This window comes from Bacteroides propionicigenes (assembly GCF_018390535.1).
Lineage (GTDB): Bacteria > Bacteroidota > Bacteroidia > Bacteroidales > Bacteroidaceae > Bacteroides > Bacteroides propionicigenes.
Map to the genome: position 1 here is coordinate 1 of NZ_JAHBBW010000018.1, position 57,671 is coordinate 57,671.

The 57,671-nt window shown below is 44.8% G+C and carries 41 protein-coding genes and 2 pseudogenes (1 of these 43 running past the window's edge); 28 read left to right on the forward strand and 15 right to left on the reverse strand.

What is annotated here, in order from left to right; translation table 11 throughout:
* Positions 1–573, reverse strand: a pseudogene (locus KG118_RS16290) (AAA family ATPase); the annotation flags it as partial.
* A 678-nt stretch (positions 574–1,251) separates the two neighbouring features.
* On the opposite strand from KG118_RS16290, the gene KG118_RS16295 reads away from it, so the two are divergent.
* From KG118_RS16295 to KG118_RS16405, 23 genes are all read left to right on the forward strand, one after another.
* Positions 1,252–3,072 (forward strand): LamG domain-containing protein, encoded by a 1,821-nt coding sequence (locus KG118_RS16295; protein ID WP_117713143.1) that lies wholly within the window; start codon positions 1,252–1,254, stop codon positions 3,070–3,072.
* 80 nt (positions 3,073–3,152) lie between these two features.
* Positions 3,153–6,212, forward strand: a complete 3,060-nt coding sequence (locus KG118_RS16300) for a SusC/RagA family TonB-linked outer membrane protein (protein WP_369834723.1) — start codon at positions 3,153–3,155, stop codon at positions 6,210–6,212.
* A 6-nt stretch (positions 6,213–6,218) separates the two neighbouring features.
* Positions 6,219–7,997 carry a RagB/SusD family nutrient uptake outer membrane protein gene (locus KG118_RS16305; RefSeq protein WP_117713144.1) on the forward strand — a complete coding sequence of 593 codons (1,779 nt, stop codon included), beginning with the start codon at positions 6,219–6,221 and terminating at the stop codon, positions 7,995–7,997.
* An 18-nt stretch (positions 7,998–8,015) separates the two neighbouring features.
* Positions 8,016–11,267 (forward strand): SusC/RagA family TonB-linked outer membrane protein, encoded by a 3,252-nt coding sequence (locus tag KG118_RS16310; RefSeq protein WP_117713145.1) that lies wholly within the window; start codon positions 8,016–8,018, stop codon positions 11,265–11,267.
* Between the two features lie 25 nt (positions 11,268–11,292).
* Positions 11,293–13,116: a RagB/SusD family nutrient uptake outer membrane protein gene (locus KG118_RS16315; protein ID WP_117713146.1), complete on the forward strand. Its 1,824-nt coding sequence runs from the start codon at positions 11,293–11,295 to the stop codon at positions 13,114–13,116.
* Positions 13,117–13,152: 36 nt separating this feature from the next.
* Positions 13,153–15,057 carry an arabinan endo-1,5-alpha-L-arabinosidase gene (locus tag KG118_RS16320; RefSeq protein WP_118324354.1) on the forward strand — a complete coding sequence of 635 codons (1,905 nt, stop codon included), beginning with the start codon at positions 13,153–13,155 and terminating at the stop codon, positions 15,055–15,057.
* 164 nt (positions 15,058–15,221) lie between these two features.
* Complete coding sequence (locus KG118_RS16325) at positions 15,222–16,361, forward strand: aldose epimerase family protein (protein ID WP_117713148.1); 1,140 nt, start codon at positions 15,222–15,224, stop codon at positions 16,359–16,361.
* Positions 16,362–16,393: 32 nt separating this feature from the next.
* Positions 16,394–18,136, forward strand: coding sequence for a sodium:solute symporter family transporter (locus tag KG118_RS16330; protein ID WP_117713149.1), 1,743 nt, complete (start codon positions 16,394–16,396; stop codon positions 18,134–18,136).
* Positions 18,137–18,151: 15 nt separating this feature from the next.
* Positions 18,152–18,829 (forward strand): NUDIX hydrolase, encoded by a 678-nt coding sequence (locus KG118_RS16335; RefSeq protein ID WP_117713150.1) that lies wholly within the window; start codon positions 18,152–18,154, stop codon positions 18,827–18,829.
* Positions 18,830–18,834: 5 nt separating this feature from the next.
* A complete protein-coding gene (locus tag KG118_RS16340; RefSeq protein ID WP_117713151.1) occupies positions 18,835–19,521 on the forward strand; it encodes an L-ribulose-5-phosphate 4-epimerase in 687 nt (228 codons plus the stop codon).
* A 51-nt stretch (positions 19,522–19,572) separates the two neighbouring features.
* Entirely contained in the window at positions 19,573–21,081 is a 1,509-nt protein-coding gene (gene araA / locus KG118_RS16345) for an L-arabinose isomerase (RefSeq protein WP_117713152.1), read from the forward strand.
* A gap of 68 nt (positions 21,082–21,149) precedes the next feature.
* A complete protein-coding gene (locus KG118_RS16350; protein ID WP_117713153.1) occupies positions 21,150–22,748 on the forward strand; it encodes a xylulokinase in 1,599 nt (532 codons plus the stop codon).
* Positions 22,749–22,942: 194 nt separating this feature from the next.
* Positions 22,943–25,288: a beta-L-arabinofuranosidase gene (locus tag KG118_RS16355; protein WP_117713154.1), complete on the forward strand. Its 2,346-nt coding sequence runs from the start codon at positions 22,943–22,945 to the stop codon at positions 25,286–25,288.
* Positions 25,289–25,341: 53 nt separating this feature from the next.
* On the forward strand, positions 25,342–26,886 hold the full coding sequence (locus KG118_RS16360) for an alpha-N-arabinofuranosidase (RefSeq protein WP_117713155.1): 1,545 nt from the start codon (positions 25,342–25,344) through the stop codon (positions 26,884–26,886).
* Positions 26,887–27,064: 178 nt separating this feature from the next.
* Positions 27,065–29,074, forward strand: coding sequence for a transketolase family protein (locus tag KG118_RS16365; protein ID WP_117713156.1), 2,010 nt, complete (start codon positions 27,065–27,067; stop codon positions 29,072–29,074).
* Positions 29,075–29,093: 19 nt separating this feature from the next.
* Positions 29,094–29,531, forward strand: coding sequence for a ribose 5-phosphate isomerase B (rpiB, locus tag KG118_RS16370; RefSeq protein WP_117713157.1), 438 nt, complete (start codon positions 29,094–29,096; stop codon positions 29,529–29,531).
* 210 nt (positions 29,532–29,741) lie between these two features.
* A complete protein-coding gene (locus KG118_RS16375; RefSeq protein WP_117713158.1) occupies positions 29,742–31,145 on the forward strand; it encodes a glycoside hydrolase family 28 protein in 1,404 nt (467 codons plus the stop codon).
* Between the two features lie 171 nt (positions 31,146–31,316).
* The gene (locus KG118_RS16380) at positions 31,317–31,592 is read left to right on the forward strand and encodes a tetratricopeptide repeat protein (RefSeq protein ID WP_117713159.1); all 276 of its coding nucleotides are present in this window, start codon (positions 31,317–31,319) and stop codon (positions 31,590–31,592) included.
* A gap of 16 nt (positions 31,593–31,608) precedes the next feature.
* Entirely contained in the window at positions 31,609–31,836 is a 228-nt protein-coding gene (locus KG118_RS16385; RefSeq protein ID WP_004289820.1) for a 4Fe-4S dicluster domain-containing protein, read from the forward strand.
* An 11-nt stretch (positions 31,837–31,847) separates the two neighbouring features.
* Positions 31,848–32,933: a 3-methyl-2-oxobutanoate dehydrogenase subunit VorB gene (locus KG118_RS16390; RefSeq protein ID WP_117713160.1), complete on the forward strand. Its 1,086-nt coding sequence runs from the start codon at positions 31,848–31,850 to the stop codon at positions 32,931–32,933.
* Positions 32,930–33,103: a hypothetical protein gene (locus KG118_RS16395; protein WP_117713161.1), complete on the forward strand. Its 174-nt coding sequence runs from the start codon at positions 32,930–32,932 to the stop codon at positions 33,101–33,103. The genes KG118_RS16390 and KG118_RS16395 overlap by 4 nt, the downstream gene beginning before the upstream one ends.
* Before the next feature lie 12 nt (positions 33,104–33,115).
* Positions 33,116–33,877: a thiamine pyrophosphate-dependent enzyme gene (locus tag KG118_RS16400; RefSeq protein WP_117713162.1), complete on the forward strand. Its 762-nt coding sequence runs from the start codon at positions 33,116–33,118 to the stop codon at positions 33,875–33,877.
* Between the two features lie 22 nt (positions 33,878–33,899).
* Positions 33,900–34,442, forward strand: a complete 543-nt coding sequence (locus KG118_RS16405) for a 2-oxoacid:acceptor oxidoreductase family protein (RefSeq protein WP_117713163.1) — start codon at positions 33,900–33,902, stop codon at positions 34,440–34,442.
* A gap of 157 nt (positions 34,443–34,599) precedes the next feature.
* On the opposite strand, the gene KG118_RS16410 is transcribed toward KG118_RS16405, so the two are convergent.
* The 6 genes from KG118_RS16410 to KG118_RS16435 form a co-directional block, all read right to left on the reverse strand.
* Positions 34,600–36,924, reverse strand: a complete 2,325-nt coding sequence (locus KG118_RS16410) for a BACON domain-containing protein (RefSeq protein WP_117713164.1) — start codon at positions 36,922–36,924, stop codon at positions 34,600–34,602.
* A 21-nt stretch (positions 36,925–36,945) separates the two neighbouring features.
* Entirely contained in the window at positions 36,946–38,340 is a 1,395-nt protein-coding gene (locus KG118_RS16415) for a BACON domain-containing protein (RefSeq protein ID WP_233514929.1), read from the reverse strand.
* A 178-nt stretch (positions 38,341–38,518) separates the two neighbouring features.
* On the reverse strand, positions 38,519–39,487 hold the full coding sequence (locus KG118_RS16420; RefSeq protein ID WP_117713165.1) for a hypothetical protein: 969 nt from the start codon (positions 39,485–39,487) through the stop codon (positions 38,519–38,521).
* A gap of 91 nt (positions 39,488–39,578) precedes the next feature.
* Positions 39,579–40,316 carry a hypothetical protein gene (locus tag KG118_RS16425; protein ID WP_117713166.1) on the reverse strand — a complete coding sequence of 246 codons (738 nt, stop codon included), beginning with the start codon at positions 40,314–40,316 and terminating at the stop codon, positions 39,579–39,581.
* Positions 40,317–40,347: 31 nt separating this feature from the next.
* Positions 40,348–41,001, reverse strand: a complete 654-nt coding sequence (locus KG118_RS16430; protein WP_117713167.1) for a response regulator — start codon at positions 40,999–41,001, stop codon at positions 40,348–40,350.
* 104 nt (positions 41,002–41,105) lie between these two features.
* Positions 41,106–43,007: a tetratricopeptide repeat-containing sensor histidine kinase gene (locus tag KG118_RS16435; RefSeq protein WP_117713168.1), complete on the reverse strand. Its 1,902-nt coding sequence runs from the start codon at positions 43,005–43,007 to the stop codon at positions 41,106–41,108.
* Between the two features lie 254 nt (positions 43,008–43,261).
* On the opposite strand from KG118_RS16435, the gene KG118_RS16440 reads away from it, so the two are divergent.
* The gene (locus KG118_RS16440; RefSeq protein WP_117713169.1) at positions 43,262–45,343 is read left to right on the forward strand and encodes a putative porin; all 2,082 of its coding nucleotides are present in this window, start codon (positions 43,262–43,264) and stop codon (positions 45,341–45,343) included.
* Between the two features lie 13 nt (positions 45,344–45,356).
* Positions 45,357–46,169, forward strand: a pseudogene (locus KG118_RS16445) (transporter substrate-binding domain-containing protein); the annotation flags it as partial.
* Here the strand turns inward: KG118_RS16445 and KG118_RS16450 are convergent.
* Entirely contained in the window at positions 46,166–48,085 is a 1,920-nt protein-coding gene (locus KG118_RS16450) for an NAD(+) synthase (RefSeq protein WP_117713170.1), read from the reverse strand. The pseudogene KG118_RS16445 and the gene KG118_RS16450 sit on opposite strands and share 4 nt — an antisense overlap.
* Before the next feature lie 148 nt (positions 48,086–48,233).
* On the opposite strand from KG118_RS16450, the gene KG118_RS16455 reads away from it, so the two are divergent.
* Complete coding sequence (locus tag KG118_RS16455; RefSeq protein WP_117713171.1) at positions 48,234–48,668, forward strand: Fur family transcriptional regulator; 435 nt, start codon at positions 48,234–48,236, stop codon at positions 48,666–48,668.
* 25 nt (positions 48,669–48,693) lie between these two features.
* Positions 48,694–49,251 (forward strand): NADH peroxidase, encoded by a 558-nt coding sequence (locus tag KG118_RS16460; RefSeq protein WP_004289806.1) that lies wholly within the window; start codon positions 48,694–48,696, stop codon positions 49,249–49,251.
* 75 nt (positions 49,252–49,326) lie between these two features.
* Here KG118_RS16460 and KG118_RS16465 read toward each other — a convergent pair whose 3' ends face one another.
* A complete protein-coding gene (locus KG118_RS16465; protein ID WP_213388574.1) occupies positions 49,327–51,009 on the reverse strand; it encodes an outer membrane protein transport protein in 1,683 nt (560 codons plus the stop codon).
* A gap of 33 nt (positions 51,010–51,042) precedes the next feature.
* Positions 51,043–52,365 (reverse strand): hypothetical protein, encoded by a 1,323-nt coding sequence (locus KG118_RS16470; RefSeq protein WP_117713173.1) that lies wholly within the window; start codon positions 52,363–52,365, stop codon positions 51,043–51,045.
* Positions 52,366–52,512: 147 nt separating this feature from the next.
* Here KG118_RS16470 and prmA point away from each other — a divergent pair, with 147 nt between their 5' ends.
* Positions 52,513–53,355, forward strand: a complete 843-nt coding sequence (prmA, locus tag KG118_RS16475) for a 50S ribosomal protein L11 methyltransferase (protein ID WP_117713174.1) — start codon at positions 52,513–52,515, stop codon at positions 53,353–53,355.
* Positions 53,356–53,477: 122 nt separating this feature from the next.
* Here prmA and KG118_RS16480 read toward each other — a convergent pair whose 3' ends face one another.
* The 5 genes from KG118_RS16480 to KG118_RS16500 form a co-directional block, all read right to left on the reverse strand.
* Positions 53,478–54,722 (reverse strand): DegT/DnrJ/EryC1/StrS family aminotransferase, encoded by a 1,245-nt coding sequence (locus KG118_RS16480; RefSeq protein WP_117713175.1) that lies wholly within the window; start codon positions 54,720–54,722, stop codon positions 53,478–53,480.
* Positions 54,723–54,793: 71 nt separating this feature from the next.
* Complete coding sequence (locus KG118_RS16485; RefSeq protein ID WP_117713176.1) at positions 54,794–55,450, reverse strand: HAD family hydrolase; 657 nt, start codon at positions 55,448–55,450, stop codon at positions 54,794–54,796.
* Positions 55,425–56,402, reverse strand: coding sequence for an ATP-grasp domain-containing protein (locus tag KG118_RS16490; protein WP_117713177.1), 978 nt, complete (start codon positions 56,400–56,402; stop codon positions 55,425–55,427). Before KG118_RS16490 ends, KG118_RS16485 begins: the two co-directional genes overlap by 26 nt.
* A 4-nt stretch (positions 56,403–56,406) precedes the next feature.
* The gene (locus KG118_RS16495; protein ID WP_117713178.1) at positions 56,407–57,015 is read right to left on the reverse strand and encodes a sugar transferase; all 609 of its coding nucleotides are present in this window, start codon (positions 57,013–57,015) and stop codon (positions 56,407–56,409) included.
* A gap of 2 nt (positions 57,016–57,017) precedes the next feature.
* Positions 57,018–57,671, reverse strand: partial view of a glycosyltransferase family 4 protein gene (locus KG118_RS16500; RefSeq protein ID WP_117713179.1) — the 3' portion only. It continues 552 nt past the right edge of the window; only the last 654 of its 1,206 coding nucleotides appear in the window; the start codon falls outside the window, past its right edge; it ends in the stop codon at positions 57,018–57,020.

The following is a 57,671-nucleotide window of genomic DNA, read 5'->3' on the forward strand; positions in this document are numbered from 1 at the left end:
TGCGCTTCGGCAAACTCGTGCATTTCCTCTTCAAGATTCTCTTGCAACTCCTTGTCGCTGATTCCGCAAATATCAATGTACTTGTTCCACATTGAAAGGTCATTCAGATTGTTCAGGTCACTGAACACGCTGACCTTGCCAAACTTGGTGACACCCGTCAGCAAGGCAAACTTGATACAACCGTCCATGGTCTTCAGCACTCCGTAGAAAGGTTTCAGCGCATTGCGGTATTCCTTCTGCAACTCCTAAATGGTCATTCAATATTTTGTCCAAACTGTCAGGAGCATCATACTTGCCAATATTCAAGTCAAGATGAAATATGGGATATTGTATCCAGTCTTTCTCCAGCTTCTCAATAGCCAAACCGGTAAACAGCTCCTTCTTCCCTTGAAAATAAGCCTCGAGGGTAGAGATGAGCAAACTCTTTCCAAAACGGCGCGGACGGCTGAGGAAGTAGTAACTGCCTGTCTTTACCAACTGATAAACCAAAGCCGTTTTATCAATGTAGAAATATCCCTCTTTACGGATTTTCTCGAAGTTCTGTATTCCGATAGGATAGATTTTGTTGCTCATATTCTCACGCTTTATGATGACCTTTACATTATTACAAAGACAAAGGTACAAAAAACTATGTCACACACTCTTAAATGGCTACTAAAAATTAAATCCGGCATACTTAGTCAGCCACTCCATGCAAATTGACTCTGAACAATTTTATTTTAGCATTAAATACTCAACGGCTACATTTGAACGTAAGCGTTCAAATAATCACTACTCGTGCAAGAAGTATTCAGCTAACAAGACTTGTTTTGATATATATCATAATTCATTTTGATATACATCAAAACGGATTATCATGTATATAAAAAATAGGGAATATTCTTGAGTTCCAGTTTGCACCTGTGTCCCCCCTATATACAACCCCGGAAAGCAATATAACTTCCGCCTACAATTGCAACTAATTTATTTCATAAGGCAAAGACTGAGCTCATACTTCGCAACAAGCGAGCACAGCAAGCCGGGAAACGTTCTAAGGCAAAAGAAAAAAGCTGGTTTTAATGGTCGCGTAAAAGCAAATACTAAATTTTATAGACATACCATGAATTGACAGCAATAATGTATTTTCTACACTTATTTTTCATTTATCCACCTCTAAAATTCATTTGTCCACCTTTATGCGTACATTTGAACTTAATTTTGCGGCACTACTATGAGAGTAGGATTATTTGTTAAACTATTAATATCTAAATTATGAAAGCAAGAAAGTGGCCGTCGCTGATTATAGCGGCTTTTACAATCCTTTCGCTCGGTTCATGTGAAGATTGGGGACAAATGGACCCGCCTGCAGGTTCCGATGTTTATCCTAAACTTGAACAGGTACTTAACCTGAAGTTCGACGGAGACAGAGTAAACTCCGAAGAAATCCAAACCTTCGCCTATTCCGGAGGCGATGTTCCTTCACTGGTTACAGATGAAAAGATGGGACAAGTACTGTGCCTTGACAACGGATATGCCCGCATATTCAATCCGTATAACAAGGTTAAGGTACAAAATGCCGTATCACTCGTATTCTACGTCAAGCAAGCCGGAACGGCAGAAATGACGGATGAAGACGAAATCGCCGCCTATACACAAGACCTTACCGGCGCCCTCTTTTCTTTTGAAAACCAAAATGGCACTCAACGTATGTTCATCACAGCCAATGGCTGGCTTAGCTATGAGGGTGAAGACGGCAGGTATGAGGCCAACAACCCGAATTCTGCCAATACAGGATTGCTTACCCCCGATGTATGGCACTACGTTGCATTGTCCGTAACCAACACAGGCTACTTTGTATATGTAGACGGCAAAAAAAGAATCGAGCAAAATGTAACCGATTTTGATTTCTCCAAGATTGTACAGTTCATGGCATCCGTACCTTATATATATATGGGATACGGGTCAGATACACAAACAAAGAAATTCTATCTAGATGATGTGAAGTTCTATCGCAATACAATTACAAGCAAGGAATGGACAGATCCGAGAAAACCGGACGGCGGTGAAGAAAGTTCACCTTACATTACTATTGGTAACACAGATTACACTTCCAATTTCTTTGAACCTAAATCAGAACAGCTTGTACGCTCCGGTGACTGTATTTTCCATTACCAGTTCTACAACTACAATAATTCCGGAGACAACTGGAATAACTGGGTATTGGCTGTTACAAACGGAAAAGAATTCGGAGCTGACGGATATGCGGAATACTTTGTTCTCCGTGCCGATGCTTATGGCTGGGGAGATTCTAATTACAATGCCGCCAATATAATCCACGGATTTAATTGGGACACTTTCGTTGCTGATATGCAAGGAGCTTTAGTAGATATGACAATCACAAGAAACGGTTCTAAAATCAATGTCTCAGTAAAAACAAAAACAGCATCCGGTGGGGCTTTGGCAGATTATTCATTTAGCTATGACGGCGTAAGTACTACTGACATAGGTACATTCATTACCGTAGACCATTCCTATATAGAATTGTCCAAAGCTGAAACCTACTACGGAGCAAGTTACTCAACCGGAGATTACAGAATAGGTGCGCAAGATTGCAGCGCAGGTTGGTGGACTGTATTCTCTCAACACACCAAGATAGAAGGTACAAACTCTGCTCTTCGATATCAATTCAAGAACTACACTAAGGGAGACGAAAACTTCAAAAACTGGCTTGTAATCCTCACTAATGGTAAAGACAGACCGGAAAGCGGCTATGAAGAATATCTGGTACTACGTTCCGATGCCTTTGGCTGGGGAGCCCGCTATAATGCAGACAACATGACAAGCGGTTTTGACTGGTCTACTTTTAAAACAGACATGAATGGTGCAGAAGTCGTATTGGAAATCAAACGTGCAGATGGGCGTGTAGATGTAATCTCTAATGTTACAACCGCAGCAGGAAAAGCACTTCCCACTTACAGCATTTATTTTGAAGACTTAGAAGAAAGTGCGGAACTCGGAGCTTTCCTTACTATCGAAGGTGGTTATATTGATATGGAGTCGGTAGTAACTTATCCATTTATAGATGTGGAATAATCTTTAACTGATATATGTATATGAAAAATAACAAAACAAATCATAAAGCGTGTGGGAGCACATTTTCCCGCTTGCTGTTGATGCTTGCCCTGCTTCTGACCGGACAAACCCTCTTTGCCCAGTCCAAGCAAGTAACAGGTGTCGTAAAAGATGCCACCGGCGAAACCGTTATCGGCGCCAGTGTATTGGAAAAAGGAACCGCCAACGGTGTAATCACAGATTTGGACGGTAACTTCAAGCTGACTGTAAGCAAGAACAATGCCATTCTGCAAATATCATATGTAGGCTACCAAACACAGGAAGTCAACGTGAGCGGAAAGACTTCTATCATCGTTACCCTGAAAGAGGATTCCGAAATGCTGGAAGAAGTTGTCGTAGTAGGTTACGGTGCGCAGAAGAAAGAGAGTGTGGTAGGTGCTATCTCACAAGTGTCTTCCAAAGACCTGCTCTCTACTCCCGCTGCCAATGTATCGCAAGCTATTTCCGGTAAAATCTCCGGTGTGATTACCTCACAAACTTCCGGTGCTCCGGGTGCTGACGATGCGCAGATTTACATCCGTGGCCGCGCAACCTTTGCAGGCGATGCACAGCCGCTTATCTTAGTGGATGGTGTAGAACGTGCTTTCTCCCAAATAGCACCTGATGATATCGAAACAATCTCTGTATTGAAAGATGCCTCGGCAACTGCCGTATACGGTGTGCGTGGTGCAAACGGCGTTATGCTGATTACCACCAAACGCGGTAAGGAACAGAAACCGGAAGTAAGCCTCACTGCCAACTGGCAGATTCAGAGCCCTACCCGCACAGATACTTACCTCGACTCTTACCAGTCGGTAACCTTGCTGGAAGAAGCCTTGAAAAACGACGGACTGAGATCGCAATACAGCACCAATGACATCGAGATGTTCCGTAAATCATCAAACGGTGAACTAAGCGGCATTGACGCCATGCTTTATCCTAATGTGAACTGGTACGATGAAGTACTCCGCAGTACAGCACCCGCCCAACGCTATAACGTAAGCATCCGTGGCGGTACGAAGCGTATGCGTTATTACGCTTCCGGCGAACTCTACGACCAGCGTTCATTGGTAAGAAACCTTAGCAACGACAGATATGGCAACAGTTCAAGCCCCAGCTACCGCCGCTATGCTTTCCGTGCCAATACCGACTTCTTCCTGACCAAAGATCTTACGTTCTCCGTAAACTTCGGTACTCGCTTTGAAGAACGCAGAGGATCCAATACCGATGAAAGCAGTAACTACAGCGAAACATTCTACGAACTGAACCATACACCGGGATGGATATTCCCCGTAACTTATGAAGTGAAAAGCGGTGAAAGCACCCGCAGCCTTTACGGAGGTAGTTCGCAATACCAAAACAATATCGTTGCAGCACTTGCCGAAGGCGGTTACTACCGTTCTGTAAACACCATCAACGAAACCAACTTCATCGTTGACTATGACATGGACTGGCTGACCGAAGGACTGAGTGTGAAAGGTATGCTTTCTTTCGACTACGAAAACCTGCACCGCAACAACTACACAAAGGAATTTGCCACTTACGAACTGAACAACCGAAACAATCCGGATTTGTACACCTCGTACAATCAGTTCAACGCAGATACCGAAATGACCAATAGCAGCGAGTTCACTTCTATCTACAAACTTTATATGGAAGCGCAAGTGAACTATGCCCGCAAATTCGGCAAGCACGACGTAACCGCCATGATGCTGTATATGCAAAATGACTATCGCAACAAAGCAGACTTGGCTGCCCGCTATCAAGGTATGGTAGGTCGTGTGACTTATGGCTACGACGACCGCTACCTGTTTGAATTCAACGCCGGCTACAACGGTTCGGAGAACTTCATGCAGGGCAAGCGCTTCGGCTTCTTCCCCTCTTTCTCCGCAGGCTGGCGCATCAGCAACGAGCAGTTTATGGAAGGAACCAAAGACTGGTTGAACAACCTGAAAATACGTGCTTCCTACGGTCAGGTAGGTAACGATGTATATACCAAAAACGGAGTGAAACAACGCTTCCTCTATGAACAGAAATGGAGCCAGATAAGCAACGACTATTACTTCGGAACAACCGGACAAACCGGCGTCTACGAAGCACAGTACCCCAACTACGGAGTAACTTGGGAACGTGCCCACAAATATAATGTAGGTTTGGAATTCGGACTGTGGAACGGAATGCTGAATGGTAACATAGACCTCTTCTACGAAAAGCGTAACAACATCCTGACCGACTACCTGACCCGTCCTGAATGGGTGGGAGTGATAATGGCAGCCGGCAACTTGGGTGAAACCAAGAACAGCGGTTACGAAATTGAGTTGAAACACTCCAATCATATCGGCAATGACTTTACATATACCATAGGGTTGACTTACTCACATGCACGCAACGAAATTATCAACATGGACGAACCCGACTCCAAAACGAGCTATCGTAAACGGGAAGGACATCCTATCAACCAATATTTCGGATTGCAATGCGACGGCTTCATCACCCAAGCCGATATAGACGGCGGCGAACTGCCCATATCCCGTCTGGGAAATGTACAGGCAGGTGACCTGAAATACCGCGACATGAACGGTGACGGCTACATCGACGAACAGGACGAAACATTCATCGGATTCAGCGATATTCCCGAAAATACTTATGCACTGACTTTGGGAGCCAACTACAAGAACTGGGGATTCAGCGTCATGTTCCAAGGTGTAAACCACGTAAGCCGCTACTACGATGCTGAAGCCATGTTTGCCTTCATCAACGGCGGTAAGGTGAAAGAACATCATCTGGATCGTTGGAATCCGGCACAATCGGAAGAATATAATTTGGCTCACGCCAAATATCCGCTGTTGCACTACGACAGTTATGGTGACCACAACCAACGCCAGAACTCTTTCTTCTTGAAAAACGGTGCATTCATGCGCCTTAAAAATATTGAACTGAGTTATACCCTACCCACCATGTGGGCCAAGAAAGTGGGTATGAGTGATTGCCGCCTGTACGTCAACGCCAACAATCTCATTACTTGGGATCATCTTGACGGTCTGACAGACCCTGAAAGCAACGGCTCCAACCGCTACCCGATTATGAAAACCATCAACTTTGGTGTAAACATTAAATTCTGATAGAATATGAAGAAGACATTATTATATAGCATATTTGCCCTGAGCATGGCATCTGCGACACTGACCTCGTGTGAAGATATGTTCGGCGGCTTTCTGGACAAACAGCCCAGTAACGACCTGACAGGCGAAGAAGTGTTCAGTGACTGGAATATGTTGGTACAGTTCCATGCCGATACTTACAATTTCTTCCGCCATGGCGCCAACCGCATTGACGACACTTGGCTGGATGCCGCCACCGACTTGGCGGAAACATCTTACGGAAAAGGAGTAAAGACCTCTTTCAATCTGGGCAACTTCTACAGTGCAGCCGGTGCAAGCGAACTGACTGCCACTTGGGAACATTACTACCGCGGCATCCGCAAATGCAACATGGTTATCACCCGCATTGATGAAGTGCCTAAGAATGCAAGCGACAGTGAATCTAAATACCAATCCGATAAAAAGACTTATGTAGCCGAAGCCCGCTTCCTGCGCGCATTCTTCTACTGGGAAATGTTCCTTCGCTACGGTCCTGTACCTATCGTTACGGAAGTTCTGGATCCGGAAGGCGACCTGCTGAGCAACTACACTACCCGCCCTACCGTAAAGGAATTTGTAGTAGACTTCATTATGAAGGAGCTGAAAGAATGTGAAAGCAGTTTACTGGATTACTCTACCGCATGGGGCACAAGCTACGCCGGACGCGTTTCACAACCGATGGCTAAAGCCTTGTACTCACGTATCGCACTCTATATGGCAAGTCCGCGCTACGCATCCGAATCAGGTATCACGTGGCAGAATGCCGCTGATGCCGCCCAAAGTTTCAAAGATGTTTACGGCGAAAACTTCACTTTATTCCAGACAAGCGGAGCCACTGAAGGAGAAAATTACACCAACGCTATCCTGAGAACCACCTATACAGGTAATAACAAGGAAACAATCTTCTTCCGCAACGATGTGATGATTGGCTGGGCCGGTATCAAAAACGATACTCCTGTAGGTGAAGGCGGAAACGGCGGCCTGTGTCCGTCACAGAATCTGGTGGATATGTACGACATGGCAGACGGTTCTTCTCCTTTTGCCAACTACGATTTGACCGGTGCTCCGGTATATGACAGCAATACAACGTACGGTATCCCTGTTCCTACCATCAATACAGCCAGCGGATATGACGATGCCAATCCTTGGGCTAACCGCGATCCTCGTCTGGCAGCCAGTGTGCTTTATCAAGGCAGAGAATGGGGTAACGGTACTATCAATGTGATATTCGGACAGCGCGACAATCCGATAGGCAACGCCAACTCCACCCCTACCGGTTACTATGTATGCAAATACATACCCGAAAGTATTTTGGGCGCGGAACATTCACAGACATCCTATCGCCTCTGGAGTTTCATCCGCTACGCTGAAATCTTGTTGAACTATGCGGAAGCCATGAATGAAGTGCACGGACCTTGTCAGGAAGTGTACGATGCACTGGATGCAATCCGCCACCGCGCGGGCATCACAGGAAATGTAGCCGACCGCACCGACCTGACTTCATCCAAAGACAAGATGCGTAACTTCATCCACAAGGAACGTACCATAGAACTTGCCTTTGAAGAGCACCGCGCTTGGGACGTACGCCGCTGGAATGTAGCTACCGAAGCTCTCTCACGCGACATCTACGGAGTAGAAGTAGATACAGACGGAACCATCATGCGTAAAATAGCCCAAAAACGTGTATTTGAAGACAAGATGTATCTCTATCCGATACCTGAAGGGGAAGTTTGGAAATCAAACATTGAGAATAATCCGGGTTGGTAATCCTTAATCGAATATATTATGTATACAAAGACAAAACATATAATAAATAAGCTGGCAGGAATCAGCAGACTCCTGCTGTTGGGACTCCTGTTGACAGTGAGCGGCATTGTCCGGGCACAACAGGGTGAACAGACATTAAAGGGCCGCATCGTAAACCAGGAAGGCGATCCCATTCCGGGTGCGGTGATAAATGTTGCCGAACAGAGCCGCATCGCTCTCTCTGACGCAGACGGTTACTTCAGTCTGAAACACGTGAAACCTGCCGACGAACTGAATGTAAGCAGTGTAGGTTACAAGAATACGACTGCCATAGCCGAGTTTAGCGATGACTTCAAAATCACAATGGAACTGGATATCAATGAATACGAACGTACCATGCCGATTCCCTTTACCCGCAAGCAGAAGCGTTTTATGACCGAATCAACTTCCACCGTATCGGGTGAGCAATTGCAGAAGTACCCTATCACAGTGCTTCAAAATGCGTTTAGTTCCAGCGTAACGGGTATGGAAACCTATGAATGGTCCAGCGAACCGGGTTGGACGGAAACCGCCATGTATATCCGCGGTATCCGTACTATGAACGAAAATGCACGCAGCCCGCTGATTATTGTGGACAACGTGGAACGTGACCTCTCATTCCTTGATGCATTCCCCATTGAAAACATCACTGTCCTGAAAGATGCCGCAGCCACTGCCATTTACGGTATGCGCGGTGCAAACGGCGCCATCTTGGTAACCACCAAACGCGGTGAAAGCGGAAAGACCAAGATAGACTTCACACAGGAGGTAGGCTTCCAGATGTTGAGTAACCGAATGGAATCTCAGAATGCCTATAATACGGCACTTACACGTAACCGTGCACGCTACTTGGACGGTTCGGACCCTCTGTTTACCGAAGAACAGATTGAGAAATACCGTCGTGTATCCAACGGAGAACAACTGGAAGGTATAGATAAGTACAAATACTTCAATACGAACTGGTTCGACCAATTGTATCGTGAAGCTGCTCCTATCTACAAGACCAATGTGCAGATTAGCGGCGGTAACAGTCGTGCACGTTATTATGTATCGTTCTCATACTTGCGCCAAGAAGGTATGTGGAACAGCCAATGGACCAAGTACAACGAAAATTACAATACGCAGCATATGCTGAACCGTTACAACCTGCGTTCCAATCTTGACATTGACGTAAACAAGTACTTGAACGTATCACTGGATTTGGGCGGACGTATCGACAATATCACACAGCCTACTACCGGTGTGTTCTCGCTGGTTACTTTCGGCGCTGTGGAAGCCAATCCTCTGGAACCTGTCTACACACCTAACGGTGAACTCTACTACTCTGACACGGCAAAGAACCCAGCTTACCTGTTGGCATCATCCGGTCAGGACAAGAACCGCCGCCGTAACCTCTACTCTACTGTCAATGTAACCGGTGACTTGTCATCATTAGTACCCGGACTGAAAGCGAATGTCATGGTGAGCTTCGATGCCTTTGACGTATTCCAGTCTTACCAGACCAACAGTATCAATACATACAGTTATGACTATACAAACCCCAATGTGGTAGATCCGTCACAGTTTACACTGACGCAGACCAATACTTACAAAGCATTGACCAATCCGGATGCCAACGAACGTGCCAACTACTACAATCTGAACTTCAATGCCGGACTGAACTACAGCCAAAGATTCGGAAAGCATAGCGTTGATGCACGTGCCTTCATCCGCACCTATCAGAACAGAGAGAATGTGCGCGACGCCAATGACCACACACCAAGCAAGCTGTCGTCCAAACGTTACCTCTCCTACAACGCTCAGGCAAACTATGTTTATGACAACAAGTACATCTTTTCAGGCAACCTGTCACGCATGGGTTTTGATGACTATGCTCCGGAAGAGCGTTGGGGAACATTCTACGGTGCATCTCTCGGTTGGGTGGCATCTGAAGAATCTTGGCTGAAAAACAAGAACATCGACCTGCTGAAACTTCGCGCTTCATACGGCCGTGCGGGACAATCGTCTACAGGTGTTGTCAGTGACCGTTACAAGTATCAAAGTACATACGGTGACGGAACAGACTACAGCTTCGGTACTTCCAGCTCCACAATTCAAGGTATTACCGAGACTTTGATCGGTAACCCTAACAATAAATGGGAAATCTCGGACATGGTGAATGTAGGACTTGACTTTGACTTCTGGCACAGAAAGTTATACGGTTCATTCGACGCTTTCAAGGAATGGCGTTCGGATATTCTCGTAACCCGCAGCAATACCCCTGCCATGCTGGGAGCCACCGTATCCAAAGACTCTTACGGTAAAGCCGAATCAAAAGGTATAGAACTGACCATCGGACATCAGAACCGTGTAGGCAAGGTGAACTATTTTGTAGAAGGTATGCTGACTTGGAATACCAATAAAATTACAGAGATGGACGAAACCGAGCCTAACGTGGAATGGCAACGCAAGACAGGAAAACGCATCTTCGACGGCACTTCCGTACAGGGATTGTATGAAAATGTATTTAACAATACTGTAGGCGGTTGGAATATCTACCAGTTCCAAGGCTGGGCCAGCGATGCCAGCCTTGTCGCCACCAGCCAGCAAGACGCTATTGACCATCCTGAAAAATATCCGTATAATACATTTGCCGGCACAACAGGCCAGAAGCTGGGTACAGCCGTATTCAAAGACTTGAACGGCGACCGCCAGATAGACAGCAACGATATGACCCCCAGCGGTTATACCATCATTCCGGAAATCACTCCGTCCGTAACATTCGGTGCTGAATATGCAGGATTCGATGTACGCGCCACCCTGACCGCCTATCTGAACCGTTCCGTATTCCTCTCTCCGTCTATGACTTACTCCATCTGGGGTAACAACAGTACCCACGAGGTAGTCAATACTTGGGGATATTATACAGACGATCCGACAGACCCGCGCAACATCAATGCCAAGTATCCGCGTATCTCTTATTCCGGATTCAACACGGTAGACAGTGACCGTGACACCAAAACCTACCAAAACGACATTTGGGTGGTAAACGGCAATTATCTGTCACTGCGCAACATCGAAGTGGGCTACTCACTGCCCAAGCGATTGCTCGCAAAAGCCGGTATCACCAAATGCCGCCTTTACTTCAGCGGTTATAACCTGTGCAACTGGAGTCACCTGCCCGACAATATGGACCCTGAAAAACCGATGAGTTACTGCTGGTGGTATCCTAAAACCCGCACATTCTCCTTCGGTATCAACGTAGGTTTCTAATCCATGATAAAAAAACAAAACTGAAATGAAAAAGATTAAAGCATATATAGTTGCGGCCCTGCTGATAGCAGGAACCTCCGCCTGCAGCGACTTTCTTGACAAGGAAGTGGACCTGACACTTTCGGATGAACAAGTGTTCAGCAAATATGAAAACACACGCGGTTTTCTGGCAAGCATATACGATTATCTGCCCGATGCATTCAGGGGCTTCAACGACGGGAATTACTGTGCACCACGCGACTGTATGACCGATAACGCAGTCTGCTTCTGGACAAGTAATTATTATAACGGCATTTTGAGTGACGGCTACACAGCCATCACTCATCCCCTCTCTTCCTATTTCTGGGGACGTGATTGCAAAGGTATCCGTATGGCAAACCTGTTTCTGACAAATGCCCGCGAAGACGTAGTAGGTAATTATGACAAAACCGGTGATGACAACCACCTATACGACCGCTACATAGCAGAAGCCAAGATGCTGCGCGCTATCTTGCACTTTGAGCTCGCCTCCTGGTTTGGCGATGCCCCTATCATCGGTGACGATGAAGAAGGAAATCCTATTGTATTCGAGCAAAACGATCCTCGCATGAATCAGGCACGTACCAGTTGTGCGGAAGTTATGAAGTGGGTGGCCGACGAATGTGACAAGATAAAGGATGTATTACCCTTCCGTTACAGCAACGAAAGTGAAAATTGGGGACGTGTCAACGGTGCTTCCGCTTATGCACTGAAAGCAAGAGCCCTCCTCTATCGTGCATCTCCTCTTAACAATCCCACCAACGACCTGACTTGGTGGCAAGAAGCGGCTGATGCGGCTGTTGCGTTCATCACCAAAAACAATACTCAGAACAAGCCGTACAAGTTGTATAAAACAGCTACTGACGATCCTAATCTGAACTATTATGAATGCTTCACGACAAATCCATATTACAACGACGAATATATCTTATCACGTTCTGTATGGACTACATCTTTAATTGAGCAGTATTTGGCTCCTTGCGGATTCAAAGGTACACTGCAATCAAACGGACGTACCAATCCGACACAAAACCTTGTAGATGCCTATGAAACTATCAAAGGACTTCCTATTGATGCCGACAATTCACAATACGACCCGCAGAATCCATTTGCCAATCGCGATCCGCGCCTGGAACAAACTATCTTGCACCATGGCTCAATGTGGGGAGACGAACAGAATGAAGAAAACCGTGCGATAGACGTATCATATCCCGACGGTGCAGACTACGAAACTCAATTTGGCGGTACACTGACCGGCTACTATACCAAAAAGTACTTGCACAACATTGCTTTCGGAGCACAGTCTATCTCCACCAACGCCCATGCTTGTCCTATCTTCCGCTACGGCGAAATCCTGCTGAATGCAGCAGAAGCCATTAATGAAGCATCCGGTCCTGCACAAGCATACCAATATATAAATGAATTGCGTGCACGTGTAGGAATGCCGGCTTATTCAGGTATGACGCAAGAACAGTTCAGAGAACGTATTCGCAACGAACGTCGCATCGAGCTGGTATTTGAAGACCACCGGTTCTTTGACGAACGCCGCTGGAAGCTGTTTGAAGGACAAACACAAAGCAGTGAAACAAACCTGCCCCGCTATAAACAAGTATATAATCTGTATGGGGTCACCATCACCGGTGAAGGGACATCAAACGATCCGACCGTATATACTTACGGTACGGCAAATGCTCACCCAACCCGTACTTTCAACAGCCCGAAGAACTACTACATCCCCATTCCGGACGATGAAATCAAGAAGCTGCCGAACCTGAAACAAAATACAGGCTGGGAGCTCTCTACAAGCTCTACAGAAAGTGCTGCCCAATAAGAACAAGGCCATTACTAATAATTAAAGATTTGAATCATGACCAAACATTATAAATATCTAATCACTCTATTCGCAGCCGCTCTCCTTTGGGGAGCGTGCAGCGACGATGAAGTTGACTACGGGACATCCGGCATCAAAATGGAAGTACCCGCAGCTGCCGATATAACTTCAACAAGTGCTGTGCTCAGTACCGTATTCAATATCCGCGATGATGTGCGCTATACAAGCGCCGGGTTCTGTTATAGCAAAACCGCAACACCTACCATTTACAACTCTACAGTAAAAGGTTCTGTTACCAACGGAATATTATCCGCCACACTCGAGGGATTGGCTCCGCAGACCACTTACCATGTACGTGCCTTTGCCGGTGTATATCAGGGAGACGTGGTTTACTCACCTGAATTCAGCCTTACCCTTGCAGAGGGAACGCTTGATGAAGCGCTCGCTGCTTATGAAGCACCGGCATACGCCGATAACTATAAGAATATTTCCGCATGGACAATGCGCAACCAATGGAACCTTGCCAATGTGCACGACCCTTCTGTAATGCTTGCCGAAGACGGATATTATTATATGTATCAGACTGACGCTTCTTATGGTAATGTACACGAATACGGAGGTCACTTCCATGCACGACGCTCCAAAGACCTCGTGAACTGGGAATATCTGGGTGGAACTATGTTGGAAATTCCTGCATGGGTAAAAGAAAAGCTCAATGAATACAGAGCAACAATGGGACTGGAAGCTATTGCCGAACCATCCTACGGATATTGGGCTCCTGTTGTACGCAAGGTAAAAGACGGCTTGTACCGTATGTACTACTCCATCGTAATAAATAACTATATCAAAACAGGTGCGGAAAATACGGAAGCCGATTTTGATAATTCATGGACCGAACGCGCTTTCATCGGATTGATGGAAACATCTGACCCTGCAAGCAATGAATGGACCGACAAAGGAATGGTAGTATGTTCCTCTTCCGATAAAGGAATGGACTGGACCCGTCCTGCATTGACAGACTGGAATGCTTACTTCAAATGGAATGCCATTGACCCCTCCTACATCATTACTCCGGAAGGTGCGCATTGGTTGATATACGGTTCATGGCACAGCGGTATCGCAGCTATGGAACTGGATGCCGAAACAGGAATGCCGAAACAAAGCTTAGGCGTACCTTGGGCTGAAGGAAATACTCCGGCAGAATACGGACAGATTATAGCAACCCGCGGCAACAGCCGTTGGCAAGCCAGTGAGGGACCGGAAATCATTTACAATGCCGAAACCGGATATTATTATCTGTTCGTAGCTTATGATGCATTGGCTATACCTTACAATACACGTGTATGTCGTTCCAAAAGCATCACCGGTCCATACCTCGGTATTGACGGCGCAAACGTAACTGAAGGAGCTGATATGCTTCCGGTAGTAACCCACCCGTACAAGTTCCAAAACAGCGACGGTTGGGTAGGCATTTCGCACTGCGCTATCTTTGATGACGGTAACGGCAACTGGTACTATGCTTCACAGGCACGTCTTCCGGAAAGTATAGATAACGCCATTATGATGGGACATGTGCGTAGCATACGTTGGACAAAAGACGGCTGGCCTCTGGTTATGCCCGAACGTTACGGAGCTGTTCCGCAAGCAACCGTCACAGAAGAAGAACTGATTGGAAACTGGGAACACATAGACCTGTCCTACAGCTACGAAGTTCAAAAAGAATCAGTAACCATGACACTGGCAGCCGACCACACCGTAACTGAAGGAACATGGAAAGGCAGTACATGGAGTTATGATGCAGAGAATCAAATTCTGACAGTCAACGGTATCGACCTCTACCTGCAACGAGAGGTAGATTGGGAAGCCAGTCCGAGAACACATACTATTGTTTATGCCGCTTATGGAAATAATAAGACCTATTGGGGCAAGAAAATAAAATAAGTATCCTTTGATACACTGAAACAGCTTTGAAATATACAATTTTCAAGGCTGTTTCTTTCTTTTATGTTACATAACATATTAAAGTGTACATCTTACACCAAATAAAAGTGTTACTTTTACACCCGAAAGAAGATAAGAATCTAATTTTCAAATTAAATAACACCATGAAGAATCACATTTTTATTGCCGGAATGGCTACATTAATGTTGGCCGCCTGCGCCCCAAAAAATCAAACGGAACTTACCCTTTCCGGTCTTAACCCGACAAAATTCCAAACTGTAGTGAACGATGCCCAGACCAATCTTTATACCCTAAAGAATAAGTCAGGCATGGAAGTATGTATCACCAACTTCGGCGGTCGTATTGTATCTATTATGGTTCCTGACAAAAACGGTGAGATGAAAGACGTTGTTCTCGGTTTCGACAGTATAGCCGACTACATAAACATTCCAAGCGATTTCGGTGCATCCATCGGACGCTATGCCAACAGAATCAATCAAGGTAAAATTGTGTTGGACGGAGATACGATTCAATTACCGAAAAACAACTTCGGGCACTGCCTGCATGGTGGTCCCAAAGGATGGCAATACCAAGTATATGAAGCCAATCCCATTGATGAAACGACATTGGAACTGACACGAGTTTCTCCGGACGGAGACGAAAACTTCCCGGGTAACCTGACTGCCAAAGTGCTCTTCAAACTGACAGACGATAATGCCATAGATATTAAATACAGTGCCACTACAGACAAGAAAACGGTTATCAACATGACAAACCATTCTTATTTCAACCTGTCCGGTGACCCCTCTAAAGCTGCCACAGATCATATCTTATACGTGAATGCAGACAGCTACACCCCCGTAGACCGCACTTACATGACTACCGGAGAAATAGTGCCGGTGAAAGATACTCCCATGGATTTTACTACTCCCAAAGCAGTAGGCCAGGATATTACCAATTTTGACTTCATACAATTGAAATACGGTAACGGATACGACCATAACTGGGTACTGAACACCAACGGAGACGTAAAACAGCTTGCAGCCAAATTAACTTCCCCCGAAAGCGGTATCAGCTTGGAAGTCTATACTGACGAACCGGGTATCCAAGTATATACAGGTAACTTCTTGGACGGAACCGTAAAGGGCAAAAAAGGTATCGTTTACAATCAGCGCGCTTCCGTATGTTTGGAAACACAACATTATCCGGACAGCCCCAACAAGCCGCAGTGGCCTTCTGTAATCCTGGAACCGGGACAAACTTACAACAGTGAATGTATTTTCAAATTCTCAGTAGAAAAATAACTTTAAGTTTAACACTAAAAACATAAAACAAAATGAACTGGAATTCAAATGAGTTTATATGGCTCGACTGGACAATTCTCATTGTCGGCATTATGGCTGTGATATGGGCTGTATGGCGTGCCGTACAGAAGGACAAACGTATGCAACAAGGAGCAAGCAGTGAAGACTACCTGTTTGGTAAGGGAGAGCCTTGGTACATCATTGGTGCAGCTATTTTTGCAGCCAACATTGGCTCAGAACATTTGGTAGGATTGGCCGGTACCGGCGCTAAGTCAGGAGTAGGTATGGCCCACTGGGAAATGCAAGGCTGGATGATCCTGCTCTTAGGATGGCTTTTCGTCCCTTTCTATCAATTATTAAATAACAAAATGGGCAAAATCATTACAATGCCCGATTTCTTAAAATATCGCTATACACCGCGTACAGGTTCATGGCTTTCCATTATTACGCTGATTGCTTATATATTGACTAAAGTCAGTGTAACAGCCTATACAGGGGGTATATTCCTGGAATTTCTTTTGGGGCTTCCTTTCTGGTACGGAGCTATCGGTTTGATTGTTCTTACTGGTATTTTCACTGTATTGAGCGGAATGAAAGGAGTTATGACTCTTTCTGCTATCCAGACCCCTATCCTGATTATCGGTTCTTTCCTTGTACTTTTCTTAGGGTTATCCGCTTTGGGTGGAGGAAGTATCGCTACCGGCTGGACGGAAATGATGGATCACGCACGCAATGCAATGAACGTAGGTACAGACGGACAAGCTTACGGTGCCAACCATATGTTCCATTGGAGCGAAGCTGACCCGATGTATCAGGAATATCCCGGTTTTTGGGTATTCATTGGTGCTTCCATTATCGGATTCTGGTATTGGTGCACAGACCAACACATTGTGCAACGTGTACTCGGACAACGTAAAGGAGAAGCCAATGATGTGGTTATGAAACGTGCCCGCCGAGGTAGTATTGCAGCCGGTTACTTTAAGATTCTGCCTGTATTCATGTTCCTCATTCCGGGTATGGTAGCAGCTGCTTTGGCTGCCAAAGGAGAATTTGATATGTCCAACACGGATGCAGCTTTCGCTGTTATGGTAAAAGACGTACTGCCTGCCGGAGTAAAGGGCATTGTAACAATTGGCTTCATTTGTGCATTAGTCGCATCATTGGCAGCATTTTTCAACTCTTGTGCCACGCTCTTCACTGAAGACTTCTACAAACCGATGTGCAAGGGAAAGAGTGAAGCTACATACGTGTTAGTAGGTCGTGTGGCTACAGTAGTAGTAGTCATTCTCGGTATGGCATGGATTCCGGTAATGATGAGTCTCGGCAGTCTTTATGATTACCTGCAAGGTATTCAGTCATTACTTGCTCCGGCAATGGTAGCTGTATTTGCTATGGGTATATTCTCTAAACGAATTACTCCGAAAGCCGGTGAAGCTGCTATGATTATAGGATTTATTATCGGTATGGTACGCTTGCTTACCAATATTCTTACCAACACAGGCAAAGATGTTATGTCCGGTTGGTATTGGGAATATACCACTTGGTTCTGGCAGACAAACTGGCTTATCTTCGAAATATGGTTGCTTGTTTTCCTTATCGCACTAATGGTTGTAGTGTCATTCTTCACTCCGAAACCTACCGCCCAGCAGATAGAAGCTATTACTTTTACCGGCAGTTATAAGCAGCTGATTAGACAGAGTTGGAACAAATGGGATGTAATCGCTTCTTTGGGCGTAGTTATTCTTTGTGCTCTGTTCTATGCGTATTTCTGGTAATCAAAATATTATAAAATGACGAATTATTATAATATAAATCCCAAGTTCTATATAGCTGTCGACTGCATCATTTTCGGCTTTAACGAAGGAGAACTAAACTTGTTGTTGCTGAAAAGAAACTTCGAACCGGCAATGGGCAACTGGTCGTTAATGGGCGGGTTTGTCCAAGAGAGCGAAAGCGTGGACGATGCAGCCAAACGGGTTCTCGCCGAACTGACAGGACTGGACAACGTCTATATGGAACAAGTCGGTTCTTTCGGTGCTATTGACCGCGACCCCGGTGAACGGGTTATATCCGTTGCCTACTATGCGCTGGTCAATATCAATGAATACGACAGGGACTTAGTACAGCAGCACAACGCTTTTTGGGTAAACATCAATGAGCTGCCGCCACTCATCTTTGACCATGCTGCAATGGTGGAGCAAGCACGTGCATTGATGCAACAGAAAGCATCTACCGAACCTATCGGTTTTAACTTGTTGCCTCAGTTGTTTACGCTCTCGCAACTGCAAAGCCTGTACGAAGCCATTTACGGCGAAGACATCGACAAGCGGAACTTCCGCAAACGGATAGCTGAAATGGATTATATAGAAAAAACGGATAAAATTGATAAAACAAGTTCCAAACGCGGTGCCGCCCTATACAAATTCAACGAAAAGGCATACCGCAAGGCACCGAAGTTTAAAATTTAATCATTATGTTAGAAGAACTGAAAGAAAAAGTATTTCGTGCCAACCTTGATTTGGTGAAGCATGGACTCGTTATCTTCACATGGGGAAATGTATCGGCCATTGACCGCGCAACAGGCTTGGTCGTCATCAAACCCAGTGGAGTAAGCTATGATGATATGAAAGCGGAAGACATGGTTGTTGTCGACCTCGACGGAAACGTAGTGGAAGGCAAATTGAAACCTTCTTCCGACACCCCTACCCACGTAGTACTCTACAAAGCATTTCCGGAAATCGGCGGTGTGGTACATACACATTCTACCTATGCAACCGCTTGGGCACAGGCGGGTTGTGATATACCCAACATAGGAACTACCCACGCTGACTATTTCCATGATGCCATTCCCTGCACTGCCGATATGACGGAAGAGGAAGTAAAAGGAGCTTATGAACAGGAAACCGGCAATGTTATCGTAAAACGTTTCGAAGGATTGAACCCGGTTCATACCCCCGGAGTACTGGTAAAAAATCATGGTCCTTTCTCTTGGGGAAAAGATGCACACGATGCGGTACATAATGCCGTAGTTATGGAGCAAGTTGCCAAAATGGCTTCGATAGCCTATGCTGTCAACCCGCAACTGACCATGAATCCTTTACTGGTAGAAAAGCATTTCAGCCGTAAACATGGCCCCAATGCTTACTATGGACAGAAATAAGTATAAAAGATAAAGTAAAAGTATAAGAAAACCAATTAAATTAAAAACAGTATGAACGCATTTGATCAATATGAAGTATGGTTCGTAACAGGAGCACAGCTTCTTTACGGAGGTGACGCAGTTATCGCAGTAGACGCACACAGTAACGAAATGGTAAAAGGCTTGAATGATTCCGGTCGCCTGCCGGTAAAAGTGGTATATAAAGGCACGGTAAACTCTTCCAAAGAAGTAACCGCAGCCTTCAAAGCCGCCAACAACGATGAAAAGTGTATCGGTGTCATCACTTGGATGCACACTTTCTCTCCTGCCAAAATGTGGATTCACGGTCTACAGGAATTGAAAAAACCGTTACTGCATTTCCATACACAATTCAACAAAGAAATTCCTTGGGAGACAATGGATATGGACTTCATGAACCTGAACCAATCAGCTCACGGTGACCGTGAATTCGGCCATATCGTTACCCGTATGCGCAAAAACCGCAAGGTAGTTGTAGGACACTGGCAAGATGAAAAAGCACAGAAACAGATTGCTGCATGGATGCGCGTAGCTGCCGCATGGGCTGATGCACAAGATATGCTCATCATCCGCTTCGGTGACCAGATGAACAACGTAGCCGTTACAGACGGTGATAAGGTGAGTGCCGAACAAGTACTGGGCTACCACGTGGACTACTATCCTATCAACGATGTTATGACTTATTATAACGCTGTTGATGATGCTGATGTAAAAGCACTCGTAGCCGAATACTTCAAACTTTACGACCACGATGCCGCACTCGAAAAAGAAGGTACAGAGGCTTATACCAAAGTATGGAACTCTGCAAAAGCTGAAATCGCTATTCGTCGTGTATTGAAAGACACAGGCGCTAAAGGTTTCACAACCAACTTCAACGATTTAGGCGATTTTGACCAAATCCCCGGTCTGGCATCTCAGAGACTGATGGCAGAAGGTTACGGTTTTGGAGCAGAAGGTGACTGGAAAACAGCCGCCCTCTACCGTACGACTTGGTTCATGAGTCAAGGCATGCCTAACGGATGTTCTTTCCTTGAAGACTATACGCTGAACTTTGACGGTGACAAGAGCGCCATTCTGCAAGCACATATGTTGGAAGTTTGCCCGCTGATAGCTGAGCAGAAGCCGAAATTGGAAGTACACCGTCTAAGCATCGGTATCGACAGCGAAACAGCCCGTCTTGTATTCACCAGCAAACAAGGTGAAGGTGTAGCTGCAACTATTGTAGACTTGGGTAACCGTTTCCGTCTCATCGTAAATAAAGTGGAATGTATCAAGAGCAAACCGTTGCCGAAACTTCCTGTAGCAAGTGCCTTGTGGATTCCGATGCCTAACCTCGAAGTAGGTGCTGCCGCATGGATTCTGGCAGGCGGTACACACCACACCAGCTTCTCTTACGACCTTACCGTAGAATATTGGGAAGACTTTGCAGAGATGGCAGGTATTGAAATGATTGTTATCGACGAGAACACCACTATCAGCGAGTTCAAGAAAGAATTGCGCATGAATGAGGTATACTATATGTTGAATAAAGCGCTTTGCTAAAAATCCCGGGTATGTGTCAAAACATATTGTTTTGACACATACTTTATATTTACTTTGAATTATTACTTATGAAAACAGATGCAAAATCAACCATCGAAACAGGCAAAGCCGTCCTCGGCATAGAGTTCGGTTCGACACGAATAAAAGCTGTTTTGATTGACCAGGAAAATAAGCCCATTGCTCAGGGAAGCCATACTTGGGAAAACCAATTGGTTGACGGACTTTGGACATATAGCGTCGAAGCTATCTGGTACGGACTGCAGGATTGCTATGCAAACCTCCGTGCAAACGTAAAGAGCTTATACGATACAGAAATAGAGACTCTGGCTGCAATCGGTGTCAGTGCCATGATGCATGGTTATATGGCATTCGATAGGAAAGAAGAAATTCTCGTTCCGTTCCGCACATGGAGAAACACCAATACTGCCCAAGCAGCCGCAGCTTTATCCCAATTGTTTGTCTACAATATTCCATTGAGATGGAGTATTTCTCATCTGTACCAAGCAGTTCTGGATAATGAAGAACATGTTAAAGACATTGACTATCTGACCACCCTTGCAGGATTCGTTCATTGGCAAATAACCGGCCAAAAGGTATTGGGTATAGGTGATGCATCGGGTATGCTTCCCATAGATCCCGCCACTAAGGACTATTCCGCAGAAATGGTAGCTAAGTTCGATAAGCTGGTTGCCCCGAAAGGCTATGACTGGAAACTCTTGGACATCCTGCCCAAAGTGTTGCCGGCAGGTAAAAATGCAGGCTTCCTCACACCGGAAGGCGCCAAAAGGCTTGACGTATCAGGTCATCTGAAAGCCGGAATACCGGTATGCCCGCCCGAAGGGGACGCAGGTACAGGAATGGTTGCAACCAATGCTGTAAAGCAACGTACTGGGAACGTATCGGCAGGTACATCATCATTCTCTATGATTGTTTTAGAGAAAGACTTGTCAAAGCCATACGAAATGATCGATATGGTAACAACTCCTGACGGAAGCCTTGTAGCCATGGTACATTGCAATAACTGTACTTCCGACCTCAACGCATGGGTTAACTTATTCAAAGAGTATCAGGAGTTGCTAGGTATTCCCGTAGATATGGATGAAGTATACGGCAAACTCTATAACCATGCACTCACAGGCAATGCGGATTGCGGTGGTCTTATCTCTTACAATTACATTTCCGGCGAACCGGTAACAGGACTTGCAGAAGGACGACCGCTGTTTGTACGCTCGGCAAACGACAAGTTCAATCTCGCCAACTTTATGAGAGCCCATCTGCATGCTTCAGTAGGAGTTCTCAAAATCGGCAATGACATTTTGTTCAAGGAAGAAAAAATCAAAGTTGACAGAATCACAGGACATGGCGGTTTGTTCAAGACCAAAGGTGTAGGTCAGAGAATCCTCGCCGCAGCCATAAACTCACCTATTTCCGTTATGGAAACAGCCGGTGAAGGTGGTGCTTGGGGTATTGCTCTACTTGGCTCTTATCTTGTGAACAACGACAAGCAACAAACTCTTGCCGATTTTCTGGATGAAAAAGTGTTTGCAGGCGATGCCGGTATTGAGGTATCACCGACAGCTGAAGATGTAGAAGGCTTCAACACATACATAGAAAACTACATAGCAGCCTTACCCGTTGAGGAAGCAGCTGTTAAATTTAAAAAGTAATTCCTATAAAACAGCCGGCTGCCTTAAGAGAATACTTTCTCGAATAAAAGGTAAAGGCTTAGGAACAATAATGAACGTAATCGTAGCGGGAGAAACTTTTGACTGCCACATGGGTGCTGTCGGCATCAAAGCAACTCCCGATACATTCGTTCACATACACAAAGTTATTCTTCATACTATAAATACCTGATACAATGAAATCATCACTCACCTGTCTACTACTTTTCTTCTTTCTTTTAACCGGGAAAGCTCAAACCAGACAAGAAGTGTCCTATTTCCCCCTTCAAGATGTCAAGCTGTTGGAAAGCCCTTTCTTACAAGCACAGCGGACCGACTTACATTACATAATGGCTATGAATCCGGACAAACTACTCGCCCCTTTTCTGCGCGAAGCCGGGCTCACCCCTAAAGCGCCAAGTTATACCAATTGGGAAAATACCGGACTGGACGGGCATATCGGCGGACATTATATTTCCGCACTCTCCATGATGTATGCCGCTACCGGAGACACAACCGTATACAATAGACTGAATTATATGCTGGACGAGTTATATCGTGCACAACAAGCTGTAGGCACAGGATTCATCGGAGGAACCCCCGGAAGCCTGCAACTTTGGAAAGAAATAAAAGAAGGGAATATCCACGCCGGAAGTTTCAACCTTAACGGCAAATGGGTTCCCCTATATAATATACACAAGACTTATGCCGGACTTCGTGATGCTTACCTTTATGCAGGGAGCGATCTCGCCCGTCAAATGTTGATTGCCCTCACAGACTGGATGGCGGATATTACGTCAGGACTCACAGACGAGCAAATGCAAGATATGCTACGCAGTGAACACGGAGGGCTGAATGAAACATTTGCCGATGTTGCCGACATCACAGGTGACAAGAAGTATTTAGAACTGGCACGCAAATTCTCCCATAAGACGCTTCTCGAACCTCTCACCAAAGACGAAGATTGTCTGACAGGTATGCACGCCAATACACAAATACCGAAAGTCATCGGCTACAAACGTATCGCCGATCTTACCCAAGACCATGATTGGGATCATGCCGCACGTTTCTTCTGGAATACGGTTGTCAAGCATCGTTCCGTCTGTATCGGCGGTAACAGTGTGCGTGAGCATTTTCATCCGGCAGACAACTTCACATCCATGCTCAATGATGTGCAAGGTCCTGAAACCTGCAACACTTACAATATGCTTCGCTTGACGAAGATGCTTTTCCAAAGCTCTCCCGACAGCCGCTTTGCCGATTATTACGAACGTGCCCTATATAACCATATCCTTGCCTCCCAGCAGCCGGCAAAAGGTGGCTTTGTTTACTTCACCCCTATGCGTTCGGGACACTATCGCGTTTATTCGCAGCCGGAAACATCCATGTGGTGCTGCGTAGGTTCCGGACTGGAGAACCACACTAAATACGGAGAGTTCATTTATGCCCATACCGAGGATACCTTGTATATAAACCTATTCATCCCCTCCCGCTTGACTTGGAAGGAGAAAAATCTGGTGCTCGCACAAGAGAGCCGTTTCCCCGATGAAGAACAAATCAGATTCCGGGTGGAGAAAAGCACTAAGAAAGCATTCAGCTTTAAGTTCCGTTATCCGGCATGGGCAAAAGGAGCAAGTGTTTCCGTTAATGGCAAAGTACAGGATATAACAGCCCAACCGGGAGAATATCTGACAATTCATCGTAAATGGAAAGCCGGAGATGAAATCACCCTGAACCTACCGATGCAGGTTACTCTGGAACAAATACCCGACCAAGAACAGTTCTATGCTTTTATGTACGGGCCTGTCGTACTTGCCAACCCTACCGGTACCGAAAATATGGACGGCCTCTATGCAGATGACAGCCGTGGCGGACACATTGCTCACGGCAAGCAAGTATCTCTGGAGAAAATACCGATGCTGATAGGTTCTTCCGAATCACTGTCCCAAGCAGTCCGAAAGACAGATGACAAACAGCTATCATTCAACTATACCGGAAGTGTGTACCCGGCACAGAAAGAAGCGCTGAAGCTGATACCTTTCTTCCGCCTGCACGATTCCCGTTATGCGATTTATTTCCATCGGGTGACCCAAACAGAGGCAGAAAGCATCCGTAAAGAAATGGAACTGAAAGAACGCAAAGCCATGGAACTTGCCAACCAAACGGTAGACATCATTTTCCCCGGTGAGCAACAACCGGAATCTGATCATGGCATCCAATACGAACAAGCGGAGGCAGGAACAAACAAAGACCGTCATTTCCGACGTGCCAAAAGTTGGTTCAGCTATAATCTGAAAGTAAAAGAAGAAGCCGGTCGACTGATGATTGTCACACGAAAAGAAGATAAAATGAAAGTCACAATTCTCCTTAACAATGAGAAACTGACCGTTAATCCTACAATCAGCGAACCTGATAAAGAGGGTTTCATAACAGTCTGTTACCCCTTGTCTCGGAAATTAAGCGCCGGCAATTATCCGATACGGTTCAGTCCGGATGAAACAGAATGGACTCCCGCTATCTATGAAATCCGTTTACTTAAATAAGTGCTAAATTTATTCATACATATATTTACTCACATCATATAACTATAACCGTTATGAGAAACAAACTATTATTCAGCAGTGTTTTATTAGCTGCATCTGTATCTTTGTCTGCACAACAGAGTGCTACAATTACGCTTCATGCCGACCAAGGCACACAAGTTATTCCTAAAGAAATCTACGGCCAGTTTGCCGAGCACTTGGGTACTTGTATCTATGGAGGACTTTGGGTAGGAGAGAATTCCGATATACCTAATATCAAAGGTTACCGTACTGATGTATTCAACGCCTTGAAAGAACTTCAGGTTCCCGTTCTTCGCTGGCCGGGCGGTTGTTTTGCCGATGAATATCACTGGATGGACGGTATCGGTCCCAAAGAAAACCGTCCCAAAATGGTAAACAATAACTGGGGTGGCACTATCGAAGACAACAGCTTCGGGACACACGAATTTCTTAACCTCTGCGAAATGCTGAACTGTGAACCGTATATTAGCGGAAACGTAGGCAGCGGAACTGTTGAGGAACTTGCCAAGTGGGTAGAATATATGACTTCCGACGGTGACTCTCCGATGGCAAACCTGCGTCGGAAGAATGGTCGTGACAAAGCATGGAAAGTAAAATACCTCGGCGTAGGTAACGAAAGCTGGGGTTGCGGCGGAAGTATGCGTCCCGAATACTATGCCGATCTCTATCGCCGCTACTCTACTTACTGCCGTAACTATGACAGTAATCGCCTGTTCAAAATAGCCAGTGGCGCCAGCGATTATGATTATAACTGGACGAAAGTCCTCATGGACCGTGTAGGAAGCCGTATGAACGGTCTTTCACTCCACTATTACACCGTTACCGGCTGGAGTGGCAGCAAGGGTTCTGCCACAGAGTTCAACAAGGACGATTATTACTGGACTATGGGCAAATGCCGCGAAATAGAAGATGTTCTGAAGAAGCACTGCGCTATTATGGACGAGTATGACAAAGACAAGAATGTAGCCCTTCTACTCGATGAATGGGGAACATGGTGGGATGAAGAACCCGGCACTATCAGAGGACATCTCTACCAGCAAAACACAATGCGCGATGCATTTGTTGCTTCCTTGTCTCTTGACATTTTCCACAAATATACCGATCGTCTGAAAATGGCAAACATCGCCCAGGTTGTCAACGTACTTCAGTCCATGATTCTGACCAAAGGAAAAGATATGGTACTGACCCCTACCTATTATGTTTTCAAGATGTACAAGGTGCATCAGGATGCCACTTATCTGCCCATTGAAGGAAATTGTAAGCAGGTTACCGTACGCGATAACCGTACATTACCCCTCATCAGCGCTACAGCATCTAAAGACAAGAACGGAAAAATTCATATTTCTTTGTCAAACGTTGATGTAGATAACGAGCAGGAAGTTATTGTAAATCTGCCGGGAGTACAAGCTAAAAAAGCTGTGGGAGAAATGCTGACTTCTGCACAGATAACTGACTACAATTCTTTTGAAAACCCTGACAAAGTGAAATTAGTTCCTTTCAAAGAGGTAAAAATCAATAAAGGGGTAATGAAAATAAAACTTCCCGCCAAATCAATTGTTACTGTTGAGTTACAGTAAATCAGCGGTAAAGGCTTATTGTAATTAAAACGATAAGAGAATAACAGGGACAAGAAAAAAGAGACACATTCTATGTTGCGGATTACGCATAAAGAGTTATCTTTGTCCCTGTTAAAATTAACAAGCAAGAAATCAATCCATTTGTAGAATATTCAAATTATAACAATATTTTAATAATATGAACGACAAGAAACTTATGAACCTCGCAGCGGACAATATCCGTATCCTTGCTGCTTCTATGGTCGAAAAAGCGAACTCCGGACACCCAGGCGGTGCTATGGGAGGCGCAGACTTTGTGAATGTACTCTTCTCTGAGTTCTTAGTATACGATCCTGAGAATCCAGCTTGGGAAGGTCGTGACCGCTTCTTCCTCGATCCGGGACATATGTCACCGATGCTTTATTCTACATTGGCACTGGCCGGTAAATTCACATTGGACGAATTGAAAGAGTTCCGCCAATGGGGCAGCCCTACTCCGGGACATCCCGAACGTGACTTGGCACGCGGCATTGAAAACACTTCCGGCCCGTTGGGACAAGGACATACTTTTGCCGTTGGAGCAGCTATTGCAGCCAAGTTCATGAAAGCTCGTTTTGAAGAAGTAATGAACCAGACAATTTACGCATATATTTCCGACGGTGGCGTTCAAGAAGAAATTTCACAAGGTGCAGGCCGTATCGCCGGTGCACTGGGTCTGGACAACCTCATCATGTTCTATGATGCAAATGACATCCAACTCTCTACCGAGACAAAAGATGTAACCATTGAAGATACTGCAAAGAAATACGAATCATGGGGCTGGAAAGTTCTCAAAATCGACGGTAACGATGCAGATGCTATTCGTGGCGCACTCAACGAAGCTAAAGCAGAGACAGAACGTCCTACACTGATTATAGGTCATACCGTTATGGGTAAAGGCGCACGCAAGGCAGACGGTAGCAGTTATGAAGCCAACTGTGCTACTCACGGTGCTCCTCTGGGCGGTGATGCTTACGTAAATACTATCAAGAATCTGGGTGGCAACCCTGAAAACCCGTTCACTATCTTCCCGGAAGTAGCCGAGCTTTATGCCACACGTGCTACCGAACTGAAGAAAATCATGGCAGAAAAATATGCAGCCAAAGCCGCATGGGCTAAAGCTAACCCGGAAAAAGCTGCCAAACTGGAATTTTTCTTCTCCGGTAAAGCTCCTGAAGTAAACTGGGCAGCTATCGAGCAAAAAGCCAATTCGGCTACACGTGCTGCATCAGCTACTGTACTTGGCGCTCTTGCCACTCAAGTGGAAAATATGGTAGTTGCTTCTGCCGACTTGTCCAACTCTGACAAGACAGACGGTTTCTTGAAAAAGACTCATGCCTTCAAGAAAGGTGATTTCAGCGGTGCATTCTTCCAAGCAGGCGTATCCGAACTGACAATGGCTTGCTGTTGTATCGGTATGGCTCTGCATGGCGGCGTAATCCCCGCTTGCGGAACATTCTTCGTATTCTCCGACTACATGAAGCCTGCTGTACGTATGGCCGCTCTAATGGAAGTTCCGGTTAAATTCATTTGGACACACGACGCATTCCGTGTAGGCGAAGACGGTCCTACTCACGAACCGGTAGAACAGGAAGCTCAAATCCGCTTGATGGAAAAACTGAAGAACCACAAGGGGCACAACTCAATGTTGGTACTTCGTCCGGCTGATGCAGAAGAGACAACCGTAGCATGGAAACTCGCAATGGAGAATACATCTACCCCGACAGCTTTGATTTTCTCTCGTCAGAATATCGTCAATCTACCCGCAGGAAACGACTACAGCCAAACAGCCAAAGGTGCTTATATCGTAGCCGGATCAGATGAAAATCCGGATATTATCCTTGTAGCTTCCGGTTCGGAAGTATCTACACTGGTAGCCGGTGCAGAACTGCTGCGCAAAGACGGTATCAAGTTACGTATCGTATCTGCTCCGTCAGAAGGTTTGTTCCGCAGCCAAGCTCCGGGTTATCAAGAAAGCATTATTCCTGCAAATGCAAAAGTATTCGGCCTGACAGCCGGTTTACCTGTTACACTGGAAGGTCTGGTAGGTGCTCATGGTAAAGTTTGGGGACTGGAATCATTCGGTTTCTCCGCTCCTTACAAAGTATTGGACGAAAAGCTGGGCTTTACTGCAGAAAATGTATATAAGCAAGTAAAAGCAATGATCTAACAAAAGAGTCATTTATATTATGAAAACAATAGGAATCTGTTCCGACCATGCCGGATACGCATTAAAACAATACGTAAAGCAATGGCTCGAAGCCAAAGGCTGGGAATATAAAGACTTCGGCACTTACTCTCCCGAAAGTGTGGACTATCCCGACTTTGCACATCCGTTGGCACTGGCAGTGGAAGCTGATGAGTGCTATCCGGGTATCGCTATCTGCGGTAGTGGAAACGGAATCAACATAACGCTGAACAAGCACCAAGGTATTCGTGCCGCATTGTGCTGGACAGCAGAAATAGCCGGGCTTGCCCGTCAGCACAACGACGCTAACGTACTTGTTATGCCGGGACGTTTCATCACCAACCAAGAGGCGAATGAAATCATGACCAAGTTCTTTTCTACTCCGTTCGAAGGCGGACGCCACCAGCGGAGAGTGGAAAAGATACCTGTAAAAGAATAGCTATCAGCTAAAAGCAAACTATTTCATCCCGTGAGACGAATTCATTTATTCATCTCACGGGATATTTTTTATCTCGCAAAGCCGGCTTCCCTTCAACTCAATCAATTATTACACACTTTCAATCAAAAACTCATCTCTGTCATTTGGAGAGTTTTCCTATTTTTGTCAACGTAATCTAAGTACCATTTTAAGAACATAAAAGAAAAACGCATGAAGAAAGCAATCGGATTCATTTCTCTCCTTCTATCGATAACTCTGGCAATGGCCAACCCGATAGACTTTGACAAAGCCTTCAAGGAAAGCGCTAAAATTGAAAAACAAATCAAGAGAACCTCTTTCCCAAATCGCACTTATCTCATCACAGACTTTGGTGCAAAACCAGATACTCCGGACAATCCTTGCCACGAAGCAATTAACCAAGCCATTGTAATATGCAGCCTGAACGGTGGCGGAACAGTGGTAGTGCCTAAAGGAACTTTCTTTACCGGTCCTATCACCCTAAAAAGCAACGTGAATTTCCACGTGGAGGAAGGTGCCGTACTAAAATTCTCCACCGACCAAAGCCTTTATTTTCCTGCAGTCATTACCCGTTGGGAAGGCTTGGACTGCTACAACGCCCGTCCGCTGATATATGCATACGGCGAAACCAATATCGCCATTACCGGTAAAGGTACGATTGACGGTCAAGGCTCCAATGACACTTGGTGGTCTATGTGTGGCGCACCACGCTATGGCTGGAAAGAAGGAATGGTTGCCCAACGCAATGGCGGACGCGAGCGTTTGCTAATGTACGGTGAAACCTCTACTCCCATCTATAAACGTATCATGAAGCCCGAAGACGGTATGCGTCCGCAGCTTATCAACCTTTATTCTTGCAACACAGTATTAATAGAAGATGTCACCCTGCTGAACTCACCGTTTTGGGTTATCCATCCATTATTCTGTGAAAGCCTCATCGTACGCGGCGTACACGTGTTCAACCGCGGTCCCAACGGAGACGGATGCGACCCGGAATCCTGCAAAAACGTATTGATAGAGAACTGTACTTTCGATACGGGCGATGACTGTATAGCTATCAAATCCGGACGTAACCAAGACGGTCGTAAATGGAATATCCCCAGCGAAAATATCATTGTACGCGGCTGTTTTATGAAAAACGGTCATGGAGGTGTAGTTATCGGCAGTGAAATATCCGGTGGTTACCGAAACTTATTCGTAGAGAACTGCCGTATGGACAGTCCGGACTTGGACCGCGTAATCCGCATCAAGACCAGTACCTGCCGGGGTGGATTGATAGAAAATGTGTTCGTACGCAACGTCACTGTCGGTCAGTGTCGTGAAGCCGTACTCCGTATCAACCTGCAATACGAAAACCGCGAGAAATGTAACCGCGGTTATACCCCTACCGTACGCAACGTACATCTGAAGAACGTTACTTGCGAAAAGAGCAAATTCGGCGTTCTCATCATTGGACTTGATGATGATAAGCACGTTTATAACGTAAGTGTGGAAGACTCCCGCTTTAATAATGTAGAAAAAGGCGGTAACCAAATAAAAGGAGCAAAAGACATTACGTTCAAGAATTTGTATATAAACGGAGAACTTGTAAAGTAAGACAACCACATTTTCATATAGTTCAGCCCGGAACCTTTACATTGTGACAAAAAGCAATAAAGATTCCGGGCTATTTATTCCCCTTATTTTCTTATTTTTAGCAGATAAGTTGACTATTGTCTTTAAATAAAAACTATCTTTGTACTTCAATAATCCGGAACTCAGAATGATATGGAGCAATTAAATACCATAAAAGAGCTTATCAATCAGGGAAATATAGAGCAGGCCATCCTTCAGCTTGACGAAATACTTCAAACCGATTTCCCCGAGAAGGACGAAGCCTATTACCTCCGGGGGAATGCTTACCGCAAGCAGAGCAACTGGCAGCAGGCGCTGAATAACTACCAATATGCCATTGACCTCAATCCGGACAGTCCCGCCCGGCAAGCCCGCAACATGGTGATGGATATTCTGAATTTCTTTCATAAGGATATGTACAATCAATAAATAAAAGAACGTAATTATGGCAAAAATCAAAGGAGCAATCGTAGTAGACACCGAACGTTGCAAAGGCTGCAACCTGTGTGTCGTGGCTTGTCCGCTCAATGTAATAGCCCTCACCAAAGAGGTGAATGTAAAAGGGTATAATTATGCCCACCAGATATTGGAAGATACCTGTAACGGATGTAGTTCGTGTGCAACTGTATGTCCGGACGGATGTATCTCGGTTTATAAAGTAAAAGTAGAATAAATAAGAAGAATATGGCAGAAGAAGTTGTATTAATGAAAGGAAACGAAGCCATCGCCCATGCAGCCATTCGCTGTGGCGCCGACGGATACTTCGGTTATCCTATTACTCCCCAATCAGAAGTATTGGAAACACTTGCCGAACTGAAACCCTGGGAAACCACCGGCATGGTAGTGCTCCAGGCAGAAAGTGAAGTGGCAGCTATTAATATGGTATACGGTGGCGCCGGAAGCGGAAAAATGGTGATGACCTCTTCATCCAGCCCCGGTGTCAGCCTCAAGCAGGAAGGTATTTCCTACATTGCCGGAGCAGAATTGCCGTGTCTGATTGTAAACGTGATGCGTGGCGGTCCCGGACTCGGAACCATTCAGCCAAGCCAGGCCGACTACTTCCAGACCGTAAAAGGCGGCGGTCACGGTGACTATCGCCTCATCGCCCTCGCCCCCGCTTCCGTACAGGAAATGGCGGATTTCGTAAGTTTGGGTTTTGAGTTGGCTTTCAAGTACCGCAACCCGGCTATTATCCTTGCCGACGGTGTCATCGGCCAGATGATGGAAAAGGTGGTGCTCCCCGCACAGAAACCTCGCCGCACGGATGCCGAAGTTATCGAGCAATGCCCGTGGGCCACTACCGGAAGAACCAACGGCCGCAAGCCCAACGTCATTACCTCTCTGGAACTGAAACCGGAAGAAATGGAGAAGAACAACATCCGCTTCCAAGCCAAATACAAGGAAATCGAAGAAAACGAAGTACGTTTCGAAGAGATTCATTGCGACGATGCCGAATACCTGATTGTAGCCTTCGGTTCTATGGCACGCATCGGTCAGAAAGCTATGGAACTGGCCCGTGAAGAAGGTATCAAGGTCGGTATGCTCCGTCCTATCACCCTGTGGCCGTTCCCAAGCAAAGCCATTGCCGCCTATGCCGACAAGGTAAAAGGTATGCTGGTTACCGAGTTGAATGCCGGACAGATGATTGAAGATGTCCGCCTGGCTGTAAACGGTAAAGTGAATGTGGAACACTTCGGACGCCTCGGCGGTATCGTCCCCGACCCGGATGAAATTGTAATTGCATTGAAAGAAAAACTGATTAAGAAATGAATCCTGATAAAATAAGAAACGTACTGAATATCCTCTTCATGGTACTTGCCCTGGCGGCTATCATTGTGTACTTTGCGGCAAGAGACGACTTCAAACTATTTATATACGTTTGCGGCGCAGCTATATTCGTAAAGCTCATGGAGTTTTTCATACGGTTCACCAACAGATAAGGAGAAGTGATTATGACAAAAGAAGATATTATCAAACCTGAGAATCTGGTTGCCAAGAAACCGACTCTGATGAACGATAATCCCATGCACTACTGCCCGGGATGCAGCCACGGTGTGGTTCACAAACTGATTGCCGAAGTAATCGAAGAAATGGGAATGGAAGATAAGGCCGTAGGTATCTCCCCGGTGGGATGCGCCGTATTTATCTACAATTATATAGATATCGACTGGCAGGAAGCCGCTCACGGACGCGCTCCCGCACTTGCCACCGCTATCAAGCGCCTGTGGCCTGACCGTTTGGTATTTACCTATCAGGGCGACGGCGACTTGGCTTGTATCGGTACTGCCGAAACAATCCATGCGCTGAACCGCGGCGAGAACATAACCATTGTTTTCATCAACAATGCCATCTACGGTATGACCGGCGGACAAATGGCTCCTACTACCCTTGTGGGCATGAAGACTTCTACCAGCCCCTACGGACGCGACGTGCACTTGCACGGTTATCCCCTGAAGATTGCCGACATTGCCGCCCAACTGGAAGGTACGGCCTACGTCACCCGCCAGAGTGTGGAAACCGTTCCCGCCATCCGCAAAGCGAAGAAAGCCATCCGCAAGGCATTCGAGAACTCCATGGCAGGCAAAGGTTCCAACCTCGTAGAGATTGTTTCTACCTGTAATTCCGGCTGGAAGATGTCTCCGGAGAAATCAAACAAATGGATGCAGGAGAATATGTTCCCCTTCTATCCGTTAGGTGACTTGAAAGATAAATAATGATGCTAAAAACAGAAGAACAATGAAAGAAGAAATCATTATAGCAGGCTTCGGTGGACAAGGTGTATTGTCCATGGGAAAGATTTTGGCATACTCCGGACTGATGGAAGGCAAAGAGGTGACTTGGATGCCGGCTTACGGACCGGAACAACGCGGCGGTACGGCAAACGTTACCGTCATTGTAAGTGACGAGAAAATCTCCTCACCTATTCTGAGCAAGTATGATGCGGCTATCATCCTGAACCAACCTTCGCTGGAGAAGTTCGAGAGTAAGGTAAAACCCGGCGGTGTGCTTATCTATGACGGCTACGGCATTATCAACCCGCCCACACGTAAGGATATCCACGTCTACCGTATCGATGCCATGGATGCCGCCAACGAAATGAACAACGCCAAAGCATTCAACATGATTGTATTGGGCGGTCTGTTGAAGATTGCTCCCATCGTAACTTTGGAGAACGTCATCAAGGGGTTGAAAAAGACACTCCCCGAACGTCACCACCACTTGATACCGATGAATGAAGAGGCTATCAAGCGCGGCATGGAACTGATTAAAGAAATGTAAAAAAACACATCATCCGCTCAGGGCAAACAGATGATGTGTTTGCCTTCAACAGATGATGTATTTACTATAAACGGATGATGTATTTTTGAGTGATACATCATCCGTTTTTTATTGCCCGGTTATCTGTGTAAAAACAATGAATCAGACAGACTCATGATTACCAAGATTCGGGTATTGCAGCATAGTCCGTTAGTTTTGTGCATTGATTAAAACATCTTTGGTATTCCTGCAAGGCTATGAACTCCGCAGGGTAATTCCCGCGTTCGTACAAGTGCACCTTTTTGCCTTCTATCAGAGTATAAGGAGACTCACCCTCTATATTCGGAGACTGTGAAAAAGTCCATCCCACATTCATAAGCTTGCGGTTGTTATCAAAAAGTCCGGTAGGAATGGATGTCAGTGCCTTACAATTCATAAAAGTACCTTCTACTTGCTGGAGCTTGGTATTCTGTTTGAACAGGTTTCCGGGTAATGAAGTCAGCAACTTACATCCGGCAAACGCGTAAGAAAAATCCTGAGCAAGCGGACAACCGGCAAACAATGCCTCAGGAATTGCTTGCAAAGATTCGCATTCTTGAAATACTCCCAATCCTCCTCTGTAACTATCATCGCGCAGCTTGCTCATACCCAAATAAAGCACTTTTCCGCAATTGGCAAACAGCGTTGCGGGAATACTCTTCAAACTTGTACAATGACTGAAAGTACCCTCAAACGATGTCACCTCTGTATTGTTAGCAAAGAGATTGGCAGGAATATTCTCCAACGAAGTACACATAGCGAATGTTGTAGAAAAGGTTGTCGCAGCCTTACATCCGCTGAATATATCTTCAGGAATCTCCTTGAGCAATCCGCACTCTATAAAAGTCCGTTGGAATGAAGTTGCTTTCACACAATTCTTAAACAATCCTGCCGGAATGCTTTTCAAGTTTTTACAACTGCCAAATGTATAGTCAAAACTGGTGGCATTTACCGCATACTTAAAGAAGCCATCCGGGATGGACTCGATGCCTGTATCCGTAAAACTGCCGCCATAAGGTTCTACACCAAAATGCTCCACGTTGCGAAAAGCGCCCTCTGTATCGGTAACTATGGATTTCAGGCTACTAAAACCGCCGAGGTCAATCCGGGTAAGTCCGGTATATCCCCACTGCTTGACAGCCAGCAACGTATTCTCTTTTGCCTCACGTATATATGGCACTAATTCGAGTGAAGTCAATACTCCTGAAAAATGTACCTCATAGGTAGTGGCGCTCTGCACATTATATTTATGGCTGATACCCTCCGGATTAAATCCTTCTACCTTATTTACAGTACCGTCTCCCCAATCTATTGTCCCTTTGAGGTTGTGGTCACTGAAAGGAAGTCGGACAGTAAAGTCGTTCACTGCGTTAGCACTCACTTCCAACACCAAATCATGCTTGCTATCGAGCATTGAGGTAGTAGCTTCCTCCCTTACGTAATCAGCTTTTCCATCTCCCGACTTATGAAAAGGAAGCAGATAGAGATAGTAAGTTGTGGCAGGCAGCAAACCGTCGAAGTTCAAGGTGAATTCTTCCGCACCTTCGGCAAGCGAAAGTTCTTTCGACTTTGTACGGTCGGAAAGGAATTCCTCTATGAGTTTATCCGATTGCAACTGCTTGTCCGAAAGCCCGTAAAGCACAGAACTGACTTGCGGATTCGCCTGAAAGCGGAACACCAGTCCACCTACTTCCATCTGCTTATCGAGCAAGCGGCACACAGCTCCCCGCTCTTGTCTTAATACAACGGCAGCCAACTGCTCTTCATCATGCGTAAGGAAACGCAAAGTTACCACGCGCTCCTTATCTTGCGTATTGGGAAAGACTGTCAGTAGCAGACGGCTGTCGTCATCTGACCCGGACAGCATTATGTCCTCAACAACCGCAATATCTTCTTCTTGCTCTTCCACGCCCGGCAGTTCCATTATCAGCAGAGGCGGTTCTATCAGGTTTGTCTTGAAGTTCACGGCAAAGTGACCATGCACAAAAGCCGGTAAGGGAAGTTCTTGCGCTTCCAACTTCACATAGGGTGCTTTGCCATCGAAGGTCTGATCGAAACTGACCGGAATATCTCCCGACTCGGTGGTACCCTTCTGCTCTATCGTAATAGTGAGAGTAGAACCGCAGGTAATTTTGATATAGGCTTTACGGTCTTTCCCTGTATAGTTCTTACGGGTAAAAACAGTTATCGTATAGTCACCCGCTGCATTGCCACTGTACTTATCGAGGCTAACCCAGTTTGCATCGTCTCCATCGGCCTTAGTGGAAGCCATTGTTACTTCTGCTGTCCAAGCCCCGTCGGTAGTGAAATGTATGCCGCCATCAGGAGCTGTTTCGTCTGCAAAAATTGTCTGATTGGAGGTCGTACCGTCAGTAAGACGTATGCCACCCGCTTCGTCTTCCTCACTGCAACCGCCCAGCAGGCAGATACAGAGAAAAGAAAGAAATAGTTGAAACTTATTCATAAGCAATATCTTTATGTAAGTCTAATACTCCATTGTCCAGGTATAGACATTCTTATCGCTACCCGCATCAACTGTTCTTTTATCCGATGTAGTATACTTATAGCCTTCCTCCGGATTGTTGGGATTATTCAGCTCATTGCCAACATGAACCTTATACGTTGTCTTCTTCATGGTAAAGGCACGTTCAGTCTTTATTCCGGTCAGACACTTATCCGCATCATACGTATAGCTCATCACCAAGTCCTTATCAGACCACTCAATAGAGATATATGACGCATCGACAGTGACGTTCGGAGTTGTATAGACAGGAGACACACTGCTCCACTCGTCATAGCGCAAGGAGTTAGCCGGAAGCACTTCCGGTGCATAATCGCTTGTCTTGCCCAGACGTCCGATAAGATAAAGGAAATCATAATCGTCATCATCCTCCAAAATCCACATGACATCTACCGATGCATTATTGGGGTACCGGTTGGCATATGCCTTATCCATATCGATGTTAAGGGTTCTATCATCGTCGGAAGCCTTACCGTTGACATATTCGTACTTAGACAAAAGCCCGTTAGCATAAGAATATTTCACATAGCTGGTTTCGCTGCCGGCATCCGCATCTTTCCACTGCGCCAGACGGTTATCGTCCGTATAGCTGAAGCGGATATAATCTTCAAACCGTCCTGCTTCTTTGTCGTCGGCTTGCAGATTGATTACATTTCCCTGTTCATTGAGGATGGCAATGTAATCTTCATCATACAAGTGATTGCCGTCTTCAACCCATTTCTCACTCATTTTGATTCTGCCTGCTGTTGCGTAGTCAAAGGTCATCGTACTGATTTGCGTACGGCGGTCAATTTCCTTTCTTACAAGTTCCTTCACACGCCCTTTATCATCATAACTGAAAGTAAACAGTTTCTCTGACGTATAATTATCAGAATATTCCGGATACTCCGCTTTTAGTGCATTATCCACCAACTTGTACGCAATCTTCTTTACCGCCTTTGCTTTTACCACCTCTTCCCCGCTCTCTGTTTCCGCTTTCTGCTCAACGGTGATAGTCAGTACTGTTTTACCCGCAACGATACGGATCTCCGCCTTCCGGCTTTTGCCGGTAGTGTTAGGCGTCAGTGTCAGATTCAAAGTAAACTCACCGGCGCCCCCACTGTAAGCGCTCAGTTTCAGCCAATCCACATTGCTGCCTTCAGCTTTCGTTGTCACTTCGTCTACGGTTGCCGTCCAGGGTTCGGTAGCGGTAAACTTGATACCTTCGTTTTTCTGCGTTTCGTCCGCATATACGGTTTGGGTAGTCTGGGTGGTCTTATCCAAAACAACCGCGCTTTCTGTCGTTGTATCCTCACCATCGCTGCAAGCCCACAGGACTACCACAGCTAAAAAAGCAAAAAAACATTTCTTTATCAACATATTGTATATTATTTAAGCAAGTAAGTAAGTGTTGAAATTTAATTTATATCAAGAGCATTTGTCATTCAGAGCGAAGCGAAGAATCTCTTTTCTGTGTATACATCAAGAGAGTAGATTCTTCGCTACACTCTGAATGACAGATAGTATAAGCTAATTATGTGTATTCACTTAACTAATATTAATTATATGGGCAAACTCCGGTATCACGCATCCGGCATCTGGCATTTGTAATCTTACAAATTCCCCTTCCGTTTATCACATCATCCGTCAGATTGTCGCAGGTCACTTTATACTTGTCCTTGCCACCCGTATTGCCGGTAGCTGCAAGCACGATATAAAGAATAAGGAGCGCGATTGCCACGAATATCAATATCCAAGTAATGGTGAAGACGGCATAAGTGGTCAATATCATATATCCCCACCGCCACCTCAACCGCTTCTTATTCTCAGGCGCTGCGCTACGTATCTGATACCAGGCATAACCAATCAAAGCAAGGGCAGAGACACATACCACCCCGCCAATTATATCCTGACTGTTCGAACTAAGCCATTGCGAAAAGACTGCAACTACACCCAATGCAGCACCAACCCAATAATATTTCTTCGATTCCGGCACAACATCCACTCCCGCCATTTCGTATAAGCGACCGGGTACAAAATGGCTCCATTTGGTGAATGACAAGATAACCGCTACAAAAGACAAAACAACAAGTACCAATAATCCTCCGCACAGTGCAGCAAGATTTACCGCTACGTCATAAAACAGACGCCATGTTTCCGCCTTCTTGTTTTCCGCCTGACTGCAATTCCGAATACGGCGCACAACACGCCAAACGGGATAGACCAAAACCAATGCCACATATATCCCCGCAAGCCAACAAGCTTGCGCATCCGCAGGAGTCTCGTCCATAAAGAGTAATGCGTAGGAAAGCATACCTGCTATCATCATTATAAAACCCAGCCCACCTGTTATAATCAATGTACGGATAGAACGGAAGCTGAATGAAGATACAATCTCCGTACCCGCTTTCTTATTGAACCAACCTTTGATACTGCTGAATTTCAGAAACAAGAAGCACGAGAAAACAAAGCCGCACAAGCCCAATATCTGAGAGAGCAAAGCCAATATCACAATTATAATTTCCATTTCACTTTATCATTTTACTATCCGTAATAAGTAATATCTGAAAAGCCTATTCATTTTGTCTGCTTTTTAATTGGAGAATTATACGTTAAGATCAGAAACCATAGGCTTGCTTGCGTACAGCCATATAGTCTTTCTCTGCCAAGAATACAATCTTGGCAAACTCCGTAAAGTCGTAAGTATGGCAGTTTATGTAAACGGGAGCACCTTCACTATGGCAAGGCACACCGGCTTGAATCATCTGCCCGGGAGCATATTCGGCCTTTAAAGAGCTGTTATAAGAATTGCTGTTGAAGGGGTTCAACTGTCCGAGTTCAATCAAATGGTCATTGGCTTTCATCAAGGCGAAATACAGACGGGTATCTTTCAGCGGGTATTCACCTTCGGCACATTTACGTTTTGTCTCACGCACCACAATATCACGCTTGGGAACAACCGTTACCCGTACAATTACGCTGCCCGCTTCTCTTCCGGCATGATATTCCGCCACTTTAGCGCCTGTTACCTGGAAATCGGGATATACGTCTCCGGTGCAAACAATTTCGCGTCCCACGAGCTTCTCGCCCTCTTCCGCCGCCTTCTGATAACTCTTAGCCGCATATTCATCAAACTCTTTCAGTTTCTTTTGATAACGGTCCAAATCATCTTCTTTACGCAAGCTCTCATCCAATGCTTTCTTCTTTGCAGCTACCTCTACAAAAATGGCGGGCACTCGTCCCAAAGGAGCATCGCTACTTGCAGCCGAACCCGAAGCGGCACCACCGCCACATGCCGACAACACAACCAGTCCGCAACACATCGCGGACAAAACCATAACCGTAAACTTTTTCATAATATCAAACTATTTTAAATGAGTAATGTCGTCAACATTTACGGATAGGGATAATTCCTTTGGAGATAGCCGTCATAATCAGGTCCGCCACGTTTCGGGCATCCAGTTTATCCATCAGATGGCGGCGATGCGTGTCAACCGTATTAGTAGAGACACAGAGTTCTTGGGCTATTTCCTGCGTATTCTTACCCTCGGAGATGCGTTTCAGCACATCAAGTTCACGCAAAGTCAGCTCTTCACGCCGCCCTTCGTCCGAACGCTTCATCTGTGCTCGCACATGCTCGGCATAAGGGCAATAGTACGTTTCGCCATCCAGCACACGACGAATGGCTTCGGCTATTTTTGTAGAATCAATGGATTTAAACAGAATACCGTCTACCGAGCACTGTATCAAGTTTTTAATAAACCAAATTTCCTCGTGCATGGTATTCACAATGATACGTGCTTGCGGGTCTTTCTCCCGTATCCGCACAATGATGTCCATTCCTGACATGTCGGGCAACTCCATATCCAACACAAAAAGATTGAAACGTTGAGATGTGATAAGCTGCAAAGCCTCTTGTCCCGACGATGCAGTACATACGTTTTTTATTTCCGGTAACGAACATTCTACTATCCTCTTCAAACCTTGAAGCACCAAATCATGGTCATCTACCAACAAAATGCGTATATCTCTTTCTTTCATCAACCTATCTTTGTGTTCTAAATTATGTTGCAAAGAAATAGCATTTATTAATATGCGGCATCATCAAAAATAGTGATTTTACTCTCCGGTGTAGCGGTTTTCTATTAAATGGACAATGGTATTTCAAGCCTGAACTTTTGGCTCCCGTCCTGAATATTTACAGTAAACAAACCGCCTACGGTCTTAGCGCGTTCTTGGATGGTAGTAAGCCCGATACCCTTTTCCCGCGCCTCACTATCGCAATAGTTTTTACCATTATTTGAGATTTGCAGAGTCAGTATCTTCCGTTTCAATGTGAGGATCATATCTATCTCCGTAGCCTCGGAATGCTTCAGAATATTGGACAATAATTCCTGCATAATACGATACACTTCATAAGACACTTCTTCGGGTACTTGGCTCCACTGTGTTTCTTCATTTTCTTTACTGAATGCGAGTTGTACGGATGCAGGCAGGACAAGCCGTTCTACATAATCCTCTATCGTCTCGGCAAGAGTGGCAAACCGGAATTTAGGCGGCATCAATTCGTGGGAGATACAGCGTACATCGCTACGTACCTGTTCTAGCAAAACCAGGATTTCTTGTTTCGACTCGTCTGTGGGCTGCATACATTGCATATTCATGCCAATGCCAAGCAGATCGTTACATACACCGTCGTGCAAATCTTTGGCAAGGCGCGTACGTTCACGCTCCAAGCCGTCTATATAGCTTTGGGCAAGTTTCAATTCTTCCTCTTTCTTAATACGTTTACGGCGGAAAACATAATAAAGAAAAAAGAGTATCAATATGAAAACCACGACAACGGTTGCCATAATCCAACGCATGGTCTGCGCTTTCTGTTCCAGCTGAGCTTGATTCAAACGGGCTATTTCAAGTTCTTTTTCCCTTGTGTCATATTTCACGGTCAAGTCGGACAATTCCTTGCTGATATGCTCCGAATGCAGGCTGTCACACACCCGATAAGCCATATCATAATAATACATGGAGTTCCCGGGTTCCTGCAGGTCGCGATAGTTACGCGCCATCATCAAATACAGCTTATCTATAGGCAGATGCAATCCGGATCCACGATACTTCAGCAGTTTCTTCTGGATGTTCAGGCTCTCGCGATACCTGCCCTGATCCATATAAATAAGGAACTGTTCTTCCAAAAAGCCGAACACTTCTGTCGACTCTGCAGGTAATTGCGGTATGACGGCTTCCGCTTTTTTCATATATACATCCACTGAATCACGATTACCCAATACCTTAAACATTTCAAGCATCACCGTATAGGCTTTCAGCATATATCTAGGCTTCTTCTGCCGGATGCCTTCTGTCACTACGGCACGCAACATACCTATTCCTTCGTCATGACGTCTTTGCAGAAAATAAATACTGCCACAGGAGTAGTTGGCATATAATATCATATCCAAATCTTGGCTTTTTGCCGCCGCTTCAACAGCACGTTTGCCATAAGCGATTCCCTCATCCAAGCGACTTTGATTGGCATACAGAAGAGCAATACCGCACAAAACCTGCGCCTGCTCGGAATAGTACTCACGTCCTTCAAGCAAGTCCAAAGCCTCGTTATAATAAATAAGCGCGGAGTCCAGTTTTTCTTTCTGACGGTAGACTACTCCAAGATTGGCACTGACCGTTGCCCAAAGAGCTGTATCATTCTGACAAGCCTCCTCACCACGAGCCATCGAAAAATAATGAAACGCTTTATCCAGATTTCCCGAAGAAAAATAAGCATCACCTAAATTGCATAGCAGTGACACGTATAATGGGGATTTTTTGGTCTGCAGAACTTCCAACCCTTTTTCTGCATAATAACGGCAACTATCCACCGAACGATTCGAATAGTATTCGCTCAACTCACTGTAAACAGCAGCAATACTGTCTTTGTTATTCAACTTCCCGGCATTGATAAGTTTCACCTGATATTTTTCTAATTCTGCATCTTGGGCATACAAAAAAGGACTGACAGCAAATACTCCCAAAAGGATAAACAGTGTTCTCATATTACGAATGGATTTTATCATGAAACTAACAATTAATTATAATAAGTTAATACGCATAAGGTAGTTTATATTATTCTGCGCAAATATAAGAAACTCGAAACATACGACACTTCATTTACAAAAAAACATTCTTCCAATTCCAGTTTTATCACCCAAAGAATAGAGAACAGGTACGGACACAGAATGTAAAAAAGAAGCAAAAAAGGCTGAATTCCGTAAGCGAATAATTTTTTATTGTATCTTTGCGCCTAATTATGAGACGAATCGTACTGACATATATATATCTGTCTATTATAGGTATCTTGGGTGCTGTGGCACAGACCCCTTTCAACCGTATGGATCCTACAACGGGCCGCGACCGGTTCGGTAACCAAGTAGACCCCAACACGCTTCCGGATAATCTGGAAGACAGTACCAATACGGAAATCCAAAGTCTCCCCCCAAAACTTTATATGTGGCGTCTGAGTGAAACATTGGGTAACCGCACCATCATCCCCGCCGATACCGCTAACCTCAACTTCCAGAACACTAACCTCGTGGAAGGTATGTACGGACACTATAACTATTTGGGCAATCTGGGTTCCCCCCGTATGTCACGTCTCTTTTTCGAACGCAGGGATGCAGAACCGACAATCTTCATGCAGCCCTTTTCCAGTTTCTTTGTCCGCCCCGATGAGGTGAAGTTTACTAACAGCAATATTCCTTTCACTAATCTGACATACTATAAGGCGGGAAATAAAGTCAACGGTGAGGAGCGTTTCAAATCTTACTTCTCAGTCAATGCCAACAAACGACTGGCATTTGGTTTCAACATAGACTATCTGTACGGACGGGGATATTACCAAAACCAGTCCACCTCGCATTTCAACGCCGGTGTGTTCGCCAGTTATATCGGCAACAAATATCAGATGCAGGCCGTGTACAACAATTTTATCATGAAGATGAACGAAAACGGCGGTATTCAGGACGACCGTTACATTACTCGTCCGGAAGATATGTCGGAAGGGAAAAAGGAATACGAGTCCACCACCATCCCCGTAAAATTGGAACAGACAGCCAACCGCAACAAAGATTTTTACGTATATGCCACACAGCGTTACCGGCTGGGATTTACACGAGAGACAACCGCCATAGAAGATGCAAAATCTCCCCGGATAACGGCAGACAGTGACAGTGTGCCTATGCCCAAAGACACAATCATAACAGAAGAATTTGTTCCTGTCACCAGCTTCATCCATACCATAAAAGTAGAGCGTACGCGCCACCAATTCACATCTGCGCAAGAGACGGAAGGACAATACCCCAACACCTACTTCAATGAAGTCGGTAGCCGGGATTCTACAACAGCTTTCAGTGTAAAGAATGTGTTCGGAATTGCCCTGCTCGAAGGCTTCAATAAATATGCGAAAGCCGGATTGACAGCCTACATATCGCACAAATTCAGCCGTTATGAGTTAATGGATACCTTGTCGCGCACCAACTTTGACGAACAAGAAATTTTCGTTGGCGGTGAAATAGCCAAACGTCAGGGAAAGACATTGCACTATAACGTAAACGGTGAAGTCGGTATCATGGACAAAGCGCTCGGACAGTTCCGTGTTAATGCAGATTTGGATTTGAATTTCCGTCTTTGGAAAGACACCGTAAATTTCTACGCAAGAGGTTACGTGAGCAATACACTGCCCTCTTTCTATATGCGTCATTACCATTCCAATCATTACTACTGGGATCATGACAATATGGATAAGGAGTTCCGTACGCGCGTGGAAGGCGAACTGAACATCAATCGATGGAAAACAAACCTGCGTGCCGGTGTAGAGAATATCAAGAATTATACTTATTTCAATCAGAGCGCAATGCCTGCACAAGAAAGCGGTAATATACAAGTGCTTTCCGCTACCTTGAAACAAGATTTCCGTTTAGGCATCCTGCATCTGGACAACGAGGTGACTTGGCAGAAGTCGAGCAACGAAACCGTATTGCCCCTGCCGCAACTCTCACTATACCACAACCTGTATCTGCTTGCCAAAATAGCCAAGAAAGTACTGACCGTACAAATTGGAGCCGATGTACGCTATTTCACTAAATATAATGCGCCCGCTTATACCCCCGCTATCCAGCAATTCCATCTTCAGGCATCTGATGACCAAGTGGAAATCGGCGGTTATCCGATTGTGAACGTATATGCTAACCTGCACTTGAAACGAACCCGTATTTTTGCTATGATGTACCACGTCAATGCAGGAATGGGACAAGGCAATTATTTCCTTGTACCGCATTATCCTATCAACCCGCGTTTGTTCAAGATAGGCATTTCATGGAACTTCTACGACTAATCCCGTCCTCCATATGAAAAAGACCAAAGTATTGAAGTATATCATCTTAGGAGCAATAGCTGCGCTCGTCGCCACATTCATATTGCCCAAGAGGGAAATCCGCAAAGGGCATCCTCGCGATTATGCTGATATTATAGCAGACGGCACGCTACGTGCGGCTACAGAATACAATTCCATTAGTTTTTACGTAGACGGAGATACGTTGTCCGGCTTCCATTATGAACTGATAGAAGCTTTTGCCCGCGATCACGGCTTGAAGGTCGCCATCACTCCCGAAATGAGCTTTAACGAACGTTTGGAGGGCTTGGCAGAAGGCAAGTATGATGTAATAGCCTACGGCATTTTAGTAACCAGTGAACTCAAAGATTCCTTGCTGCTTACCTCTCCTATTATCTTGAACAGGCAAGTACTGGTTCAGCGCAAAACGGATTCTCCCGATGATTCCCTGTTCATCAAAAGCCAACTCGATTTAGCGGGAAAAACCGTGAATGTAGTAAAAGGTTCCCCCTCCATTCTGCGCATCCGCAATTTAGGAAATGAAATCGGTGATACCATATATATTAATGAAATAGAGAAATATGGCTCCGAGCAGCTTATTGCGCTCGTAGCACATGGAGACATTGATTATGCCGTATGTGATGAAAGCATTGCCCGCACCGCTGCCGACAGCCTGCCACAAATAGATATAAGTACCGCTATCAGCTTTACCCAATTCTACTCATGGGGCGTAAGCAAGCAGTCTCCTGAGCTCTTGGACAGCCTGAATACTTGGTTGGAAAAATTCAAGAATGGGAAAGAGTACAAAAGGATATATAAAAAGTACTATTCCACTTCCCTTAGCCACATCTCCGAAGAGGCATCACTCGGCATTCTCCAATCTCCGCGCGGGCTGATGGAGATACTTCCCACTTTAGGACCGTCCGGCAGGCAAGAACGCTTGAACTGCTGATTAAAGAAACGACGGCAGAAAATCTGCAACCACTTCTTTATGGTTTCCTCATCATAAACATCTTTGAAAGTACGTGCGGCAAGGAAGAAAATCTTAGAAGGGCGGAAACCGCAGCGAAGGAAATAATACAGGAAAAAGTCGTGCAGCTCATACGGACCTACAAGGTCTTCTGTTATCTGCATGATGTTTCCATTTTCGTCTGCCGGTATAAGTTCCGGGCTGATAGGAGTATCTACGATATCCAGCAAGGTAGCCCGCGACGTTTCATCCATATCATTCTCCGCAACCCACTTTACCAAATGCTTCACCAAAGTTTTAGGAATACTTCCGTTTACACCGTACATAGACATATGGTCACCGTTATACGTAGCCCACCCCAAAGCAAGCTCCGAAAGGTCACCCGTACCAATCACCATTCCCCAAGTCTGGTTGGCAATATCCATTAATATCTGCGTACGCTCACGTGCCTGCGAATTCTCGTATACTACATCGTGTACATTTATATCATGGTCTATATCCTTAAAGTGCTGTATACAGGCATCCTTTATGCTAACTTCACGCATTGTCACCCCCAATGATGCCATCAAGTCGACAGCATTGGTATGTGTGCGGTCGGTAGTACCGAATCCGGGCATAGTCACTCCGATAATGCCCTTACGATCCCGCCCCAGCTTATCAAAGGTTTTCACACAAACCAATAATGCCAGCGTAGAGTCCAGTCCGCCGGATATGCCCACCACTGCACTCTTGGCGTTGGTATGCACCAAGCGCTGCGCTAATCCGGACACCTGTATGGAGAATATTTCCTCACAACGCTCATCAAGGACAGTTCCTTGAGGCACAAACGGATGGGGATCAAAAGTACGTGTCAGGTTCAAGTCCTTGGAATTGACATATTCCGTAGAAATACGCACAGGCGCTTCCGGTGCACAATTAGCGCGGCAAGCCGCAAATGTCGTATTCACCCGGCGTTCCGTACGTATATGCTCCACATCAATCTCACTAATTACCACTTGCTCTTCAAAAGAGAAACGCTCACTGCCTGCCAACAACGTACCATTCTCATAAATCAATCCGTTACCGGCAAAAACTACATCTGTAGTAGACTCACCAAAGCCGCAAGAACTGAACACATATCCCGCAATGCAACGGGCAGACTGTTGGCTGATAAGCGAACGCAGATAAGCGTGCTTACCTATCCCTTCATTGTCTGCCGAGAGATTGAATAGAATTTCCGCCCCCTGCAGTGCCAAAGAAGAACTCGGCGGAATGGGAGCCCATAAATCTTCACAAATTTCGATGCCGAAAGTTGTATCCGCAGTCTCAAAAAGCAAGTTCCGCCCCATAGGTACTACCTGGCCGCATAAACGGGCAGTCGTATCCGATACTTCGCAAGCGGAAGTAAACCAACGCTTCTCGTAAAACTCCTTATAATTGGGAAGATATGTTTTAGGAACGACACCCAATATTTTACCTTTCTGTATGACCACCGCAGTATTCAGCAAGACGCCGTTCAGAGGTACGGGCATACCAAGAATAGATATAATATCCATCTGGCGCGTATTGTTCAGAATCTGTATAAGCCCCATCTCAGCCTCTTCAAGCAGAAGCTGTTGGGCAAAAAGGTCTCCGCATGTATATCCTGTGATGCACAACTCAGGAAAGGCTATAATCTGCACGCCTTTTCCGTCGGCAATGATTATCTCTTTTTCAATTTGTCCGGCATTGAACTTGCAATCCGCTACCTTAACACGGGGTACAGCCGCCGCTACTTTGACATATCCGTAATTCATAAGAATCTGATTAAATTAGGGTACAAAAATACGTCTTTAATAAACGATATAAAAAAAAAACCGAAAATCTTTTGGATAAATCAAAGAAGTATCTATCTTTGCAAGAGAATTAAAAATGTAATTGTTACAAGTTTGAATTACAGATGATATGGATGTAATAAAGCGATTGCAAAATCATAATATTAAACCGTCAGTACAGCGCATAGCCATTATGAACTATTTGGTGGAGCATAGGACACATCCCACAGTGGATGAAATCTATACTGCGCTTTCTCCTTCCATTCCCACATTGTCCAAAACAACTGTTTACAACACTCTGAAGTTATTCAGTGAACAGGGTGCTGCACAGATATTGACAATAGATGAGCGGAACACCTGCTATGATGCGGATACTACTCCTCACGCCCATTTCTTATGCAAACGTTGCGGAAGAATATATGATTTGGAATGCAAGGCCAACATCAAGCAAGTAGAAGATATGGATATGAACGGACACGAAGTACAAGAAATCCACTACTATTATAAGGGTATTTGTAAAGACTGTTTAGAAAATGAACATTTAACTAAAATAACGAATAACTAATTCAACAATTAAAATCTGAAGTAAAATGAAAAAATTTAGATGTACTGTCTGCGGTTACGTATATGAAGGAGACGCAGCTCCTGAGAAATGTCCTTTGTGTAAAGCTCCTGCAAGCAAGTTCGTTGAAGTAGAAGAAGCACAGGCAGGTGGTCCGTTGGTTTTTGCTGATGAACACGTTATCGGCGTAGCTAAAGGATGTGACGACGAAATGATTAAAGACCTGAACAATCACTTTATGGGTGAATGTACAGAAGTAGGTATGTATCTTGCAATGAGCCGCCAGGCAGACCGTGAAGGTTATCCTGAAGTAGCTGAAGCTTTCAAGCGTTATGCATGGGAAGAAGCAGAACACGCTTCTAAGTTTGCAGAATTGCTGGGTGACTGCGTATGGGATACCAAAACTAACCTCGAAAAGAGAATGAACGCTGAATCAGGTGCTTGCGAAGACAAGAAACGCATCGCTACTCGTGCAAAAGCATTGAACTTGGATGCTATCCATGATACAGTTCACGAAATGGCTAAAGACGAAGCTCGTCATGGTAAAGGTTTCGAAGGTTTGTACAACCGTTACTTCAAGAAGTAATCCTGAAACAAGATATAGACATTAAAAAAGGGCTTGCTGATTTTTGCAAGCCCTTTTTTATTCCCCGAAAGAGAATTAGAAGCGTAACCCCAGTGTCAGCAACACTTGGCTACGGGTATTCTTAACTTTCGTAGCTTCGGGAGAACCAATCACTAACTGGTCTCCATCCATATAAGCATTAATGAACGGATGGAAATCCTCCTTGTAAGAAGAGAACTTATAAGCCAAATCCGCATAGAACATGGAACCGCGATAACCGATACCTAACGTATAATTGCTCAATGCTTTCGTATTGGCAAAGTCCGTATCGGTCTGGATAGAATTATAAGGCAAATCTTTATAGGCATCATTATTAAAGATAGCAGACGTATAATTATATCCTGCACGCAAAGCAAACTGAGGTATCACCTTATATTCCGCTCCCAAGCGAATGGTGCTCACCCCCTTCATCATAGGAGTAGTACTGTTTTCATATTCAAAAGTTTCAGAGTAACCTTCCTGATCTTTAAACTTCATAGAAGAGTAGTCCTGATATTCATACTCTGCACCCAATGCCAAGGCAGTACCGATAGTATATCCTAAACTCACATTATAAGTCCATGGCGTCTGAAGCCGGAACTGGCGTACCATGTCCCCTTTCATAATGTCGTAAGTATCTACATTGTATTGACCGATTACACCGCTCCCAATGCCCGATTCATTGGTTATATCCAAATCATTCAGCACATCCGACTCCAAGCGGGCATTTGTCTTATAGTCCAGATTATAGTAAGTAGGCGTATGGATAGCCAAGCCGATTCTCAAAGGAGAATACTCAAAAGGACGTACAATGGCTCCAAATTTCACATCAAATCCGGACCCATGTATCTTATTCCAACTCTGCAAGTTATACCCCTGGCCATTTCCGTAATCCTCATCATAAAAAGTATATTTACTATAATCTATGGCATAGGCTCCTATAGTCATTCCCAAATATACCCGGTCGTTGATATTGAATGAAATGTTGAAATCATACTGATCGATGCCTCCACGCTCTTCCGACCTGAAATTACCATTTCCTCCCCAAAACATACCTCCATATTCTTCGGGAGTGCGATACACCAAATTACCATCCAGATTCTTCACTTGAGTGCCATTTACTATATAAGGAACATAGCCGGAAGGAACACTGCCCTGACCGTCGTGTGCGATAAGATCGGTTATCAGATAACTGTCATATCCCAATGCAGACAACCACCCCACTTCAGGATCGGTATAGATATCACCCGACCAATCCTTTATACCTCCGGCCTGCGCAGCCATATAATCCGTCTGCGTATAATCTCCCAAATTACCGCTCATTGACATATTCTTATAAAAAGATTTTGCCTTATGGTAATTAAAACCGAAATTCACATAACGCAGAGCCGTAGCATTACCTATCTTTGAAGAGAGTACAAAACCTACATTATCAAATGAAGCCCTCGTTTTATCAGAATTCATCTTATATCCCATATAGTTACTCTCCGTACCATATGCAGACAAGCCGAACGACACCATCGCATCATTACTGCGATAAATACCTATACCTGCCGGATTCGTGCCGATGGTAGAAATATCACCGCCCAGCGCTCCCATAGCACCGCCCATACCTACAAAGCGTGCCGTACCGTTTAAATCTTTATTTGTTATCTTGGCAGCATCGTACACAGTCTGTGCACTCATTGGAACTGCTGCCGCCAGCAGCCCCAATGTAGCTAAAGTTATTATTTTCTTCATATCCTACTAATCTTTTTCTATTTAATACTATACCTACCTTCTTCTTGAGGAACCGCCGCCACCGCCGGACGAACGGGTAGAACCACCGCCACCACCGCTGGAATAGCTGCGTGAACTGCTACTGCCACCCGAAGAATAACTACGGGTAGAAGAATTACCTTGTACAGGCGTATAAGAACGGCGGCTACCGCTTTCGGTGGAATAACTGCGAGTTGGCGATGTAGAACTTCCACGATTATATGTGGAGGAGCTTCCTGTAGTTGAGCGTCTTGCGCCTGTAGCATTTACACTACTGCTTCTGCGCGATCCGTTTGTTGAGGTAGACGAACCTACACGCGTACTGCTTGGACGGGTATACGTGCTGCGTCTTGTAGAAGAAGCATCCGTACGGGTAGTTACCCCACTACGAGTTCCCGATGAACGCGTACCCACTACACGTCTGGTTGTTGTACCGTTTTGTCCGCTTCTTCTATAAGATGAAGTTCCCGAAGAACGAACTGAAGAAGTTGAACCGCCACGGGTAACACTTGAACCTGACCTGCGAACCGAAGAAGAGGGACTCCTATAACTGCTTGTTCCCGAAGAACGGCGATAAGTGTACGTGTTGCGAGGCCAATATCCTCCACCCCAATGTCCGCCACCGGGATAATATCCGGGATGATAATGATGGTGATGTCCCCACCAGCCGCCATACCAGCCGCCCCAACCTACACTCCAGCCAAAGCCCCAACTCGGACCATACCAACTGTTCCAACCCCAACCATAATAAGGATAGCCGCCCCATCCATAAGAATTATAACGCCAATCCCACCATAAGCGGTTGGAAAATGTAGGGAATGCATAAGCGTACAATCCATCCGTATATACGTTCCAATCCCATGAGTTCAAGCCATAGACCACATCCCAATAAAGCGGGCTGCTGATGCTGATGGCATAGCGAGGATTGCGGAAGCGGATAATGCGCGTGGCATATTCATAATCATCTTCCGAACCGTCAAAGCCATTCACCCATTCCCCGTCCAGACCATCATATTCTTTTTCGTCCACATAGAGCGTATCATTCTCTTGCGAAAACTCATAGTCCTTGGAGTCATATCGACGGTTGTACTCATCCACATCACGGATATTTCCTTTACGGTCTTTCACTACAATAGTCGTATTGCCCGGCGACGCATAAACCGTAGTCGGCGCATTCGTCTTTACTACAACAGCATCTGTTGCCGGAGTTTTTTTCTTCTCCGCCTTCTCCTCTTTCTTCTTTGAAGGCACGTAGTAAAGGTCGTCATTTACACTTTGAGCGGAGAGTGTCCACGGAAGACACAATGCAAAAAGCGATAAAAAAACAATCTTTTTCATATTCGTTTGGTTTATGGGTTTACAATTCTATACTTTCTCACGTCACAAAGATAATGCCGGGATTTGCCCTGTACAGAAGATTTTCCCCAAAGATTTATAGGGATTTCCCTAAATGCATCTTATCTTTGTACTCAAAACAAATATACGATGAAATATTTAGAATTTATATTCCATACCACTCCCTGCACCGAAACGACCAACGACGTTTTATCAGCGGTATTAGGCGAAGTAGGTTTCGAAAGTTTTGTAGAGCAGGCCGACGGTATCGCCGCATACATCCAAAAGGATTTATACAATGAGGATTCTCTCAAAGAAGCCCTCGCCGATTTTCCCCTGCCCGATACGCAAGTGAAATATACTTATCAGGAAGCCGAAGACAAAGACTGGAACGAGGAATGGGAAAAGAATTTCTTCCAGCCCATCATCATTGGCGACCGTTGTGTCATCCACAGTACATTTCATCATGATGTCCCGCAGGCTGAATATGACATCGTCATCAACCCTCAAATGGCATTCGGCACAGGACACCACGAAACCACCAGCCTCATCATCGGCGAGCTGTTGGACAACGACCTGCAAGGCAAGTCCTTACTCGATATGGGTTGTGGAACATCCATTCTTGCCATATTGGCGCGTATGCGTGGCGCTGCTCCCTGCACCGCTATAGACATAGACGAATGGTGTGTACGCAATTCACTTGAGAATATAGAATTAAATGATGTAGATCTTATTTCCGTTTTTCAGGGAGATGCCTCCACACTGGAAGGCAAAGGACCTTTTGATGTAGTCATCGCCAATATCAACCGCAATATCTTACTGAACGACATGAAGCAATATGTACGTTGTATGCGTCCCGGCTCACAACTATATATGAGTGGCTTTTATGTAGATGACATTCCCGTGATACAAGCGGAAGCTGAACGTAACGGACTACGATTTGTGCATCATCAGGAAAAGAACCGTTGGGCAGCGGTTAAGTTTGTATTGTAAATACAAACTCAATGATTAGCAACCTGAGATTATAGCCATTCTACATGCTTCTGCATACAAAAATAGCCGGAATCATCCCTCAAGAACGATTTCGGCTATCTTTCATAAATACACTATTACATTCAGCCAACTATTCCCTCTTTCATCTTCGACACAATATACCGTACATCATCTTCAGTCACCATCGGTCCACTTGGCAAACATAAGCCTTGCTTGAACAAGCGTTCACTAACACCATTTGTATAGGCAGGATTATCCTTATACACAGGCTGTTTATGCATAGGCTTCCAAAGCGGACGGCTCTCAATACCCGCCATATCAAGCCACACACGCATGGCTTCCACATTGAGATTAGGCTCACAACCCGTATGTGTCGAAGAAGCCTCATGCGTCACACCCGCAGCGCCACCGACAGCACCCTGCACCTTCTCATCATAAGCACGTTCCTCACCTGCCACATGCAGGTCTTCAGCTAGCAATACCGTATTCAACCAATAATTACTGTCATAATCCGCGGAGGGATTCGTATGCAGCATAATCCCCCGCACATCCTTCAGCAAATCCTGATAAAGCGAGCAAATCATCTTATGATGCTTTATATGGGCATCAGCCACAGTCATCTGACCACGGCCGATACCCGCACAGATATTACTCATACGATAGTTATAGCCGATACGCTCGTGCTGATAATAGGGATATGCCTCACGTGCCTGCGTGGCATAGAACATGATTTCTTGCTTGGACTCAGCATCAGGGCAGATCAATGCGCCCCCACCGGAAGTGGTAATCATCTTGTTACCATTGAAAGACAGTACGCCATATTTACCAAATGTACCGCAAATCCGGCCCTTATACCGGCTGCCAAAGCCTTCGGCAGCATCCTCTATAACAGGAATATCATACTTGGCGGCAACAGCCATAATTTCATCCAATCGGGCAGGCATACCGTACAGATAAACCGGAACAATAGCTTTCGGCTTCTTACCTGTCTTGGCAATACGGTCCGCGATGGCCATATCAAGCAGGTGTGGGTCCATATTCCATGTATCCTCCTCAGAGTCTACAAATACAGGAGTAGCACCCAGATAAGTCACAGGATGGGATGAAGCGCAGAATGTAAAGCTCTGTACCATCACCTCGTCACCGGCACCTACACCGCATGCCAAAAGTGACAAGTGTACTGCAGCCGTACCGGAGGACAAAGCCACCACGTGCTTATTCCCACCTACAAAAAACTCCAAATCCTGTTCAAAGCCGTTTACGTTCGGACCGAGTGGAACCACCCAGTTCGTATCGAAAGCTTCGCGTATGAAGTCCTGCTCCTTGCCGCTCATGTGAGCCAGGCAAAGATAAATTCGTTTGTTCATAGAATATATGTGATTTATAAAACTATAGCAACTAAAAAACTGTATTTAATCAGGCAGTTATTAAGAAAACTCTACAAGATAAGGTTTTCCAAACTATGAAAATTAGCAATCTCATATTGAGACTTCATCTTATCAGAAACAGACAACTGCTTATGAATATTCTGTCCGTCATCCAACAAACATATTGTTGTCCACCCCAGCTGATTGGGGGCTATAAAATCTTTCAGAACATTATCGCCTATATAATAATAATCTGCATCCCCATATTTATTCATGAAAAAAAAGAAAGCCTCTGTGGAAGGTTTAGAATAACCGAAATTTTCTGATATGATACAGTTTTCCCAAGATATATATTTGTCAAGTTTCAATGCCTTTATTTTATTAGACTGAGTAACACTCCTGCCATCTGTTATAATTCCTAGGATAATATTTGCTTCATACATTCGCTTTAAAGTGCTCTCAACATTATCTGAAAAAAATATTGTTGGAAAATGTTCCCGGTATGTCTTTAAATATATTTCCAATGGAATTTCTAATTCATATTTGTCATTTACACAGAGAAATACATTTTGTTTTTGCCCATAACAAGAGAGCATATACTCATACACACCTATTTTCCCATATGATTCTCCAATCCACGAGGCAATCTCCATATAAGCAGATTTTAAAAAATCAATCTCCTTATAAAGAGTATCATCCAAATCAAATACGACTACTCTCTTTCTCATAAACAATAACCTCTGAATCGTAGCGTAACATCAAAGTATTATCTAACCATTTATCAAAATATCGAATCTCTTTATCCAAGAAATATTCTTGAATTAAATATTGAGGATAATCAGCTTTGGCATAATAGGATAATGGATATCCACCGCCAAACCGAGGATTGATTTCAATACCAACCACATCATTATCACTTTCTCTATAAAACAGTTGAATACAAATACATCCGATAACTCCCGGCAAATAATTCATCCTCTCCCTTAAATAAGTGACCAAAAAGTTCTTTCTAGTATATCCTTTGTTGATTTCTCCTGCACGTATTTCAATTCTTTCTCTAGGAACAATAGACTTGACATAATGGTCCCGACCATAATACATATCCACTGTAAATTCTTTGTATTCAATCTTATCAATATACTCCATGAATATCAATTTAGGATGATGCATTATCTCCGGGGTTAGCTCATCGGGACTCCTCACCACAAATAGGTCTTTAGATAACGAACCATCATAAGGTTTCGCAAATAATGGAAAAATTGGATGAAACTTATCAATTGGTTTAGGAACACGAATACCCAATTTCTGCAGAAAGTCTCCGGTATTGCGTTTATCCCTGCAAAGTTGAATAAAAGATATATCAGAGACGATAACAGAGATATGTCTATCACTAAATTTATCTTTATTTTCAGATAAGACAAGCAACTCTGTATCAATAGTCGGTATCACCATTCCAATATGATTATCAATACAGATTGACAATAGAGTATCTACATATTCCGGTTCTGTCACTCTAGGAACTTTAAAACATTTATCAGATATGATTCCGGCTGGTGCTAAAAACGGATTCATATCTGTAGTATATACCATAGCATCAATATTACAAGCCGTTAAGGCTTTTTTAAATAACTCTACAAGTACAACACGTTTTCCTGCGGAAGTAATCAATATATTTTTCATTCACTCAATTGTTACCGGTAAAATATTCCATTGTTGCCGAAGTCTCAGAGCTGATACCCTCCCTTACAAACACTTTCTTTATCGTTAAAAGGATGATTTTCAAATCAAGTAGGAATGAGCAATGGTCAACATACCAAACATCCAATTCAAACTTTTTTGTCCAACTAATAGCATTACGCCCGTTCACCTGTGCCCAGCCTGTAATACCCGGACGAACTTCATGCCTACGCGCTTGTTCTTTATCATACAAAGGAAGATATTGGGGAAGCAAAGGGCGAGGACCTATTAAAGCCATATCGCCTTTCAGTACGTTTATTAATTGCGGTAATTCATCCATAGAAGTAGAACGGAGAAACTTACCTACATTTGTCAAACGTTTCTCGTCCGGTAATAAATCACCGTTCACATCACATTCATCAGTCATCGTTTTAAACTTGATAACTTTAAATATCTTACCTTTTTTCCCCGGACGTTGCTGCATAAAGAAAACTCCTGCTCCCTTATTAGCAAAATACAACCAAATGATTAAAAGTAACAGTATCGGCCAAATGATTGCCAACACACAGAATACAATTAGGAAATCCAATATGCGTTTCAGAAAATGAGAATACATAACTACTCAAAATGTTTCATTATTATCCGGTAACTATTTTGTACCGTATAGTTAGCACACAAATAAGAATAACCTTTCTTACCCATAATTTTCATCAAATTCTTATCCGATGCCAATTTATCAACCATCCTCCTAAATTCATTCAAGTTTCCGCTTTCAGTACACATCCCATAACCGTTGACTTCTGCTATGCGTCCAATATCCGTATTCAAATCTGTTGCAAACAATACCGGCATCTTGTGTTCAAGGTAAGAAAGCAAACGGGAAGGATAATTAGGAATTGTAAAACGTCTGTCTAAAAATATCAAACCCACATCGCACACTTTCACTAAGTCGTCATATTTCTTTTTGGGAAGAGAAGATATCAAACAAGAATTGCGAGGAGAATTGATTTCAAAAAACTGTTTTATCCGGTCATACTCAGTACCATTACCCACTATGACAAAATAAGTATCAGTCCTTGTCTCATTAGCGGCAATTACATCCATCAGAAAACCGATTCCTTGCGGACGCCCTAAATTACCACCATAGATAAACAAAAGTTTATCCGAGGGAATATTTAATTTATCAAGCAATGCTTTTCTATTTATCCGACACTCATTATCACCTTTCAATTCTATACTATTAGGACAAATTTCCACCTTGTCCGCATTTAC

Coding starts and splice junctions, on each gene's coding strand:
- KG118_RS16455 (WP_117713171.1), top strand. CDS start 48,234: ATGGATGTAATAAAGCGATTGCAAAATCATAATATTAAACCGTCAGTA.
- KG118_RS16425 (WP_117713166.1), bottom strand. CDS start 40,316: ATGAAAAAGTTTACGGTTATGGTTTTGTCCGCGATGTGTTGCGGACTG.
- KG118_RS16495 (WP_117713178.1), bottom strand. CDS start 57,015: ATGTATTCTCATTTTCTGAAACGCATATTGGATTTCCTAATTGTATTC.
- KG118_RS16385 (WP_004289820.1), top strand. CDS start 31,609: ATGGCAAAAATCAAAGGAGCAATCGTAGTAGACACCGAACGTTGCAAA.
- KG118_RS16350 (WP_117713153.1), top strand. CDS start 21,150: ATGAAAACAGATGCAAAATCAACCATCGAAACAGGCAAAGCCGTCCTC.
- KG118_RS16435 (WP_117713168.1), bottom strand. CDS start 43,007: ATGAGAACACTGTTTATCCTTTTGGGAGTATTTGCTGTCAGTCCTTTT.
- KG118_RS16410 (WP_117713164.1), bottom strand. CDS start 36,924: ATGAATAAGTTTCAACTATTTCTTTCTTTTCTCTGTATCTGCCTGCTG.
- KG118_RS16305 (WP_117713144.1), top strand. CDS start 6,219: ATGAAGAAGACATTATTATATAGCATATTTGCCCTGAGCATGGCATCT.
- KG118_RS16395 (WP_117713161.1), top strand. CDS start 32,930: ATGAATCCTGATAAAATAAGAAACGTACTGAATATCCTCTTCATGGTA.
- araA (WP_117713152.1), top strand. CDS start 19,573: ATGAACGCATTTGATCAATATGAAGTATGGTTCGTAACAGGAGCACAG.
- KG118_RS16315 (WP_117713146.1), top strand. CDS start 11,293: ATGAAAAAGATTAAAGCATATATAGTTGCGGCCCTGCTGATAGCAGGA.
- KG118_RS16375 (WP_117713158.1), top strand. CDS start 29,742: ATGAAGAAAGCAATCGGATTCATTTCTCTCCTTCTATCGATAACTCTG.
- KG118_RS16295 (WP_117713143.1), top strand. CDS start 1,252: ATGAAAGCAAGAAAGTGGCCGTCGCTGATTATAGCGGCTTTTACAATC.
- KG118_RS16465 (WP_213388574.1), bottom strand. CDS start 51,009: ATGAAGAAAATAATAACTTTAGCTACATTGGGGCTGCTGGCGGCAGCA.
- prmA (WP_117713174.1), top strand. CDS start 52,513: ATGAAATATTTAGAATTTATATTCCATACCACTCCCTGCACCGAAACG.
- KG118_RS16415 (WP_233514929.1), bottom strand. CDS start 38,340: ATGTTGATAAAGAAATGTTTTTTTGCTTTTTTAGCTGTGGTAGTCCTG.
- KG118_RS16405 (WP_117713163.1), top strand. CDS start 33,900: ATGAAAGAAGAAATCATTATAGCAGGCTTCGGTGGACAAGGTGTATTG.
- KG118_RS16460 (WP_004289806.1), top strand. CDS start 48,694: ATGAAAAAATTTAGATGTACTGTCTGCGGTTACGTATATGAAGGAGAC.
- KG118_RS16380 (WP_117713159.1), top strand. CDS start 31,317: ATGGAGCAATTAAATACCATAAAAGAGCTTATCAATCAGGGAAATATA.
- KG118_RS16420 (WP_117713165.1), bottom strand. CDS start 39,487: ATGGAAATTATAATTGTGATATTGGCTTTGCTCTCTCAGATATTGGGC.
- KG118_RS16450 (WP_117713170.1), bottom strand. CDS start 48,085: ATGAATTACGGATATGTCAAAGTAGCGGCGGCTGTACCCCGTGTTAAG.
- KG118_RS16300 (WP_369834723.1), top strand. CDS start 3,153: ATGCTTGCCCTGCTTCTGACCGGACAAACCCTCTTTGCCCAGTCCAAG.
- KG118_RS16325 (WP_117713148.1), top strand. CDS start 15,222: ATGAAGAATCACATTTTTATTGCCGGAATGGCTACATTAATGTTGGCC.
- KG118_RS16490 (WP_117713177.1), bottom strand. CDS start 56,402: ATGAAAAATATATTGATTACTTCCGCAGGAAAACGTGTTGTACTTGTA.
- KG118_RS16340 (WP_117713151.1), top strand. CDS start 18,835: ATGTTAGAAGAACTGAAAGAAAAAGTATTTCGTGCCAACCTTGATTTG.
- KG118_RS16390 (WP_117713160.1), top strand. CDS start 31,848: ATGGCAGAAGAAGTTGTATTAATGAAAGGAAACGAAGCCATCGCCCAT.
- KG118_RS16320 (WP_118324354.1), top strand. CDS start 13,153: ATGACCAAACATTATAAATATCTAATCACTCTATTCGCAGCCGCTCTC.
- KG118_RS16365 (WP_117713156.1), top strand. CDS start 27,065: ATGAACGACAAGAAACTTATGAACCTCGCAGCGGACAATATCCGTATC.
- KG118_RS16355 (WP_117713154.1), top strand. CDS start 22,943: ATGAAATCATCACTCACCTGTCTACTACTTTTCTTCTTTCTTTTAACC.
- KG118_RS16480 (WP_117713175.1), bottom strand. CDS start 54,722: ATGAACAAACGAATTTATCTTTGCCTGGCTCACATGAGCGGCAAGGAG.
- KG118_RS16440 (WP_117713169.1), top strand. CDS start 43,262: ATGAGACGAATCGTACTGACATATATATATCTGTCTATTATAGGTATC.
- KG118_RS16330 (WP_117713149.1), top strand. CDS start 16,394: ATGAACTGGAATTCAAATGAGTTTATATGGCTCGACTGGACAATTCTC.
- KG118_RS16430 (WP_117713167.1), bottom strand. CDS start 41,001: ATGAAAGAAAGAGATATACGCATTTTGTTGGTAGATGACCATGATTTG.
- KG118_RS16470 (WP_117713173.1), bottom strand. CDS start 52,365: ATGAAAAAGATTGTTTTTTTATCGCTTTTTGCATTGTGTCTTCCGTGG.
- KG118_RS16485 (WP_117713176.1), bottom strand. CDS start 55,450: ATGAGAAAGAGAGTAGTCGTATTTGATTTGGATGATACTCTTTATAAG.
- KG118_RS16335 (WP_117713150.1), top strand. CDS start 18,152: ATGACGAATTATTATAATATAAATCCCAAGTTCTATATAGCTGTCGAC.
- KG118_RS16360 (WP_117713155.1), top strand. CDS start 25,342: ATGAGAAACAAACTATTATTCAGCAGTGTTTTATTAGCTGCATCTGTA.
- KG118_RS16400 (WP_117713162.1), top strand. CDS start 33,116: ATGACAAAAGAAGATATTATCAAACCTGAGAATCTGGTTGCCAAGAAA.
- rpiB (WP_117713157.1), top strand. CDS start 29,094: ATGAAAACAATAGGAATCTGTTCCGACCATGCCGGATACGCATTAAAA.
- KG118_RS16310 (WP_117713145.1), top strand. CDS start 8,016: ATGTATACAAAGACAAAACATATAATAAATAAGCTGGCAGGAATCAGC.